Origin of the sequence: Streptomyces sp. NPDC002994 (genome assembly GCF_040611155.1) — a bacterium.
GTDB lineage: Bacteria > Actinomycetota > Actinomycetes > Streptomycetales > Streptomycetaceae > Streptomyces.
The window spans coordinates 1-55,772 of sequence record NZ_JBEXNQ010000004.1; the positions used below are offsets into that span (position 1 = coordinate 1).

Genomic DNA, 55,772 nt, shown 5'->3' on the forward strand with positions numbered 1-55,772 from the left:
AGCGTTAGGGAAACGCCCGGTTACATTCCGAACCCGGAAGCTAAGCCTTTCAGCGCCGATGGTACTGCAGGGGGGACCCTGTGGGAGAGTAGGACGCCGCCGAACAATCATTGTGGACTAGCCCCGCACCATTCATGGTGCGGGGCTTTTCTGCGTTCCGGGAGAGTAAGGGCTCTACTCGCACCTGGACTGGTCGCACCCGACTACGCCACGGTCCGCCGCAGCCCCCCGGGACTGAGGGGCCCGTCAGGAGGCGGGGACCGGCGCGATGGAGCGTCCCGCCCACGCGGGAGGCTCCTCGGTCAGCGCCGTCAGCCGCTCGCGGATCACGTCCGGGAACGGCGCCGCGCGGCCCGCCTTCTGGTCGACGTGGACGGCGAGCAGTTCGGTCGTCGCCACGGGAGCGGCGTCCGGGGCAGGAGCCGCGTCCGCCTCGCCGACGACGTACAGCTCGTGTGCGAAGCGCGCCTTCTTCGCGTCCGCGCCCAGGATCCGGGTACGGACGGCGAGGTGGGCGCCTTCCGCGACATCGCGCAAGTAGCGGATGTGCGCCTCGACCGTGTAGAGGGAACAGCCCGTGCTCTCCCGGTACGAGGAGTGCAGACCGGTCTCGATCATCATGGCATCCGTCGCGTACCCGAAGACCAGGACGTAGAAGGCCTCGCTCATGTGGCCGTTGTAGTCGATCCACTCGGGCCGTACGGTCCGGTGCATGAGGGGGAGGGTCTCGTTCACTTCACTTCTCCAGTCGTCCGGTCGCCCGGAGTACGTCGATGACACCCTGGTCCCGCTGTACGACCAGGTCCGCGATGGTCCGGCCGTCGGCCGCCTCGTCGCATCCGGCGACCACCGCGTCGTACAACTCCTTGTCCAGCTCCGGCGCTTCGAGCCGCGTCCACGGCGACTTCAGCGACGGGCCGAAGTGATCCAGCATGTGCGCCATGCCGCCGTCGCCGCCCGCGAGCGCGAAGGTGAGCATGGGGCCCATGAACGCCCAGCGCAGGCCGGGGCCTTCGGTGATCGAGTCGTCGATCTCGCGCACCGTGGCCTCGCCGTTGGCGACCATGTGCAGGGCCTCGCGCCACAGTGCCTCCTGGAGGCGGTTGGCTATGAAGCCGGGGACTTCGCGCTTCATGGTGATGACGGACTTGCCCGCCACTTCGTAGAAGCGCGAGGCCCATGCGACGGCATGCGGGGCGGTCCGCTCGCCGCCGACGACCTCGACGAGCGGGATGAGGTACGGCGGGTTGAAGGGGTGTCCGACGACCAGGCGCCCGGGGTCGGCGGCGTCCGTCTGCATGTCGGTCATCGGATAGCCGGAGGTGGACGAGGCGATGACGACTCCGGCGGGCGTGGCCGCGTCCAGCCGTGCCAGCAGGTCGCGCTTGAGCTCCAGCTTCTCGGGCGCGCTCTCCTGTACGAACTGAGCCTCGGCCACCGCCTCTTCCGGCGTCGCGGTGACCGTCAGCCGGTCGGCCGACGCACCGTCGGCCAGGCCCAGCTGCTCCAGCGCCGGCCAGGCGGCGTTCACCAGGCGGCGGAGCTTCGGTTCGGCGTCGGGGGCCGGGTCCCAGGCCGTGACGTCGTAGCCGCGGGCCAGGAAGTGGGCGACCCAGCCGCCGCCGATGACTCCGGCGCCGACGCAGGCGACGCGGCGTACGTCCTCGGGGGCGCAGGGGGCGGGGGGTGTGCGGGGTGTGCGGGGTGTGGTGGCTGTCATGTGCCGGGTTCCTCTCGTACTGCTTACGCGCGGGGCTTGAGGCCGAGCTTCTGGCGGGCATCGTCCGGGGTCGCGACGCGCGCTCCCAGTGACTCGGTGATCGTCACGGCACGCTCCACCAACTGGGCGTTGGTGGCCTTGTTGCCCTTGCCGAGGTAGAGGTTGTCCTCCAGGCCGACGCGTACGTGGCCGCCGAGCAGGATCGACTGGGCGACCCACGGCATCTGCATCCGGCCGAGCGAGAAACTCGCCCACTGGGCGTTCTCCGGCAACATGTTGACCATCGACTGGAGGACGCCGGGGTCTGCGGGGGCGCCCCACGGGATACCCATGCACAGCTGGAAGACGGTCGGGTCGTCCAGCAGCCCCTCGGTGAGCAGCTGCTTGGCGAACCACAGCTGCCCGGTGTCGAAGATCTCCAGCTCGGGGCGGACGCCGAGCTCCTGGATGCGCCTGGCGCCCGTACGCAGCATGTCGGGGGTGGAGACGTACAGGTTGCTGCCGTCGCCGAAGTTGAGCGAGCCGCAGTCGAGCGTGCAGATGTCGGGCAGCAGGTCCTCGACGTGCGGCAGCCGGTCGAGGCCGCTCACCAGGTCGGTGCCGGGGAGGTGCCGCAGCGGCTCGTCGGGGTCGATGACCAGGTCGCCGCCCATGCCGGCGGTGAGGTTGATGACGACGTCGGTGCCGGTCTCCTTGATCCGCTCGACGACCTCGCGGTAGAGCCGGGGGTCGCGGGACGGGGCGCCGGTCTCCGGGTCGCGGACGTGGATGTGCACCACGGCGGCGCCGGCCTCGGCGGCCTCGACGGCCGAGCGGGCTATCTGCTCGGGGGAGACCGGCACGTGCGGACTCTTGCGGACGGTGTCACCGGCGCCGGTGAGGGCGCAGGTGATGATGACTTCCTCGTTCATGGGCATGCGGGAGCCTCTCCTGGAGGAGTGGGTCAACTGGTGGGGCGATGTACGGAGTTCAGGTCTTGGCGGGCGGCGGTACGGACAAGGTGGCGTCCACGTACGCGAGCAACGCCGCCCGCATGTCGTCGGGACTCGTGCCGGTACCCGGCCGCGTGACCGGCGCCGCGGCGAGCACCTGGGTGGCCAGGCCGTCGATCAGCGCGGTCAGCCGCAGCGCGGCGGCGTCCGGATCCGTGTCGGGTCGGAAGACGCCCTGGTCGACGCCGCGCCGCAGGACATCGGCGACCGTCGCGCGCCACTGCCCGTAATACGCGACATGGAGCCGGCCCACGGCCGTGGAGCGGGCCGCCTCCGCCCAGAGGTCGAGCCAGACGCTCCACTGCCACCGCTGCTGCTCGGTGTACGGAGTCTGGAGTTCGATCAGCTGCCGGAGCTCGTCCGCGGCGTCACCGGTGTCGCCCGCCTCGGCGATCCTGGCCGCGCGGCGGGCGGTGTCCTCGTCCATGCACCAGCGCACGGCGGCTTCCAGCAGGTCGTCGCGGCCGGGGAAGTGGTAGTGGATGGCGGCGGTGCTGGTGGCGCAGGCCTCGGCGATGTCGGCGACCCGTACGGCATGGAAACCGCGCTCCGCGATCAGCCGCACGGTCTCGCGCACGATCTGCAGTGGCCTGCCGCCCTCGGGCGCCGCCGCGGTCGCGGGGCGGTCTCGGCGTACGGCGGAGGGCTTCACGGAGGCCTCGGTACGGGATCCGAGCAGCCAGCCCGCGTCCACCTCGGCGGTGTCGGCGATACGAGCCAATTCGGCCACGGTGAACCGCCGGACACCGCTGAGCGAACGCGACAGTTTTGACGGATCCATGACGATCCGTCGGGCGAACTCGCGCTGGCTCACGCCGGCGGAGCCGATCACCTGACGCACCCGCTCGGCGACCTCACCGCCGGAGTCGCCCACTCGGCTTCCGGGTTCTGGCTGCATGGTCGGCCACCGTACCCGTGCGTTGAGAGGAACGCAACGTACGACTCCAGCGAGCCCTGATGCCGCAAGAGTTTTGGGGCTTGTGATGAGCTGCTGACTGATGCGTCAGTCACCGGCATAAGCCGTGAGAACCCCCGGCACAGCGGTGAAAGTGGACTTCTGCAACTTTGGGCAACTAGCGGTCAACTTGGTGCAGGCAACGGCCAGTTGCATTGTTATTGATGGTCGGACATGGGCATATACGCCCCAGCGTACGCGGGGCACTCATGAGGAGCCGAACATGACCGTAATCTCGCCACGTCGACTGGGCCGGCAACTGCCGAGCGTGCCCTTCTACTGTCCGGTGCCGTCCATCGTCCACCCTTCGGCCGAAGCGCTCAATGACATGACGGTGCGCTGGATGCTCCAGCAAAGCCTCGACGCGGACGATCATCAGCGCAGCCGGCTGGCCCTCTGCGACTTCGGCGGTCTTACGGCGGCGACGATGTCTTACGGACAGCTCGAACGGCTCGCCCTGATGGCCAAGTTCCACGCCGTGCTCTTCTCTCTGGACGACGGCGTGTGCGACGAGGCCTATGCCACCGCCGACTCGCTCGCCCAGGAGGCGGGCCGGATCGTCCGGGCCATAGAGGCCCCGACCGCCCCCCAGCCGGACGACTCGCCGCACGCGGCGGCGCTGCGCTTACTGCGGATCGAGCTGGAGCGGTACGCGTCCCGGCAGCAGATCCGCCGCTGGACCGACGCGATGCGCGTCTACACCTCGGGGCTGGTGTGGGAGGCGTCCTGGCGCCGCAGCCCGCAACTGCCCTCGCTCGACGATTATGTGACGCTGTGGATGAGAGCCATAGGGATGGCCCCCTCCACCGCGATGATCGAGATCGTCGCCGGTTACTCCGTACCCGACAACGACCTGGAGGACCCGCGCGTACGGGCCCTCACCGAGATCACCTGGACCTTGGTCAGCTGGGACAACGACCTCTACTCCCGCAACAAGGAGCTGCTGCGGGCCGACGACGACCTCAACCTGATCGACGTCCTGTGCCAGGAACTCGGCTGCGAGCCGCACCACGCACTCCAGGAAGCTGTGGCGATGCGGGACCGCGTCATGGTGCTCTTCCTCCGGCTGCGCGACCAGGTGCTGCGGGACGCCGGCGGCGGACTCCGCCGGTACGTACAGGGGCTCGGCCAGTTCATCCGGGGGCACCTCGACTGGGCATCGGCCTGCCCTCGTTACCGTGTGCCCTCGGAGCCGGAGGGTAAACCGGACGAGGGATGGTGGAAGCAGCGTCCGGCCGATGACAGCTTCGAGCCGCTTCCCCTCCCGACGATTTCCTGGTGGTGGGACCAGCTGGCGGTCAGTAGCCGCGCCACCAGCGGGTGACCGCCTGCCACATCCGCTTCGGCGCCACCGGCCTGCGCTGAGCCGGAATCATGACCGGCGTCTGCACCGTCGCGGACGGCGGTGCGGGCACGGATCCCGGTGCGCGGCCCGCCGCCCGAGCGGGCTGCGGAGCACGTGCCCCGGTCGGCGAGTCCACCTGCCATCCCGGCTGCGGGACCGTGCGCGGCGCCGTCGGCTCGAGACCGGTGGCGTCATGCTCCGGCGGACGCGCGGCGAACTTCACCGGGAGCGCGACCAGATGCCGGGACATGAGCGCACTGCTGTACTCCAACTCGTCCTCCTCGACGGCGAGTTGAACGTCGGGAAGGCGCATCAGCAGCGCGTCGATGCCGGTGTCCGCGATGGCGCGCCCGATGTCCTGCCCCGGGCACTCGTGCGGCCCGCCGCTGAAGGCGAGGTGGGCGCGGTTGCCCTGCATCGAGGCGTCCGGGTCGGGCCGTACCACCGGGTCGACGTTGGCGGCGGCGATGCCGACGATCAGGGCGTCGCCCCTCTTGATCTGCTGGCCGCCGAACTCGGTGTCACCGACAGCCCAGCGGCCGAAGATCGTGGTGAACGGCGGCTCGTCCCACAGGGTCTGCTCGACCGCCTCGGGCAGCGTCATGTGGCCACCGCTGAGCTGGGCGCGGAAGCGCGGATCGGTGAGCACCATGCGCAGGACGTTGGAGATCAGATTCGCGGTCGTCTCGTACGCCGCGATCAGCACCAGCCGCAGATGCTGGCTGACCTCGTCGTCGGTGAGCCCGGCCGGGTGCTCGACGAGCCAGGTGGTGAAGTCCGCCTCGGGCGCGGCCCGGCGCCTGGCCACATGCCTGCTCAGTACGCCCATCACATAGGCGTTGCTCGCGTTCGCCGTCGCCGTGCCCTTGATCATGTCGCGGGCGGACTGCACCATCCGCTCGTTGTACTCCTCGGCCATGCCCAGGATCTGGCACATCACCATCATCGGCAGGTGCTCGGCGAACCGGCTCACCAGATCGGCCTTGCCGTCCTGGCAGAAGTCGTTGACGAGCCGGTTGCTGTACCGGTTGATGTGGCGGCGTACGCCCCGGTGGTCGATGCGCCCGATGCTGTCGGTGACCGCGCCGCGCAGCCGCTCGTGTTCCGCGCCGTCCGCGAAGACGCAGAGGGGCTGCCACGTGAAGATGGGGGCCAGCGGATGGTCGGGGGGAACGGTGCCGTCGGCGGTCAGGCGCCAGCGGCGCGAGTCGCGGGAGAACTGCGACGGGGTGCGGGTCATGTGCAGGTTCTCGGTGTGGCCGAGGACCAGCCAGGCCGGTACGTCGCCGCTCAGCAGCACCGGGGCCACCGGGCCGTGCTCGGCGCGAAGCTTCTCGTACACGGCCATCGGGTCGCTCTCGTGCTCCGGCCCGTACAGCCGGCGCAGCCCGCCCGGGCCCGTACCGGTGAGGGCGTGGGCCGGGCATCCCGGGGGCGGCGGAGCGCCGTCGTCCGCTCCGGGCAGCTGATGAAAGGGGGTTGTCACGGTCACTCCATTACAGGGACGCAGGGACCAGTTACTGGGACGGGGACAAGGAGTGCAGATAGCGCATCAGCGTCAGCAGAACATCGCGGCAGGGCCCGCGCCCCCGCGCGTCGCAGTCCACTATCGGCACTTCGGGCGGCAGGTCGAGAGCGGTGCGCAGGGCGTCGACGGGGTGCCGGGGCGCGTCGGGGAACGTGTTGATGGCGACCACGAACGGCACACCGCGCTCCTCCAGGCGGCCGATCACGTCGAAGCTGACCTCGAGGCGGCGGGTGTCGATCAGCACCACCGCGCCCAGGGCGCCCTCGAAGAGACCGTTCCACAGGAACCAGAAGCGTTCCTGGCCCGGTGTGCCGAAGAGGTAGAGGATCAGTTCCTCGCTGATGCTGATCCGGCCGAAGTCCATCGCGACGGTGGTGGCGGTCTTGCCCTCCAGGTTGTCGTCGACTCCGACCCCTGCCTGGGTCATCGTCTCCTCGGTGGTCAGCGGACGGATCTCGCTCACCGAGCCGACCATCGTGGTCTTGCCGACCCCGAACCCGCCCACGATCACGATCTTCACCGCCGATGTGGCCGTGGCGGGGAGGAGGTCCTCGCTGCGCGGGCCGGTGACCGTGTCAGAGCTTCTGAAGTCCATGCATCACCGCTTCCAGGAGGGACCGGTCCGGCAGCGTGGTGCGGACGAGGGGCGCCCGCGATTCGACCAGTTCGGTGGCGAGGAGATCGGTGACCAACGCGGTCACCACGCTGCAGGGAAGACTGAGATACGCCGAGATCTCGGCCACCGACAACGGCGCCCGGCACAGCCGCAGAATGGCGGCCTGCTCGGGCTGGACCGTCGGTGTCGGTTCCGTACGGGAAATGACCATGGTGACCAGATCGAGTGAGGCCCGCGCAGCTCCGTCCGGGCCTCCGGTGAGTACGTACAACCGTTCCGCGTCTCCCGTCCCGCGCTGTCGTCGTTCTCGTTGGGGCGGACTCATACGGCGCGCCCTTCATGGCGCGGAGGACTCGTCAGGTGGGCGCCGATCCGGACGACCATGTCCCGCATGCGGGATCCCACCAGTCCGGCGTCCACCGTCTCGTCGGTGAGCACCGCCAGATACGCCCCGGTCCCGGCCGCCATCATGTAGAAGAAGCCGCCGTCGACTTCGATCACGACGAGCTTCATCGTGCCGTCGCTGTACACGATTTCGGCGGCGACGGCCGCGGCGAGGCTCTGGAGTCCCGCGCAGGCCGCGGCGATGCGGTCGGCGGCGTCCGGGTCGCCGCCGTGCCGGGCGATGCGCAGGCCGTCCGCGGACAGGACCACGATCTGCTGGACCCCCGGCACCCCGTCCTGCAGCTCCTTGAGCATCCAGTCGAAATTCGCCCGTTGCTGGATCACTTGAGATCTCCCTTGTCCAACGCTTCGTCAGGTTCGTCATCGGCCGACGGGTCGGGAGTCGTCCCCTTGTACCCGTTGGTGAATGCTTCGAGCCAGATTCCCGGCTCCTTGGCCTTGCCGTTGGCGTGGCCGTTGCTCGGCGGGGTGGGCTGTTCGTCGGCCGGCACGACATGGGAGAAGAGCGGCGCCCGGCCCCGACTGCGGCGCTGCGGAAGCCCGTTCGCCGTCCATTCGGTCACCTCCGGGACGTCGTCCTCCATGGAGAACGACGCGGGCGCCGTCCGCTGCGGCCCTTGGGTCTTCCTGGGCTTCTTCCGCCGGGGAACCCGCTCCTCTTCCGCGCTCGACAGACCGGACGGACCCTGCTTGGGGACCGAGGTGATGCCGATGCCGTGGGCGAGACCGGGGGCGCGGCCGGTGGTGATCACGCCACGCGGGACGATGAGCACCGCGCGGACACCGCCGTACGCGGACTGCCGCAGCGAGACCTTGAGGTCGTACATCTTCGAGAGACGGCCGACCACGGCCATGCCGAGCCGGGGTGTCTCACCGAGGTCGTTGAGGTCCATGCCCGCCTGGGCCCGGGCCAGCATGTTCTCGGCCCGACTGCGGGCCTCCTCGCTGAGGCTGACGCCGCCGTCCTCGATCTCGATGGCGATGCCGCTCTGCACCTCCACCGCGGTGACGTGCACCTTGGTCTGCGGGGGCGAGTAGCGCGTGGCGTTGTCGAGGAGCTCCGCGCAGGCGTGGATGAGCGGTTCGACCGCCGTACCGATGATGGCGACCTGGGCGATCGAGTGCAGCTCGACCCGCGGGTACTCCAGGATCCGGGACATCGCGCCGCGCAGCACGCTGTACAGCGGTACGGGCTCCGGCCATTGACGTCCGGGACGGCCGCCGCCGAGTACGGCGATGGAGTCGGCGAGCCGGCCGATCAGCGAGGTGCCGTGGTCGATGCGCAGCAGGTCGTCGAAGACGTCGGGGTTGCGCCCGTGGTCCTCTTCCATGTTCCGCAGTTCGGTGGACTGCTGGTGAACGATGGCCTGCACGCGGCGTGCGATGTTGACGAAGGCGCGCTGCGCGGAGTCGCGCATCGCTTCCTCGTTGTCGATGATGTCCAGGACCGTGCGGACCAGGGCGCGTTGCGGATCGGGCAGACCGCGGTACGTCGGATCCGCGTCCACCACGTCGCGCATCACTTCGTTGGGCGAATGGCCCGCCCGGAGGCGGCGGATGGCGGCCGGCAGCAGCTCGTTGCTGGTCCGCAGGGTCTGCCGGTCGTGTCCGGCGACGCGCTGTTCGAGGAAGGCCAGGCGTTGCCCGTACTCCGCGCGCAGCGCCCGCATGGCCCGGCCGCGACGGACGACTTCGGCGGCGACCGCGGTCACCACCACCGTCGCCACGAGGCCGAACCAGACGACTGGTATCCGGGCGGCGGCCGGTACGACGACGAAGGCGGCGGCAGTGGCCGCGGCCATCAGGAGCACGGGTGCCAAGAGCGCGCGGAAGAAGGGGGATTCTCGGTCAGTCGGAGGTGATTCAACGCGAACCATGTAAACCCTCTGGCGGTCGATTCGGGGATGTATTCGAACTATCGGGCACCTGTGAACAAGTGCCTGATTTCATATCAACTCGGCGCGCTTCGAGCGAGCTTAGCCAGATGAGATCAGTGCGGCGGCATATTCGCGTAACCCTCTGCACGGGCCTTCCCGGCGGGTTTAGACTCGCCAATTTTGCACAGTCGGCTCATGGCTGTGCGCAAGGAGTAACCGAATGGGTGACGAATGGGTCCTGTGTACGCGAGAAGGCCGCTCCCGCGGTGGCGGGAGCGGCCTTCGGTGTGCGTACGAGTGAGTGAGCTGTGCGGGTTCGTCAGGCGATGGACGCCGAAATGACCGCCGCCACCGCGATGTTGCATGACGCGGTCACCCAAACCGCCGGATGCGGCTCCTCCTGGACCAGCGTTTCGCCCAGCTTCCCCGGCGTCACCAGGTCGACGACCAAGAACGCCACCGCCATCATCACGAGGCCCAGCACCCCGAACGCAGCCGTCGAAGCCAGGCCCTTGCCGAAGTCGGTGTACGTCGTCCAGATCGAGGTGAACACGATCCCGCCGATGCCCAGCAGCGCCGAGCTCAGCAGAAGCGCCGCATTGCGGTTGCGCTCCTGCCAGATCTGCCGGCCGAGCTTGCCCGGCGTCAGCGCGTCCACCAGGAATATGCCGAGCGTCAGCAGCACTACACCCAGGGCCCCGTAGGCGGCGGAGCGGCCAAGTCCGTTGACGATGTCTTCCATTGAGGTCTCAGTCTCCGCTGGTGAAGTCGATCGTGGTCAAGGAGAGGCAAAACCTATCGCACGGGTCTGCTGGGGCACTCGGACGGGTTGTGGGGCGACGCAGCGGCACCCCGTGCGACCGATTACGATCCGAACTCATGAGCGCCTCTGACCAGGAACAGACAGTGACCGACAGTCCCTCGCAGCAGCAGCAGCAGCCCGCCCGGATCGGCGGACTCACGCCACGTCAGGCAAGGCGGGTGCGGATCGCCGCGGCGTCGGTCCTGATGGTGGCCGTGGCAGCGGTGCTCGCGGTGCGGCTGGCGAGCCGGTCGTCGGTTCTGGTCGTCGGGGTGTACGGGCTGGCGCTGATCCTCTGCGGGGGCGTGATCGAGCTCAGCCGGCGCGGGCGCACGCGCCTGGGCACCTGGCTGCTGGTGGCGGGCCTCGCGGCGGCCGTGGCGGCGGACGCGTTCCTGATCCCCTGAGGGAAAACGCGACGCGGCGCCCCGCGCGACCTCATGGTCGCCCGGGGCGCCGAATGCGGCGCATCCCGCAGGACCGACCTCTTAGTCGAGGTAGTCGCGCAGCACCTGCGAGCGCGACGGGTGGCGCAGCTTCGACATCGTCTTCGACTCGATCTGACGGATGCGCTCACGCGTCACGCCGTAGACCTTGCCGATCTCGTCCAGCGTCTTCGGCTGACCGTCGGCCAGACCGAAGCGCATCGAGACCACACCGGCCTCGCGCTCGGACAGGGTGTCGAGCACCGAGTGCAGCTGCTCCTGGAGGAACGTGAAGGAGACCGCGTCGGCCGGGACGACCGCCTCGGAGTCCTCGATGAGGTCACCGAACTCGCTGTCGCCCTCCTCACCCAGCGGGGTGTGCAGCGAGATGGGCTCGCGGCCGTACTTCTGGACCTCGATGACCTTCTCGGGCGTCATGTCGAGTTCCTTGGCCAGCTCCTCCGGGGTGGGCTCACGGCCCAGGTCCTGGAGCATCTGGCGCTGGACGCGGGCCAGCTTGTTGATGACCTCGACCATGTGCACCGGGATACGGATGGTGCGGGCCTGGTCGGCCATCGCGCGGGTGATCGCCTGCCGGATCCACCAGGTGGCGTACGTCGAGAACTTGAAGCCCTTGGTGTAGTCGAACTTCTCGACCGCGCGGATCAGACCGACATTGCCCTCCTGGATCAGGTCCAGGAAGAGCATGCCGCGGCCGGTGTAGCGCTTGGCCAGCGAGACCACCAGGCGGAGGTTGGCCTCCAGGAGGTGGTTCTTGGCGCGGCGGCCGTCCTCGACGAGGATCTCCAGCTCACGGCGGAAGACCGGGTCCTGCTCGTCCTCGTCCTCCAGCTTGTGCTCGGAGAAGAGACCCGCCTCGATGCGCTTGGCGAGCTCCACCTCCTGCTCGGCGTTGAGCAGCGGCACCTTGCCGATCAGCTTCAGGTAGTCCTTGACCGGGTCGGCGGTGGCGCCGGCGACCATGACCTGCTGCGCGGGCGCGTCGTCCTCGTCCTCGTCGGACAGGACGTAACCGTCACCCTGCTGCGGCTGCTTCGTCGGCTTCTCGTCCGCGTCGTCGGCGGAGCCCGACTCGTCGGCCCAGGCGTCGCCCTGCGGCTCCTCGGGAGAGGCCGCGGCCTTCTTGGCAGCCGTCTTCTTCGCGGTCGTCTTCTTCGCCGCGCGCTTGGCCGGGGCCGGGGCGTCGGTCTCAGCGTCGGAGCCCATTACCGATATTGACGCGGAAGCCGCCTGCGACGTCGCCGAAGCGGTCTTCTTGACGGTCTTCTTGACGGCGGCCTTCTTGGTCGCCGGACGCTTCTCCTCGTCCCTCGCGACGGTCTTGCGCGCGCGCTTGACGGGCGCCTTGGCCGGAGCCTTCGGCGCCGTGACCATGAGCGTCACGCCTTCTTCGTCGAGGACCTGGTTGAGGCTGCGCAGCACCCGCTTGAGCTGGTCCGCGGGAATGCTGTCCGCCTCGAAGGCGTGGCGTACGTCGTCGCCGTTGATGTGACCCTGCTCCTTGCCGCGCTCAATGAGCGCGACCAGGGAAGGGGATTCCGCAATCTCCTGTGGGAACGGGCGGGACGGACTGACCGACACGAGGAGCCTCTCGTAGCAAAAAATGATGACTGGGCGAGGTCGCATGACGTACGGGGCAGCGCGACGACACCTGTGGGTTCATCGCACGCTCGCGCCATTTCGTTACGCCTTGAATAGAGTGACCTGAGCCACTTTTCCGAAACGGCCCGGTCGGGGCCCCTCGGGTAGCGTGACGGCATGATCACCGGCACTGGCCATGTACTGATACTCGGCGGTACGACGGAAGCCAGACAGCTAGCGCGGACACTGGCTCCGGTCCCCCTCCTGCGCGTGACGACCTCGCTCGCAGGACGGGTTACACAACCAAGGATGCCTGATGGTGAGATTCGCGTCGGAGGCTTCGGCGGTCCGGGGCCGATGGCGGCCTGGCTGAGCCGGCACGAGGTCGCCGCTGTGATCGACGCCACGCACCCTTTCGCCGCCGTGATCAGCGCGAACGCGGCCACAGCGGCGGCCGCGGCGGGCATCCCGCTGGTCGCCCTGCGCCGCCCCGGCTGGCAGCCGGGCCCCGGCGACCGCTGGCACCAGGCCGACGGCCTGGACCACGCGGCGGCTCTGCTTCCGGGGCTCGGGCGCCGGGTCTTCCTCACCACCGGCAGGCTCGGCCTCGCCGCCTTCGCGGGTCTGGACGGGCTGCACTTCCTCGTACGTTCCGTAGAGGCCCCGGAGCCGCCGCTGCCGCTCCACACGGAGCTCCTGCTGGACCGGGGCCCGTACACCGTCGAGGGCGAGAGGGAGCTGCTGCGTACGTACGCCGCCGACGTCCTCGTCACGAAGGACAGCGGCGGCCCGGCCACCGCCGCGAAGCTCACCGCGGCCCGCGAACTCGGCCTGCCGGTCGTCGTGGTACGCCGCCCACCCGCGCCGCCCGGGGTGCGTACGGCCTGGGACGTGGCCGGGGCGGTCGCGGAGCTGGAGCGACTGGGGTGCCTCAGTCCTGGGGCGATTCCTGGCGCGGGTCCCGGCGCGATTCCCGGCGCAGCAGATACGTGTCCATGATCCAGCCCTTGCGGGCGCGGGCCTCGGCGCGCAGCCGCAGGATCCGGTCCGAGACCTCGGAGAGCCTGCCGGAGACGAGGATTTCGTCCGCCGTGCCGATGTAGGCGCCCCAGTAGATGTACGGGTCCTCCTCGGCGTACCGCTGGAAGACCTGGTGCGCGTCGAGCATCACGACCACGTCGTCCGTGCCCTCGGGCCAGCCCTCCGCGAGCCGCCGGCCCGTCGTGATCTGGACGGGCTTCGCGACCCGGTTGAGCCCGGTGCGGTGGCGGGCGACCAGTGCGGACACGCTGCTGACACCGGGCACGACCTCGTAATCGAAGGCCACCGTCCCGCGCTCCAGGATTTCCTCCAGGATGCCGAGCGTGCTGTCGTACAGCGCCGGATCGCCCCACACCAGGAACGCGCCGGTCCGGTCCTCGCCCAGCTCGTCGGTGATCATCCGCTCGAAGATGTCGGCCCGGCGGCTGCGCCAGTCGCCGACGGCGGGGGAGTAGTCGGCGCCACCGGCCCTGCGGTCACGCTCCGGGTCGCGCCCCTCGACCAGCCGGTACTCCCGCTCGCCTCCGATGTGCCGGTCGAGGATCTCGTGCCGCAGCCGGATCAGGTCCGACTTCTCCTCGCCCTTGTCGAGGAGGAAGAAGACGTCCACCCTGTTGAGCGCTTTGACGGCCTGGATCGTCAGATGGTCCGGGTCGCCCGCGCCGATGCCTATGACATAGATCTTTCTCACGGGCGTGAGTCTGCCGCATCGGATCCGTCCGACAGCCGCCCGCGCAGGCGCGGGGCGTTCCCGGCGGCCGATACGGGCTCCGCCTCCCGCTCGACACGCTCGGCCAGCTCCCGCGCCCACGCGGTGAGTCCGGTGATGTCGAGACCGTACGGGCGCACATCGCCGTACGCGGCGATTCCGGCGGCCCCGCGCCGCAACAGCGTCGTACCGCCGCTCCTGTTGCCCCGGGCCGCGTGCGTGAGACCGACGGCGAGCTGGGCGAGGCCGCGCCAGAGGGCGCGTTCCGCTTCGGGGCCCGACTTCCAGGCGTCCTCGAAGACCTCGTGCGCGTGGAACGGCATACCGGCGTCGAGCAGCCGCTGCGCCTCGCGCACCGTCTCGTCCCCGGTGCGCTCCACGCCCTCGGGCTGCCGGGCCACACCCTCGGCTCCGTACGGCAGCGGCCGGCCGAGCCCGTCGCGCGGCCGCGCGTTGCGCGCCCGCCCCTCGGGGTCGCGGTCCCTCCTGTCCTGCTCCATTTCGTCCACCCGCCCATTGTGGCCCGTTCCGGTACGCGCCCACCCGCCCCGCCCGGAGCAGGCGTTGGACACCGGCGGCAGTCGGGACCACTCACAGAGTGAGGTATGGTTCTGTTGCGCGCCCAGCCAGGGGAAACCCCAGGTCAGGCGGGCACCGGGACGTGGCGCAGCTTGGTAGCGCACTTGACTGGGGGTCAAGGGGTCGCAGGTTCAAATCCTGTCGTCCCGACCAGCGTTTACGCGGGTCGAAGGCCGTGTCGGAGCATTCCGATACGGCCTTTTCGGTTTTTCCGGTGCCAAGTGGCAGACATCCGGACGGATCAGAACCCGAAGGCTTCCTCGTCCAGTACGAGCGGCTGCTCGGCCCAGATGGTTTTCCCGGTCGACGTGTAGCGCGTGCCCCACTGCTGAGTCATCTGCGCGACGAGGAACAGACCCCGGCCTCCTTCGTCGTCGCTGCCGGCGTGGCGCAGATGCGGTGAGGTGTGACCCGTGTCGGAGACCTCGCAGATCAGGGACTGGTCGCGGATGAGCCGTAGCTGGATGGGGCCGGCGGCGGCGTGGCGCATGGCGTTGGTGACGAGTTCGCTCACCACCAGTTCGGTGGTGAACGAGAGCTCCTCCAGTCCCCACTCGCCGATCTTCTTGGTAGCGACGGCGCGGGCGAAGCCGACAGTCTCCGGATCGGGGGTCAGGTCCCATACAGCCACCTGGTGGCGGTCCAGCATGTGCGTACGGAGAAGAAGCAGCGCTACGTCGTCGTCCACGGAACCCGGCAGCAGCGTCGTGATCGTCCGGTCGCACAGCTCGTCCAGCGGCTGCCGGTGCTCGGTGAGGACGGAGCACAGCGCGTCGAGCTGGTCGTCGAGGTCCCGCTCGCGGCTCTGGACCAGGCCGTCGGTGAACAGGGCGAGGATGCTGCCTTCCGGCAGTTTCAGCTCCGTCGTCTCGAAGGGCAGGCCCCCGAGACCGAGCGGCGGACCCGCGGGCAGGTCGGGGAAGGTGACGGAGCCGGTCGCCGGGTCGACGACGGCGGGGGGCGGGTGGCCGGCCCTGGCCATGCGGCACAGGCCCGACACCGGGTCGTACACGGCGTACAGGCAAGTCACGCCCAGCGCTTCGTCGTAGGGCATCTCCTGGCCGTCGACGCGGATGGCCCCCTCGTTGGCCGCCTGCGTGACCAGGTCGTCCAGGCGGGCGAGGAGTTCGTCGGGCGCGAGGTCCAGCCGGGCGAACGCCCGTACGCTCGTGCGCAGGCGCCCCATGGTGGCCGCGGCGCGCAGACCGTGACCGACCACGTCTCCCACCACCAGGCCCACCCGCGTGCCCGACAGGGCGATGACGTCGAACCAGTCGCCGCCGACACCGGCCTTGTTGTCCGCGGGCAGATAGCGGTGGGCCAGCTCGACGGCGGTCAGCTGCGGGAGACTCTGGGGCAGCAGGCTGTGCTGAAGCATGAGGGCCGCGGTGCGCTCGCGGGTGTAGCGGCGGGCGTTGTCGATGCTCACGGCGGTACGTGCGACGAGCTCGTCCGCCACGGCCAGCTCGCCCGCGTCGAACGGGTCGCGGCGGCCGTCCCACTCGAACGTGACCACGCCCAGCGTGGCACCTTCGGCGCGCAGCGGCACCACCAGCCGCGCGCGCGGCATCGGCTGCCCGTCGGCGGCCTCCGTGTGGCCCAGGCGTTCCTGCACCGAGCGGCCGGAGGACAGGCTGCGTGCCTGGGGCGAGTCCGGGGCGTAGTCGATCCGCTGCCGTCCGGCGGGTGGTTGCCGAGTGCTCGCGTCGTATCCGGGTCCCCACACGCGGATCATGTCGCCCGCGGGCTCGGTTCCCCTGGCGGGCTCTCCGCCTTCCAGTACGGCCTCCAACAGGTCGACCGTGACCTCGTCGGCGAACTGCGGGACGGTGACCGCCGAGAGCTCCCGCGCCGTGCGGGCCATGTTCAGGGTCGTGCCCACCTGCCCGCCGGCCCGCACCAGGAGATCCAGCCGCTGCTGCGCGAGGTAGCGGTCGGTGACGTCCATCGTCTCCTCGCACACCCCCAGCGAGGCTCCGGAGGCGTCCCGCAGCCAGTAGTAGGAACACGACCAGACGTGGTCGCGCTCCGGGTCCACGGGCGGGCGGCCGCGGTAATGAAGCTCGATGACAGGCTCGCCCGTGGCCATGACCTGCCGCATCGTCTCCTCAAGAGTCGGCGGATACCGGTCGGACAGGATCTCGCCGTGGGCCACCATCTCGTCCGGGCCCAGCCCGGCGTACTCCAAGGTCCCCATCTCCCGGTAGAGCGCGACATTCGCCCACACCACGCGCAGATCCGTGTCGTAGATCACCAGGCCCACGGGTGACTGGGTGGCCAGACCCCGCAGCATCGCCTGCAGCGCCTCCCACTGTTCCGTCTCCTCGGCGTCGGCCACCGCGAGGAGCCGGGCGGGACCGGTGCCGGAGGGGGACAGCGTGAGCATGGCCGTGGCCACGCGGACGATGCGGCCGTCGCGGTGACGCATACGCAGCACCGGGCGGCGGGCGTGGGGCGCGCCCGGCGGCTCCGTACCCAGCTGGTCGGCGGCCGTGCGACTCGCGTCCGTACCGTCGACCAAGAACGTACTCATGGGACGCCCGATCACCTCCTGCGCCGGGTATCCCAGCAGCCGCTGCGCCGCCGGACTCCAGCCGACGACCACGTCGTCGGCGTCCAGCACGGCCGTGGCCGCTCTGGAGACGTCAAGGGGGCCGCGGAAGTCGGCGTCCCCAGCTGTGTTTACCGCGCTCATGGCACCTGCCTTGTCGGTTCCGCCCAGCGGGCGGCGAGCAGAAGCGCAATGTCGTCGGGCCGGTCGGCGGCCTGTCTGGCCTCCCGGATCAGGCGGTCCGCCGTCTCGGCGAGAGAGGAAGAACCGGTGTCGGCGAATGTGGCGCGCAGCCGCTCGATGCCCCGGTCGATGTCGATGCCCGGCTGCTCGACCAGGCCGTCGGTGAACAGCGCCAGGACAGCGCCCGGCGAAAGCCACAGCTCGGTGACGGGGTACGACGCCTCGTCGTCGACGCCGAGTACGACACCGCCGTCCAGGTTCAGAACCTCCGTTCTGCCGTCGGGGTGGCGCAGCAGCGGCTGCGGGTGCCCGGCCCGTACCGCCTGCGCGGAGCCGGACGCCGGATCGAGAACGATGTAGCAGCAGCTGGCGAACTGGCCCGGATCGATGTCGATGAGCAGGCGGTTGGTGTCGCGCATGACCTCCTGCGGGTCCTGTCCGGCGAGGGCGAAGGCGCGTACGGCGCTGCGCAGCTGGCCCATCGTGGCGGCCGCCGCGACGCCGTGTCCCTGTACGTCGCCCACCACCAGGGCCATTCCCCGCCCTGTGTCGACGACGTCGTACCAGTCGCCGCCGACATCCATGCCCTGGGTGCCGGGCAGGTACCTGGCCACGGTGTCGACGTTCTCGACCACGGGCAGCCGGTGCGGCAGCAGCGCGTTCTGCAGGCCGCGGGCGAGGGCGGCTTCGGTGTCGTAACGCTGCGCTCTCTGGAGGGCCTGCGCGATGAGTCCGGCGAGCGCGGTAAGGACGGTGCGCTCTTCGGGGCTGAAGCCGCGCGGCTGGTCGAAGCCGAGGATGCAGGAGCCGACCGGGCGTCCCGAGGCGATCAGGGGCAGGAAGGCCCTGGCGCCGACATGCGCGTCCATCGGGATGCCGGGGTAGGCGGCGGCCAGATGCTCCATGGACTCGAAGAACAAGGGGCGTCCAGTGGTGAGCGTCTCGACGCCGGGCAGTCTGGCGTCGAGCGCCACGCCGTCGAAGCGGTCGAGGAAGCCCTGCGGGAAACCGGTCTCCCAGGCCAGGTAGAGATGCCTCTCGTTCAGCAGGTAGATCGCCAGCTGGCGGCCGCCGAAGGCGGGCAGCAGTTCGTCCGTGACCACGGCGGACACCTGGCGCGCCGTGACGGCCTCCGTCAGCGCGATGGCCAGGGCGACCGGACGGTACAGCGCCGACGCGCGGTCGGCCGGGGAGCCCAGTCCCGCGCCCGGCTTGGTGACGGACGCCGGTGCGTACGCCGGATCGTCCGCACGGGCGAGCGCGGCCGTCAGGCCGTCGTGGCCGGGATAGAGGGAGACCGACAGCCATTCCTCCGGGCCTTGCGGGCGGCGGGCCGTGAAATGGACGGCGTCGTGGGAGAGCAGTGCGGCCCGGAAATGCTCCTCGTACGCCGGGTGCCAGAACCACGGCAGGGCTTCCCACAGGACCTTGCCGACCAGGTGGGAACGTGCCTGCCCGAGCAGCGTCTCCGCGCTGTGGTTCATATAGGTGATCCGCCCGAGCCGGTCGAGCGAAAGAATGGCGCTCGGCAGCCGGTCGGTCGCCTCCGCGACGATCGGCCCGGTGCCGAAGTCCACCACGAAACCGGTCAGGTGACCCCCCGGGCCGTCATCGGGCGGGCGCGCGCGGGCCGAGATTTCGAGCAGGTGCGTGCGTCCGTCCGGGCCTCGCAGCCGCATCCTGCGCGCCGCGGGACCGCCCGACTTCACCGCCTGGCGGGCCACGGTCCACAGTCCGTACGCGTCCTCCGGCGCCAGCCGCGCCGCCAGTGCGTCGATGGTGCCGGGAAAGGCCGCGGGGGAGGTGCCGAGGATGGCGCACATTTCGTCGTCGGCGTTCACGGCGCCGTCGGCGAGGTCCCAGTCGAAGCGGCCGATGCGTACGGGCGGCGTGGTGACCGAGGGCAGCTGGACGCACACCGGCTCGCCGTCCCACTCGACGACGGCGCCGCTCGCGCTCATCTCGGCGAGGGCGGCGGCGAGCCGGTCCGCGGCGTGGTGCAGCCGACGCCGGTCGGTGTGATCGACGGGGACCCCCGGCGTGGCCGCGCGCAGGACCACCAGCACACCGAACTTCTCGCCGCCCTCGGCCACGGGCACGTACAGCGAACCGAACGGGAACGGCAGACCGGCCATGAGCTGCGGAAACCGGCGCATGCCCTCCTCGGCGTCGGCGAGGTGGACGGCCTGGCCCGAGCGGTGGGCCTCCGCGACCGGGAACGGGCGGTTCACGTGCATGCGCCACCAGGGGCGGAACAGTGGTCCCGGCAGCCCGGCGAGTACGGCCATCCGCAGCAGCCCCGGCGTCCGGGAGCGCAGGTAGACGCCACCGGCGTACCCGCCGGCAGACTCGATCGCGTTTACCGCGGCTTGGGCGAGCACCAGGGCCAGTTCGTCCGGAACCCGGCCGTTGCTGTTCGGTTTTCCCGTCTTTCCCGCCGTTCCTTCACTTTTTCGCGGCGGTGCGGGCCCGGCCGCGCCGTACCAGGTCACATAGCCAAGGATGCTCCCCGGTCGCGGTGCCGCGCATCTTCGCGGACCGCGAGCGGCCCGATCAGCCGGCCGCGGAGGTCTCCGCGCCCGCCTGCGCCGGCCGGTGGCCGGGCCAGGCGGTCAGGGCGGTCGCCAGCTGGGCGCGCGAGCGGACGTCCAGTTTCTGGTAGATGCGGGTCAGCCGGGCCTCGACCGTCTTCACGCTCAGGTACAGCTTCGCCGCCGCCTCCTGGTTGCTGGCGCCCTGGCCGACCAACAGGGCGAGGCGCAGTTCCGCGTCCGTGAGAGACGCCAGGGTGTCACCGCCGGCCGGGGCGGGTTCGGCCGTACGGGACGAGGTCTCCGTGGTCAGACCGAGCCAGGGGACGGCGCCCGCCCGTTCGAAGACCGCTGCAGCGGCGTGCAGGGCGCTCTGGGCGGCGGAGCGCCTGCGGCGGCGGCGCTCCACGCGGGCGAGCGCGATCAGCGCCCGGCCGCGCTCCAGTGGCAGTCCTGCCACGGCGAAACTGTCCGCCGTGCGGGCCAGCAGATCCGCGGCCTCGGCCTGCTTCCCGCTCGCCGCCAGGTACAGCGCGTACGCCCGGTCGCAGCCGAGGAGCACCGTCGTACGGCCGAGGCGTTCGGCGACCGGCCGCACATCGTCGAGCAGGGCCGCCGCCTCCTGCGGCGCGTCGTTCGCCAGCAGCGCCTCGGCCAGCTCTTCGTGCCAGCGCAGCATGGACGGGTCGACCGTCGACTGGGCGCGTTCGTCGGCCTGAACCCGGCGCAGGCTCTCCAGGGCGGACGCCACGTCGCCGTTGATCAGCTGGACGCGCCCCAGCGCGTACAGGCTGCGGGAGAGGAAGACGTGGTCGCCCTCCTCCTCGGAGGCCCGGACACTGCGCCGGGCGTAGCTCGCGGCGCGCCCGAAGCTGCCGCCCGCGGTCTCCGCGAGGGCCAGGGCGTACCAGGCGGGCCCGGGTGAGAGACCCGCCTCCAGCGTCAGGGCGAGCGAACGGCCGGCGTGCGCGAGCGCGGCGGCGCACTGCCCCTGCCGGGCCTCGATCTCCGCGAGCGTACTGAGCAGCTCGATGGAGTCCTCCACCGGGCCGCGGCGCTCGACCAGTGGCAGCAGGGCGCCCAGCTGATCGCGGGCGTCGGTGAGCCGGCCGTCGAACATCGCGTGGCGGATCGTGAGTATCTGGGCGGCGTTACGGATGCCGAGCGGGCGCTCGAACACCTCCAGGGCGCGCGCCTCGGCCAGTACCCGCTCCGCCTCCGGCGAGCCAAGGACCCGGTCCATGCGTGCCTGTACGGTCAGCGCCCTGGCCGCGGTCCTGCGGTCGCCGACCGAGCCGGCGAGCGCGGCGGACTCGACGGCGGCGGCCCGCGAGCGTACGGGATCGCCGTCGGCCAGGACGTACTTCACCGCGAGCCGGAGCTGGACGGCCGCGCGCAGCGCCGTGTCGCCCTCGGAGTCCTCCATGGCGTGGACGTAGAGCTCGTCGAGGTTGCACAGCCCCTGGCCCGCGGTGTCCAGCACCGCGAGCCGCGCGCGGACGCGGTCGGCGGGGGCGGCGTCCCGGGCCAGCAGGTCGGTGGCCGCGCGCATCGCCAGGTCGGCGCGGGCGGCGCGGGCCGCCTCCTCGGCGGCGTCGACGAGCCGGGCGATGCGTTTGGGGCCTTGCTGGACAGGGGTGGACTCGGCGGCGAGGAGGGCGAGTTCGGCGGCCAGGGCGCTGTTGCCGCGGCGCCGCGCGATCTCGGCGGACGCGGCGACCTCGGCGGCCAGCTTCCCGTCGGGGATGTCGGTGGCCAGGGCGCGGTGGCGTACCGCCTCGACGGGATCGTCCACGACCCTTGCGAGCGCGGCGTGACCGGCGCTGCGCTCGGTCCAGCAGGCGTCGTGCACGAGCGTCGACGGCAGCAGGCCGGCCGTGAAGCCGACCGTCCCGTCCTCGTCGAGGGAGACCAGGTTCGCCCGCTCGGCGGCGGCGAGATCGGCCTCGGCGGTGGGGCGGCCGGCGCGGCGTATCAGCGAGGCCGTCGGGCGCAGCGCGAGCGCCGCCAGCAGGAGCGTGGAGCGTACGTCGGGCGAGGCGGCGCCCAGGAGCTGGCGGGCGAGGTCGCGGGCCCGCCCGGACAGCGACAGCGCCTCGGCGTGGTGCACCGGGGTCCGAGCGTCGGCGAGGGAACGGCCGACGGCGAGCGCGAGACGCGGATTGCCGCCGCTGGCCTTGTGGATGCGGCCAGCCATCCGGGACGGCAGCCGGTGATGGATGAGGAGTTCGGCGATCTCGTCGGCCTGGAGCGGCGGTACGAACAGGACGTCGGCCTCGGAGGGCACCCACAGCGGCTCCGGGCCCGCCGGGTCCGGTCGCGGCGCGGCACTCGGTGTACCTCTCGGCGTACCACCGTGAGCAGGTGCGTCGGAGCCGTACGCCGCCGGGGTCTCGACGGCGACCACCCGCAGCGCGGACGGCGCCAGGTGCAGGGCGAAACGCAGCAGGTCGGCGCTGGTGTCGTCGATGCGCTGAACGCCGTCGACGGCCAGCAGGACGGGGCCCCGCGCGGCGAGAACACGCAGGATCTGGGCGAGGCCGAGCCGCAGCGCGATGGGGTCCCAGCCGCCGTCGGGGATGAGCGCCTCGCGGCACAGCATGGCGACGGCGGTGCGCTGCGGGCCGGGCAGCCCGTCGAGGATGTCGTACGTTCCCGGGCTGCCGGGGCCGCCCGTTCCATCCGGTCCGCCGTGGGGCGTCCCGGGTGCGGGCCAGGACATGGACGCCGCCACGGAGGCGACGAGGGCGGCGGCGGCCGCGCCGGGTATGTCGCGGTCGGCGGGGAGTGTGGCGAGCCAGATGACGGTTTCGCCGCGTGACTCGGCGCGGGCGGCGGCGGCCAGGGCGAGTTCGGTCTTGCCGACACCGGCGGGGCCGGTGAGCAGGGCGCGGCCGCGGGTGTGCAGGACCCGTTCGAGCCGCGCGAGGAGCTCCGTGCGCCCGACCGGCGCGGCGCGGTACACGGCCGACGTCACGAACCCACCACCACCTTCGGTGCGCGCGAGCCCTCTGCCCGTGCGAGCAGAGAATACGAAGTCGGCACCCCGCGTCCAGGTCGGATGTCCGGCATTCGGACGGACGTGCGCGGGGGCGCGCCCGCGGCGAAAGCCGTGGACGCGCCCTTGACCAGCGGTTATGCAGTTCTGCGGGCGTCTCAGAAGGTGAGACTCCAGCTGTCGATGTAGCCGGTGTCACCCGAGGCCACGTCACGGACCTGGAGCTTCCAGGTGCCGTTGGCGACCTCACTCGAAGCGTCGACCGTGTACGTCGCGAGGACGTTGTCGGCGCTGTCCGAGGACGACGAGGGCTTCAGGTTGCGCACGGTGCCGTCCGGGGCGATCAGGTCGATGACCAGGTCGCCGCGCCAGGTGTGCTTGATGTCCACGTCGACCTTGAGGGCGGCGGGGGCGTTGCCGGTGCGGCCGGTCACGGCGATCGAGGACGCGACGGTGGTGTTGTCGCTGATCGTCACGTTCGCGGCATTGGTGAAGGTGGCACCGGGGGTGGTGGTGCCGGTGACGGCGTTCACGGTCTTCGTCGTGTCGGCGATGCCGGAGCCGCAGCCGCCGGTGCAGGTGCCGGGCAGCGGACGGGCGTTGGCCTTGATCGCGGACTCGATGTCGGCCGGGGTGAGGGTGCTCTTGGCGGACTTGAGAAGCGCGGCGAGGCCGGCGATGTGTGGGGCGGCCATCGAAGTGCCCTGGTAGGGCTTGTAGTTCTCGGTGGACTGGGTGGTGGTACCGGAGTTCAGCGTGGAGAGGATGCCGTTCTCGGGGGTGGTGACGGTACCGGGCGTGTCCGTGGCGCGACGGGTCTCGCCGCCGGGCGCGGAGACGTCGATGATGGTGCCGTAGTTCGAGTAGAACGAACGGTTGCCCTCACGGCTGGTCGACGCCACGTTGATGACGCCGGAGCAGTTGGCGGGCGTGAAGCCGGAGGCGTTGGCGTTGCTGTTGCCCGCCGCGACGACCACGGTGGTGCCGCGCGAGACGGCTCCGTTGATGGCGGTCTGGTAGACGCTCGGGCAGGTGGAGCTCGCGCCGCCGAGGCTCAGGTTGATGACCTTGGCCGGGGTCGCGTTCGCCGCGACGCCCGGGACGGTGCCGCCGGACGCCCAGGTGATGGCGTCGGCGATGTCCGCCGAGGAGCCGCCGCACTTGCCGAGCACGCGCACGGGCTGGATCTTCGAGCTGTAGGCGATGCCCGCGATGCCCTTGGTGTTGTGCGTCGTGGCGCCGATCGTGCCCGCGACGTGCGTGCCGTGCCAGGAGGAGTTGCTGGCCCGGGAACCGGTGCCGCACTCGCCGTCGGTGGCGTTCCAGTCGCCCTCGTCCTTGGCGTCGCTGTCACGGCCGTTGCCGTCGCGGGCGTCCGCGGAGGAGGAGATGAAGTCGTACCCGGCGACGACGTTGCCGGCCAGGTCCGAGTGGGCGGCGTAACCTGTGTCGATGACGGCGACGGTGACGCCGCTGCCGGTCGTCTTGTCCCAGGCGCCGGGGACGTTCATGCCCCCCGTGGCCTCGAACAGGTCCCACTGCTTGCTGTAGTCGGTGTCGTTCGGGGTGACCGCCATCGCGTACGCGCGGATGTCGGCCTCCACGGACGCGACCGACGAGTCGGCGCGGAAGGCTTCCATGACCTCGGTGAGGTCCTTCTTGGAGGCCTCGCCGCCCAGGTCGACGAGGGCCGCACCGCCGGCGAGGCGGCGCTCGAACGACAGGCTCTCGCCGGTCTCCTCGCCCTTGGCGGCCGCGTCCTTCTTGGCGGCGGTGTTGGAACCGGCCTCGGCGGCCTTGGACTTGTAGGTGACGATGACCTTCTCGACCGGCGCGGCCGGCAGCTTGGTCATGGCCTGCGAAGCCGGAGCCGGAGCCGGCTTCGAGGAGGGGCCCGCGGCGGCGGCGGACGCCACGGAGGAGGTGGCAACGACGCCGGCGATCGTGGCGGTCGCGGCCACGACGGATATGAGTCTCCGCCTGGAACCGTTCAAGGTGTTCCCTTTCATGACGTACGTGCGGAGCGCGGGCGGGCGGCGCGAGAACCGCGAGTGGCGTGGGGGCCACGGGTTCGCGATTCCTGGGCTGGGGTGAGCCCGTGCGCCGCCGCCGGCGCTACGGCCTCTGACCAAGGCCGTCCCCGGCGCACCCCACCCTTTACATGCACCTGACAGCCAATGGCCAGGAGACGGGATTCGCCGGTGCGGCAGACAGTAGGGAACGGCGAGATGAACCCGATACGGGGAAAACCCTTGTCACCCCCGCAAGGGGTCCGGAGGGAGGGGCTCCGCAGGAGCGGGAGACCGGTTCAGGGCCGGTACCGGCCCGGCTCCGGGCCAAGGCTGTAGCGTCGACCCCCGCAATGGAGACCATCACCCTGTGGCAATTCGCAGCGCTGGCCGCCGCATCCGCCCTGGTCGGCTTCTCGAAGACCGCCGTCAGCGGCGCCAATACGGTCAGCCTCGCCGTCTTCGCCGCCGTACTGCCGGCGCGCGAATCGACCGGTGTACTGCTGCCGATCCTGATCGCCGGGGACCTGATCGCGGTCCTCGTCTACCGGCGGCACGCCCACTGGCCGACCCTGCTCCGGCTCTTCCCGGCCGTCGCGGTGGGCGTGGTGGCGGGCGCGGTGTTCATGCTGTGGGCCGACGACGGCGATGTACGTACATCGATCGGCGCAATCCTGCTGCTGATGGCGGGGGTCACGCTGTGGCCCCGGCGCACGCCCTCGGAAGCGGCAGCGGAGCCCGTGGTGGACACGGCAGCGCGCGGCGGCCGGATCAAGGCGCGTTCGTACGGCGTGCTCGGCGGCTTCACCACGATGGTCGCCAACGCGGGCGGACCGGTCATGTCGCTCTATCTGCTCTCCGCGGGCTTCCGGAAGCTCGGCTTCCTCGGCACGTCGGCGTGGTTCTTCCTGATCGTGAACACCTCGAAGGTGCCGTTCAGCGTCGGCCTCGGCCTGATCGACGCCCGGTCCCTGCTGCTGGACGCGGCCCTGGTGCTCTTCGTCGTCCCGGGCGCCTACCTCGGCCGCACATGCCTGGACCGGATCAACCAGCGCCTCTTCGAGCAGCTGGTGATCGGGGCGACGGTACTCGGCGGGCTTCAGCTGCTGCTTCGCTGAAACGCGAAACGTGAGAGTCGAAATGGTGCGGGAGGTGTGGTTCGTAACGAAAGTGGAGGCGTAAACGCGACCCTTTCACGCTGGGAGAGACCCATGGCTCACCTCAACCGACGCGACCTCGGCCTGCTCGTACTGCGCGTGGGCACCGGAACCGTGCTGGCGGCGCACGGCACGCAGAAGCTGCTCGGCTGGTTCGGCGGCGGAGGCGTGGAGGGGACCGCGACGGCCATGGAGCACATGGGCTTCAGCCCCGGCCGGCAGAGCGCCGTCGCGGCCGGGCTCGGCGAGGCCGGCGGTGGGGTGTTCCTGGCCCTCGGGCTCGCCACGCCCGCAGCCGGCGCGGCGGCGGCCGGAGCGATGGCCGGGGCCGTCGCCGTACACGCGCCCGCCGGATTCTTCGCCCAGTCGGGCGGCTATGAATACCCCGCGTTCCTCGGCTTCACCGCGGCCGCCATCGGCCTCACCGGAGCCGGCCGCTATTCGCTGGACCACGCCACGGGGCACCGGTTCGACCAGCGGTGGACCGTGGCACTGGCCTTCGCGGTCAGCGCGCTCGCGGCGGCCGGGGTCCTCACCAAGCGCAGCAAGGCACAGGCGGAAGGCCCTCAGGACGAGGTGTAGGCGCTCTCACGGCCGGCCTACTTGGGCGGCAGGCCGGCCGCGAAGGCGTGCCCTTCGCGGATCCACGCGTCGAGCTCGGCGTCCTCGGCGAGCGCGTTCGCCGCGACGACGACCCAGCCGCGCATCGGGCGGCCGCTGAAGTCGAAGACGCGCGCGCCGGGGCGGGCCAGCGCGGCGTCGGTGTCGTCGGGCCCGACACGCACCATGAGTTCGTCCCCGATGACGCCTACGGCCATGTTGCCCTGACGCAGGAACGCCAGGCCGCCGAACATGCGCTTCTCGGTGATCAGCGGATCCGTGCCGAGTCGTTCGCGGATCCGCTCGGCCAGTCCTTCGTCGAATGCCATGACACACCTCCGGAAGTGAAGGGACTCACGGGGTCCGCTCCAGCAGCTTGCGTTCGAGGTCACGCAGGTCCTTGCCGATGGAGGAGCGGACCTTTCGCGCCATGATCGGCGCGGCCAGGCGGTAAAACCCGCCCGCGTCGCCGCGGACGCGGATGCCCACGAGCGTGCCGTGTGGATGCGGCGCGAACGTGTACGTGACGTGCATCGGCATCGGTCCGGCCACCGACACCATGTCCAGCAGCTCGGCCGGCTCGTGCTCGGCGACACGGAGCACGTAGTCGATGCGTTTGCCGAGGAAGTACGCGGTACGGGTCACCTCGGCGCCCACACCGAACCCGCCGCCGTCCGCTTCCCGGGTCAGTGTCGCTACGCCGATGCCCTGGGTCCACTCGGGATCGTTGCGCCAGTCCATGGCATAGCCCGCCACTCGGCCGGGCGGGAGCGGGATCACCCGCTCCGCTGTTTCGTCGATCGTCATGGGGTGTGCCGCCTTGCCGTTGGTGCCGACCGTGCCGACCGTGCCGTCCGTGCTGATGCCGTCCGTGAACCGTGTCAGACGGTGAAGTGGGGCACCGGCTTTCCGGTCTCGACGTACTCCTTGAGGCGCATGAACATGCCCGCCCAGCCCATCGTTACCTCACGGAACATGTCGTCGATCTCGGTGAAACCGGTGTGGTCGAACCGCACCAGTGTGCCGCCCTCGGGGTGCGCCTCCAGCGCGTAGAGCAGCTCAGTGCCCACCCACTGCGGCGGCCCGGCGATCACGGTCTGCGCCAGACGCTTGCCCGGCTCCGCCTGGTCGATACGGAAGTCCCAGGTCATCGGAGCGTCCGGGAAGGAGAGCCGGTGCAGGGCGCCGACACCCTCCCCGATCTCGGCGCCGGTGGTGAACCAGCCGGCCACGCCGTCGGCGGTGGAGATGGCGCGGTAGACGGCCTCAGGGGTGGAGTCGATACGGGTTTGCAGGGCGATGTCAGCTCCAATCTTCACTTTAGCCAACACTAAAATGACATCCCCGCCCATGGCAAATTGAAGCGGCGGCTAAAATGTTCTGCATGGATGCGGTACGGGCGGTCGCCGAACCCAGACGGCGCGAGATCCTGCGCCTGGTCTGGGACACAGAGCTGTCCGCGGGAGAGATCGCCGAGCGATTCGACGTCACCTTCGGCGCCGTCTCCCAGCACCTCAAGGTGCTCAGGGACAACGGGCTGGTTACGCTGCGCCAGGACGGCAACAAGCGCTTCTACCAAGCGGATCGCGAGGGTATGGGCCCGCTGGCCGACTACTTGCAGTCGATGTGGGTCAACAGGCTCGACGCCCTCGCCGAACTGGCGGAGGCGGCCGAGCGCGCAGAGGAGTCGGAAGGGCCGGCCTCATGAGCACGGACGTAGTCACGGTCGAACGGCGCATCGCCGCCCGCCCCGAGACGGTGTTCTCCTTCTTCACCGACTGCGAGAAGTGGCTGTCCTGGATGGGCACGGACGGCGAGTTCACTTTCGAGCCCGACGGTGCCTACCGCACCACGGTCATCGGCGAGAACGTCGCCGCCGGACGCTTCGTCGAGATCGACCCGCCCAAGCGCCTTGTCTTCACGTGGGGTTGGGTCGAGGGGGCCGGGCCCGTGCCGCCCGGCTCCACCACCGTGGAGATCACCCCGGAGCCGGTCCCGGAAGGCACCCTGCTCCGTCTGGTGCACAGCGGCCTGCCCGCCCCCGAGGCCCGCGCAGCGCACGCGGAAGGCTGGACGCACTACGTGGAGCGCCTCGCGGTACGGGCAGAAGGCGGCGACCCCGGCCCCGACGACTGGGCGTGACCGCTCGGCGCGCGCCACGCCCGGCCTCGTCGCCGCCCGCCGGCCCGGAGCGCTTTACGGTGGCCTGATGCGACCTGTTCCCAGGTGGGCCCTGCTGTCGTCGGGGTGTGCCCCTGTCCTGCTGGTCGGAGGCTGGGTGATCGCCGGACTGCTGCAGGGCCCTGCCTACGATCCCGCCACTCAGACGATCAGCGTCCTGGGGGCCTACGGAGCTGCGGGATTCTGGGTGATGACCGGAGCACTCCTCGCCCTGGGCGTCTGCCACTTGCTCACCGCCTGGGGGCTGCGCCCGGCCGCGCTCGCCGGACGTGTGGCGCTGGGCGGCGGCGGAGTGGCGGCGTTCGTGGTGACTCTGCTCCCGGCGCCGAGCAGCGGCGGGTCCCTGCGCCACGGGTCAGTCGCCGTGGTGGGCTTCACTCTCCTGGCGGTGTGGCCGGTGCTGGCTGCCGATCGCGGCGGAGCCGCACCCTGGGGACTACGGCCCGCCCCCTCCCTCGTGGCGACCGCTCTGATGGGCGTCGGGGCGGTCTGGTTCCTGATCGAAACACACCGTCACGGAGTCCCTGGTGTCGCTGAACGCCTTGTGACATGCATTCAGTCCCTATGGCCCTTGGTCGTCGTTGCTTCTTGCCTTTGGTATCCCCACAGCGATGAACCTTCGAAGTGATCGTGGCTCGTCAGGCGACCTTTTTGGCCAGGAACCGGCGCAGCTTCGTCAGCGGCCACGTGTTGATGACGTCTTCCGTCGTCAGCCAGCCGCGCTGCGCCGTCGCCACCCCGTAGCGCATGTACGGCAGATGTGTGATGGCGTGTGCGTCGGAGTTCACGGCGAACTTCACGCCGTACCGCTTCGCGCGCAGGATGTCCTCGTCGCACAGGTCGAGGCGCTCGGGATGCGCATTGACCTCCAGAGCGGTGCCCGCCCGCGCGCAGGCCTTGAAGACCGCGTCGAAGTCGGCATCGATGCCCGGGCGTTTGCCGATCCGGCGGGTCGTGGGATGGCCGATGACGGCGACATGCGGGTTCTCGCAGGCGCGGATGAGACGGCGGGTGAGTTCCGACCTGCTCTGGTTGAAGTGGGAGTGGACCGAGGCCACACAGATGTCGAAATCCGCGAGGAACTCGTCGGGCCAGTCCAGGGTGCCGTCCGGGCCGATGTTGAGTTCCGTGCCGTGCAGCAGCCGCATCTTGTGGTGCGCGCCGTCGAGTGCGCGGACCCGCTCGCGCTGGGCGAGGATCTTCTCGTCGGTCATGCGCTGCATGTACAGGTTGGGGGCGTGGTCGGTGACGGCGTAGTACGCGTAACCGCGTGCGGCAGCGGCGGCGACCATGTCCTCCAGCGGGGCCAGCCCGTCGGTGAAGTCGGTGTGGGTGTGCAGATCGCCGCGGATGTCCTTCTCCGTCAGGAGGTCCGGGAGTTCGCCGCGCAACCCGGCCGCGATCTCGCCGCGGTCCTCGCGCAGCGTCGGCGGTATCCAGGGCAGTCCGAGCCTGGCGTAGATCTCCTCCTCCGTCTCGGAGGTGATGCTCTCGCCGCTCTCGGCGTCGAAGAGCCCGTACTCGGACAGCTTGAGGCCTTGACGCACCGCGATTGCGCGCGTGCGAATGTTGTGCGCCTTGGAGCCCGTGAAGTACTGCAGCCCCGCGCCCCAGGACGCCGGGGGAAGGACCCGCAGATCCACCTGAAGCCCCGTGGTGGTGCGCACGGAGGTCTTCTTCTCCCCGTGTGCGATGACCTCGGCCGTCTGCGGAAGGGCGGCGAGGGCGTCCATGAACGGGGCCGACCGGCGCGCCGCCACCAGGATGTCGACGTCCCCGATGGTCTCCTTCATACGGCGCAGGGACCCCGCGTACGAACACCGGACGCAGCCGCGGATGTCCGACAGCTCGGCAACGAGCTGCTCGGCGACGTCCATGGCGGCGCTGACGAGGATCCGGCCCTCACCGGCCTTCTGCAGCACCGAGATGCCGTGCAGGATGTTGAGCTCGGTCCGCTCTCCGAAGCCCTTCAGATCGCGCAGCCGTTCCTTGTGAATGGCGTCGAGCAGCTGGTCGACGGAGGCGACTGTGAGCTCCTCGTACAGGACCATGGCTTTGCGGGGCCCGAGCCCCGGAATCATGATCAGCTCGCGCACTCCGGCCGGCACGGACGCCCGTGCCTCCTCGACGACGGACATACGGCCGGTCCGCAGGTACTCCATGATCTTGTCGGCGACAGACTTGCCGACGTTCGGGATCTCGCGCAGCCCCTTGGTGTCCAGTTCCGCGACATCCTCCGGGTAGCCCCCGACGGCGCGGGCGGCCTTTTCGTAGGCGCGCGCCTTGAATGCCTCCCCGCCCCGGATCGCGATGAGGTCGGCGTACTCCTGGAGCAGCGCCTCCACCTGGTCGTTGGCTCGCACCATGTTTCCAGGGTGCCCCCGCTCGCGCCCGACCGAACAGGCGAGTCGTTGTAGGCTGCGGGGAACGCCCTTGACCCGCCTGAAGCGGGCAGGGAGCCGACAGATGGGGAGTTTCTCCGTGCTTCGTACCATGTTCAAGTCCAAGATTCACCGTGCCACCGTGACGGAGGCCGACCTTCATTACGTCGGTTCCGTCACCGTCGACGCCGCGCTGATGGAGGCGGCCGACCTGCTCCCCGGGGAGCTTGTCCACATCGTCGACATCACCAACGGTGCGCGCCTGGAGACGTACGTCATCGAGGGCGAGCGCGGTTCGGGTGTCATCGGTATCAACGGTGCCGCCGCTCACCTGGTCCACCCCGGTGACCTCGTCATCCTCATCAGCTACGCCCAGGTCGACGACGCCGAGGCGCGCGCCCTGGAGCCGCGGATCGTGCATGTCGACGCCGGAAACCGGATCGCCGCGCTCGGCGCCGACCCGTCGGAGCCCGTACCGGGCAGCGACACCCGCAGGAGCCCCTACGCCCGTGCGGGCGAAGGGGTAGATGCAGGCCTGGGAGCCGGCGCTCAGTAGGCGGGGCCCGCTCAGGCCTAGCATCGCGGCATGCTCACACTGCTGCACACTTCCCCTGTCCACGTGCCGGTCTTCGACGCGTTGCGCGACCGGGAGCACCCCGGCCTCGAAATGCGCCATGTGGTCCACGAGGAACTGCTGGCCCTGGCCCGCTCCGGCGGGCCCGGCGCGGCGGACGCCGCGACCGCCGCGGTGCTCGCCGAGGTCGTCGGTGAGGGCGGAGCCACCGCCGTGCTGTGTACGTGCTCCAGCATCGGAGCTGCGGCGGAGGCCTACGCCGCTCGGCTCGGCGTGCCCGTGCTGCGCGTGGACCGGCCCATGGCGGCCGCCGCTGTCGCCGCAGCGCCGGAACGCGACACTGTCCGTATCGCGGTGGTCGCCACGGTGGACAGCACCTTCGGGCCGACGTGCGACCTGATACGGGAAGAAGCGGAGCGGGCGGGGCGGCCGGCCGACATCCGCACCGTTTTGGCCGAAGGCGCCTGGAAGCACTTCGAGGACGGCGACCAGGACGGCTACCTCGACGTTGTCGCGCGGGTCGTCGACACCATCATCGGCGTGGATGTGGTGGTGCTGGCCCAGAGCTCCATGGCCGACGCGGCCGCGCGCGTCGTCCGTAGTCACATCGCCGTGCCCGTGCTCTCCAGCCCGGCGCCCGGACTGCGGGCGGCAGCGGCGGCCGTACCCCTCATTCCGGTTAGTCCCGGCCCCTGATGTGTGGCCCCGGCGGGCGCGGGCAGCCGCACGGGGAGAAAGTGGGTCCGTCATACAACGACGACAGGCAGGAGGCCAGTGATGACACATCCCTACGCCGATCCGGTTACGCCGCCCCCCGCCCCGGGTCCCGGTCCCGGCCCGCTGCCCGACCCGGGCCCCCTGCCCGGCCCCGGCCCCGCGCCCGGTCCTGGCCCCGGTCCTGAGCCAGGGCCCGCCCCAGGTCCGACCCCGGCCCCGCCTCCGACTCCTGGTCCAGGACCGGTTCCGCCCGGTCCGGCGCCCGATCCGATCCCGAAGCCGCCGGGGCCCGATCCCGTACCCGAGCCGGAGCCGCAGCCCGGACCGACCGGCGTCTGACCGGCTGGCGCCTGATCAGCCGGTGCGCACCTCCGACCGGTCACCGCCCCACAGGGTGTGGAACGAACCCTCGCGGTCGGTGCGCCGGTAGGTGTGCGCGCCGAAGAAGTCGCGCTGCCCCTGCGTGAGGGCCGCGGGCAACCGCTCCGCGCGCAGCGCGTCGTAGTACGCGAGCGCCGCCGAGAAGCCCGGCGTCGGCACGCCCCGCAACGCCGCGGCCACCACCACCGCGCGCCAGTCGTCCTGCGCCGCGCCGATCTCCTCGGCGAACCCCTTGTCGGAGAGCAGGCTCACCAGCCCGGGTTCGGCGTCGTACGCGGCCCTGATCCGGTCGAGGAACGCCGCCCGGATGATGCAGCCCGAGCGCCAGATCGAGGCGACGGCCCCGAGGTCGATGCCCCAGTCGTACGTCTCGCCGCCCGCCCGGATCTGGTGGAAGCCCTGCGTGTACGACACGATCTTGGACGCGTAGAGCGCCTGCTCGACCTGGTCGGCGAAGGCGGCCGCCTCGGCCTCGCCCAGCGGCGCCGCCGTCGGCCCCGGCAGCCCGCGCGAGGCCTGTCGCAGATCCGTATGCCCGGACACGGAGCGGGCGAAGACCGCCTCCGCGATGCCCGAAACCGGCACGCCCAGATCGAGCGCGATCTGAACCGTCCACCGCCCCGTGCCCTTCTGCTCGGCCTCGTCCGCGACGACGTCCACGAAGGGCTGGTCGGTGGTGTCATCGATGTGCGCCAGCACCTCGGCGGTGATCTCGATCAGGTACGAGTCGAGGCGGCCGGTGTTCCACGAGCGGAAGGTCCTGGAGATCTGCTCGGGGCTGTATCCCGCGACGGACCGCAGCAGGTGGTATGCCTCGGCGATCAGCTGCATGTCGGCGTACTCGATGCCGTTGTGGACCATCTTCACGAAGTGGCCCGCGCCGTCAGGACCGATGTGGGTGACGCACGGCGTGCCGTCCTTCGCCTTCGCGGCGATCCTCTCCAGCAGCGGGCCCAGTGACTCGTACGACTCCGCCGACCCGCCCGGCATGATGCTCGGGCCGTGCAGCGCGCCCTCCTCGCCGCCCGAGATGCCCGTACCGACGAAGTGGATGCCGAGCTCCCGCATCTCCTTCTCCCGGCGCCTGGTGTCCGCGAAGTGCGCGTTGCCGCCGTCGATGATGACGTCACCCCGCTCCAGCAGCGGCGCGAACTCCTGGATCACCGCGTCCGTCGGGTCGCCCGCCTTCACCATGACGACCAGGCGGCGCGGTCGCTCCAGTGCGGCCACGAAGTCCTTGGCCTTTTCGGCGGGAACAAACGTGCCCTCGTCTCCGAATTCCTCGACGAGGGCGTGCGTCTTGGCCGCCGTGCGATTGTGCACCGCGACTGTGAATCCATTGCGCGCGAAGTTGCGGGCGAGGTTGCTGCCCATTACCGCGAGCCCCGTTACACCGATCTGGGCCTTACCACTCATGCGTGAGCTCCTGGGGTGTCCGTGTCTGCGTCCGTAGGGATACGTACCAACGGACCCGGCTGTTCATCGATCTTCAAGCCGCGCGGCCCCATCCGCATTCCGGCCGCGGCCCGGCCGGTCGAAATTCGATTGAGGGCATGTCAATATGCCAGCGGCAGTGGAGAGTTAACCGTTTGTGCCCTTGTCATGACCCGTGAGGGGCCGTACTTTTGCCGATTGCGACGTGTCCGACGCGTTAGTGGGGGGAACCGAGCCATGGCCGCATCCGGTCGACACCGCCGATACCAGCCGAGCCGTATCAACCGTGCATCGCTGACGGTCACGGCCGGCGGAGCCGGGATAGCCCTGCCGCTGGTCGCGTCAGGACCGGCCGGCGCCGCGTCGGTGGATGTCTGGGAGAAGGTCGCGGCCTGTGAGTCGACCAACGACTGGAAGATCAATACGGGCAACGGCTATTACGGCGGGCTGCAGTTCAAGCAGTCCACCTGGCAGGCGTACGGCGGCACGGCGTACGCCCCGCGCGCCGACCTTGCCACAAAGGATCAGCAGATCGCTGTGGCCGAGAAGGTGCTCAAGGGACAGGGGCCGACGGCCTGGCCGCTGTGTTCCGTACGGGCAGGCCTGACCCGCGGCGGCGACGCGCCGGACGTCAGCACCGGGCCCAAGGCCGCCCCCAAGACGGCGACGCAGCCCAAGAAGGCCTCGACCGGCACCGCCGGGCCCGGCACCAAGGACCCCGGCCCGGCGAAGGCCCAGGAGAAGGGGAAGCCGAAGCCGAAGGGGGCTGCGAAGACGTACACCGTGGCCGGTGGTGACACCCTCTCCGCCATCGCGGACGCCGAGGACGTGAGCGGCGGTTGGCGGAGCCTCTACACCGCGAACCGCGACGTCGTCGGCAGCGACCCCGACCTGATCATTCCGGGGCAGCGGCTGTCTCTGGACGGTGGCACGAAGAGACCCGAGGCGGGCACGAAGGCGAAGGAGAAGCCGAAGGAGAGGGGGAACGCGAAACGGGGAACCGGCACGAAGGCCGAAGCCGAGCGCGCCTCCGTCTCCAAGCCTGCCCAGCAGGAGAGCAAGGCCCCGGCGCTCACCGCCCCCGTCGAGACCGGCCCCAGTACGCCCTACCGCGCGGCCGGTTCCTCCTGGGCCAAGGGCTACCACACTGGCGTCGACTTCCCGGTGCCCACCGGCACCGCCGTGAAATCCGTCGCTCCCGGCCGGGTCGTCTCGGCCGGCTGGGGCGGGGCGTACGGCTACCAGGTCGTCGTACAGCACGCCGACGGCAGGTACAGCCAGTACGCGCACCTGTCGGCGCTCACCGTCCGCGAGGGCCAGAAAGTGGGCGGCGGCCAGCGCATCGGCCGCTCGGGCTCCACCGGCAACAGCACGGGCCCCCACCTCCACTTCGAGGTGCGTACCGGGCCCGGCTACGGTTCGGACGTCGATCCGCTGGCCTACCTCAGGGCGGGTGGCGTCACCATCTGAGTCCGCGCCTGCGGCCCGGCCGCAAGAAGGGCCACTGCCGGCGCTGCCGGTGACGTCGCCACCGGCGACGGTACGGCGGGCAGCCGCCGCTGCCGCTCCGCGTGCGCCCCGAGCCGCTCCGTCGTCAGCAGGATCAGCCCGCCCGCCGCGACGACCCCGCAGCCCAGCGCCAGGGCGGTACCCGTCGCGCCGTACCTGAAGTGCTCGCCGAAGAGCGTGATGCCCACGGCGGCCGCGACCACCGGGTTGACCACGGTGACCGTGGCCAGCGGGGCGGCCAGGCCGGCGCCCCGGTACGACGCCTGGGAGAGCATCATGCCCGTCGCTGCCAGCCCCGCGATCGTCAGCAGGCTCGGAAGCTGTCCGGTCAGTCCGGTCAGTCCGGTCGTTGCCGTCAGGCCGCCGAGGCCGCCGGACGACGACCAGTCGACAGCCACCGTCTTGGTGAACACCGAAGCGATTCCGAACGCGGCGCCCGCCGCCGTCGCGAGCAGGATGCTGCGTACGACGGCACGGTGCACCCGTTGCGCCACGAGGAACACCACCGCCACCCCGCCGCACGTCACCAGCGCCACCGCCAGCCGCTCGCCGCCGCCCAGCGACTGCACGTCTGCCGTGCCGGTCAGCGACAGCAGGCCCGCGAGACCGGCCGACGCCATGATCGCGCCGCGCCAGGCAGCGGCGCCCGCCCTGCGGCGTACCAACACAGCCGCCATCGGCAACGCGAACACGATGGTCAGCGCGCCCAGCGGCTGGACCAGACTCAGCGGCCCGTACGAGAGAGCCCCGACATGCAGCAGCGCGCCGAGCCCGTTGAGCACCACGGCCGCCCACCACGCGCCGTGGCGCAGCGGGGCGTAGGGGCGGGTCGGGGTCGTGGACGCGACGCGCTCCTGGACGATGGCCCCGGCCGCATAGGCGACAGCGGAGACCAGCGCCAGCAGCACGGACGTCGCGAGAGCACTCATGTACTCCACGATGTCTCTTCAAAGCCTTCGCGTCGTCGTCCTTGAGCAGGCATTCGGACGTACTGCCGACGTTGTACGCAGTAGCCCCGCAGTCCTCCTCCCGGCGGTCCACCCCCCCTCCCACGGGTGGACACAGGGGCCCCGCCCCTCGGCGCAGCGGCGTGTGAGACTTGCCCGGGTGAAAGGGGCGAACCATGGACCTGGCAGAAGTGGCACCGGTGGGCGGGTTCTTCGCGCTGCGCACCCGGACACCCGACGCGGGTGCCGGTGCCGGTGCTCACGTTCCGCTCGCGCGGATCTACGCGGGTGACGTGGGCCCGCTGACGTTCCGCGTCGACAAGGTCGCCGCGCGGCTCGGCGCCCCTGAACGCAGAGTCGCCGCTTCCATCGCACATCTGGGACTCGCCGCCCGGCTGTGGTCGATCGCCCTGGGGGCGGCCGCGCTGTACGGCGAATTCCCCGACCTCCCGCCGGACGATCTGCGGTGGAACGCCGACCTGACGTCGCCGCACGACCTGTGGCTGGCGGCGCCGCCGCGCGCGCTGCCCGCCACCGCCGACCGCATCCGCGAGGTGGTTCAGTACGGTCATCTCCTGCCCCTCGCGGACGCGTTCCGCCAGGACGGACGGATCTCACGCCCGCTGCTCTGGGGCAACGCGGGTTCGGCGCTGGCCGGCGCCGCCCGCGAGCTCCACGCCTGGGCACGCAAGAACGGGCGCCCCGAAGTGGGGGAGCGGGCCTTGAATCTGGCCGCCGAGCTCTTCCGCCACCCGGACCTGCGTCCCACCGGCACCCTGAACGGCGCGGCCTTCCGCCGCCGCAGCTGTTGTCTCTACTACCGCTGCCCGTCCGGTGGCCTGTGCGGCGACTGCGTATTCGACCACTCTCCGCAGCGGTCTTCCGCACAGCCCGTATCTGAGTGACCATCAAAGGAGGGTGACGACGGGAGGACCGCGGTGAAGGTGGGACTGCTCACCCGTGAGTATCCGCCGGACGTGTACGGCGGCGCCGGGGTCCATGTCGAGTTCCTGGCCCGGGAGTTACGGCCCCTCGTCGACATCGAAGTGCACTGCTGGGGCGCCCGTGACCCGCTCGAAGGGGGTGTCACGGGCCACCGCTTCGACGACGTACTCGCAGGCGCCAATGAAGCCTTGCGCGCCTTCTCCGTCGACCTGTCGATGGCCGCCGCACTCGAAGGGTGCGACCTGGTCCACTCCCACACCTGGTACACCAGCCTCGCGGGTCACGTCGGGAAGCTGCTGCACGGCATCCCGCACGTCATGACCGCGCACTCGCTGGAGCCTCTGCGCCCCTGGAAGGCCGAGCAACTGGGCGGCGGATACGCCCTGTCCAGCTGGGCCGAGCGCGCGGCGATCGAGTCGGCCGACGCCGTCATCGCCGTCTCGCACGGCATGCGCGCCGACATCCTGAGCAGTTACCCGGCCCTCGACCCCGACCGGGCGCGTGTCGTACACAACGGCATCAACACCTCGCTCTACCGGCCCGACCCGGACACGGAAGTGCTCGATCGCATCGGAATCGACGAGGAGCGCCCGTACGCCCTCTTCGTCGGCCGGATCACCCGGCAGAAGGGCGTCCCCCACCTGCTCCGCGCGGCCCGCCGCCTCGACCCGGCCACGCAGCTCGTCCTGTGCGCCGGCGCTCCCGACACCCCGGAGATCGAGCGGGAGTTCCGCGAGCTCGTGAGTGAGCTGCGCCGTACCCGTGACGGGGTGCACTGGGTCGAGCGAATGCTGCCGCGCCCGGACGTCGTCCAACTGCTCACCCACGCCTCGGTGTTCGTCTGCCCGTCGGTGTACGAGCCGCTCGGCATCGTCAACCTGGAGGCGATGGCGTGCGGCACGCCCGTCGTCGCCTCGGCGGTCGGCGGCATCCCCGAGGTCGTCGAGCACGGCGGCACCGGGCTGCTCGTACCGTACGAAGAGCAGGATCCCGAGGCCTTCGAGGAGGGCCTGGCCGACGCGGTCAACCGGCTGACCGACGACCGGCGCACCGCGATGCGGATGGGCGCGGCAGGACGGGAGCGTGCCGTGCGGGAGTTCGGCTGGGACGCCGTGGCCCGTCGCACGGTTCAGGTGTACGAGGAGATTCTGAAGTCCAAGTAGCGACGAGCAGGGGGCGCAGATGCGCGGTGGACCTTCGGTGCTCGGGATCGTACTGGCAGGCGGGGAGGGCAAGCGGCTGATGCCACTGACCGCCGACCGGGCCAAACCGGCGGTGACGTTCGGCGGCACGTACCGGCTCGTCGACTTCGTCCTGTCGAACCTGGTGAACGGCGACATCCTGCGCAACTGCGTACTGACGCAGTACAAGTCGCACTCGCTGGACCGCCATGTGACCACCACCTGGCGGATGTCCAGCCTGCTCGGCAATTACGTCACCCCGGTCCCGGCCCAGCAGCGGCTCGGGCCGCGCTGGTACCTGGGGAGCGCCGACGCGATCCTCCAGTCCCTCAACCTCGTGCACGACGAGCAGCCCGACTACATCGCGGTCTTCGGGGCCGACCACGTCTACCGCATGGATCCCCGGCAGATGCTGCGACGCCACATCGAGAGCGGCGCGGGCGTCACGGTCGCCGGCATCCGCGTCCCGCGGACCGAGGCGTCGTCGTTCGGCGTCATTACGCCCGCGTCGGACGGGACGAGGATCGAGAGGTTCCTGGAGAAGCCCGCGGACCCGCCGGGCCTGCCGGGGGACCCTCGGCGTGTCTTCGCCTCCATGGGCAACTACATGTTCACCGCCAAGGTGCTCGTCGACGCCCTGCACCGGGACGCCGAGGACGAGCGCTCGGTGCACGACATGGGTGGCTCGATCCTGCTCATGCTCACCGAGAGCGGGGTGGCGCAGGTCTACGACTTCGACGACAACCACGTGCCGGGGGAGACGGCGCTTGAGCACGGCTACTGGCGCGATGTCGGCACGCTCGACACGTACTACGACGCCCACATGGACCTCATCTCCGCCCAGCCGCAGTTCAGCCTGCACAACCGGCGCTGGCCGGTCTACACCCACCCCGGGCAGCTGCCCCCGGCCCGATTCGTGTCCGGCGGCATCGCGGGGGAGTCGATCGTCAGCGCGGGGTGCGTGATCGGGGGCCAGGTCACCCGGTCTGTGCTCTCGCCGGGTGTGGTGGTGGAGGAGGGGGCGGTGGTGCAGGGGTCTGTGCTGCACGACAACGTGCGAGTGGGCCGGGGAGCGGTGGTCCGGGGCTCGATCCTGGACAAGAACGTCGACGTACCGCCGGGGGCGACGATCGGGGTGAACCCGGAGCGTGACGAGCAGCTCTACACGGTCTCGAAGAACGGCGTCATAGCCCTGGGCAAGGGCCAGCCGGTCTCGTAGCGGGGGCCTTCCCCGACCCGCCCCTTCCCGCTGTGACACTTTGCGGCTCCGCCGCGTGAGGGGCTCCGCCCCAGACCCCGCTCCTCAAACGCCGGAGGGGCTGGATGGTGCCGCTAGCGGGCAAATCCAGCAGTTCGGGAAGGGGCGGGGTGGGGAAAAGAGCCCCGCGCGGCGGCCGGAGCCAGGTCACTCCTTCAGCGTGGCAAACTTGTGCAGGCGGCCGGCACACGGTACGTCGGCCAGCAACACGAGCAACAGAGGATCGGCAGCGGCAATGACGGTGACAGAGGACAGTCCGGCGGCGTACGAAAACATCCCGGACGACCAGGACGCCACCCAGACGTTCGGCCCCGGCATCGACCCCGACCGCATGGCCGTCTGCCTGAGCGTGCTCGACGAGCTCGACAAGCTGGACGTCGACCACCCCGACGCCATTGCCGTACGCCGCGCCACCGCCGGCATCTACCGCACCGTGAAGCAGCGCCGCCGCCAGGAGCGCCGCGCCGCCAAGACCGCCCACGACAGGGCGGTCACCCACGCCACCGCCACCGGCTCCGCCGAGCGCATCGACGACGAGACCCAGGGCGTCCTGCCGTCCTCCTCGGCCACCGCCGAGATCGCGGGCATACTCCAGCGCCCCCGCTCCTGCTACATCTGCAAGACCCGTTACGTCGAGGTCGACGCCTTCTACCACCAGCTCTGCCGGCCCTGCGCCGCCGAGAACCGCTCCCGCCGCGACGCCCGCACCGATCTGACCGGCAAGCGCGCCCTCCTCACCGGCGGCCGCGCGAAGATCGGCATGTACATCGCGCTGCGGCTGCTGCGCGACGGCGCGCACACCACCATCACCACGCGCTTCCCGAACGACGCGATCCGCCGCTTCAAGGCGATGCCGGACAGCGACGAGTGGATCAACCGCCTCAAGATCGTCGGCATCGACCTGCGCGACCCGGCCCAGGTCGTCGCGCTCGCCGACTCGGTCGCGGCCGAGGGCCCGCTCGACATCCTGATCAACAACGCCGCGCAGACCGTACGCCGCTCCCCGCGCGCGTACAGCGAGCTGATCGGCGCCGAGTCCGCCCCGCTGCCGGCCGGTGAGCTCCCGGCCGCCGAGGTCATCGGCGCCTTCGGCTCCGGCGCCCAGCTCGCTCTGCCCACGGCCCGCCCCGAGGGCCTCACCGCCCAGCAGGTCACCGATCTGGCGCTGGTCACGGGCTCGACGTCGCTCGCCAGGATCGAGGCGGGTACGGCGATCGACGCGGGCGGGCTCGTACCGGACCTGGACGACACGAACAGCTGGATCCAGACAGTTTCCGAGGTCGACCCGGTCGAGCTGCTCGAAGTGCAGCTGTGCAACTCGACGGCGCCGTTCATTCTGATCAGCCGGCTGCGTCCGGCGATGTCCGCGGCCGCCGCCAAGCGCAAGTACGTCGTGAACGTCTCCGCGATGGAAGGCGTCTTCAGCCGCGGCTACAAGGGCGCGGGCCACCCGCACACCAACATGGCCAAGGCCGCGCTGAACATGCTCACCCGTACCAGCGCCCAGGAAATGCTGGAGTCCGACGGCATCCTGATGACCGCCGTCGACACCGGCTGGATCACCGACGAGCGCCCGCACCCGGACAAGATGCGGCTCGCCGAGGAGGGCTTCCACGCCCCGCTCGACCTGATCGACGGCGCCGCCCGCGTCTACGACCCGATCGTGCGCGGCGAGGACGGCGAAGACCTGTTCGGCGTCTTCCTCAAGGACTACGCCCCCGCCAACTGGTAGGAAGCGGAAGCTACTTCACCAGTCCGGTGCGTGACGCCCCCGTCGGGGCCCTACGCACCGGACTGGTGCGTTGCGGCCACCCTTTCCAGTACCGGCCGCCAGTCCTCCATCTCCCCGGCGTCGAGGCCGACGACCTTCCCCGCGTCGTCCGCCTGGCGCAGCGTCACCGCTGCCTCGGCATGCGGGTCCTGCGCGAACGCGGCCGCCTCGCCGGGCGTCATCGCCCCGCCCTGGAGCCCCAGCGTCAGCTCGCTCTGCCGCGACAGCGGGCGCCCCGGCTCCGCCGTCGCCAGATAGCGCTTCGCGGGCACGTGCAGCTGTACGAGCTGGAGCTCCTTGTCGCTGGGGTGTGAGCGACGCAACAAATGTGCGGTTTGCGGGGCGCGGGCCTGCGGTTGAACGGGGCAGGAAGGGCGGTGGGCCGAAAGGTGACGTAACCCATCGAGAACCATCGAGCGGAACCGCGCTCATATGGGTACTCTGGTGGGCACGGACAGCCTCACCAAGGCCACTCCAATGTGAGTAAAACGGCGCCACCGCGACCGAACTGCCCCAACTTTCCTGACCCGCCGGGCGACCGGTCGCTGCCTGCCAAGGCCGAGGCGATATGTCCGACGGGTTACGCGACACAGAGGAGTGCGCGGTGACGCCAGAGATGACGAAGCAGGACAAGCGGTCTCATGAAAGCGGTGAACGGGCCGGCCAAGCCCGCCGCCGAAGGCCCGACGAACTGGGCAGCCTCGAAGTGTGGTCCCGCTCCGCCCCCATCAGGCTGGCGGGGTACGAAGAGGACCTGGCGGAGCCGCACATCCTGCCAGGAATCGACTGAGCGAACTCTGAATGAGTCGGCTTCCCCCTGCCGGACCGACCCGGTCCGGCAGGGGGAAGCCGACATTCAGGGTGCGGCCGGGGGTTCCACCTCCAGGAAGCGGCGTCGGCGCGGCCCGCGGTACAGCAGGGCCGTCCAGCCGAGGCGGCCCAGCTCGGCGGCGCACCCGGTCAGGGCCTCCTGCTCGTCCTGGGCGGCGCCGCTCCCCGGCGGCCCCAGCCACTCCACGCGAGCCGTCCCAGGGCGTTCGCCCGCGCTGACGCGGTAGCCGGTCGCGGTGCGCGCGCCGGACTCGTTGATGGCGGAGGGGGCGATGCCGGCCGCCTCCAGGGCCAGGGCCACGGACCGTACGACCTGATGGAGCTCCCAAGGCGCGGGGACGGCCTCCGGGGCGTCGGTGCCTGTGTTCGTCAGGCGCCTGATCTGCATCAGCCCCTCGAACGCCACCCGCACCTCGGCGGCCCGCCGCTCCTCGGGCACGGCGAGCTCAGGCCCGTCACCGGTGGCCGCGTCGAACGCTCCCGCCGCCATGGTCCCCGCCCGCCTCCCCGCATTCCACTCCAGATGAACGGCCGATTCTGTCAGGGCGACGCTCTGCGGGCGAGAGCCATCGGCGGCCGGAAGTCGCGGACCAGCGTGCGGTGCCACCACGCATGGGTGTCCCGCAGTTCGCGCCAGGTGGTGAAGCGGTAGCGGTAGACCCGGGCCCGGACATGCGTGGGCGGGGCATCGGGGAAGGGATTGACGCGCAGCAGCCGCAGCGTCGCCGGGTCGCCCGTCAGCAGCCGCTCGACGAACGGGTCGAACCAGGAGTAGGCGTACGCGGGGGAGAGCGCCGCGAACCACATCATCCAGTCGAGGCGCAGATGGTACGGCGCGAACTGGCGCGGCAGTCTGTGCGGATCGCCGGGCTTGCCCTTGAACTCGTACGCGCGCCACACCGTGCCCCGGTGCACCACGGGTTCGTCCGTACCCTCGACGACGATCTCCTGGCGGACCCGGCTGATGCTCCCGAAAGCGCCGTACGCGTTGACCAGATGGAGTGGATCGTACGAACGGTTCATCGCCTGGCGCCGCGAGAACAGATTGCGCGCGGGCCGGTAGCTGAGGGCGAGCAGCAGCGCGGTGACGGCGATGACCAGTACCTCGTACCAGAGCGGGGAAGCGGGAAGGGCGGGCGAGGTGACCCACGGCGAGAAGTCGATCACGGACACCGCAAGGGCGATCGTCAGCCAGTTCAGCCAGGCGAAGTTGCCGGAGAGCACCAGCCACAGCTGTGTCAGGATCATCAGGCCGGCCGCCGCGCCCGCGACCGGCGGCGGTGTGAAGAGCAGCACGGGGACCAGCAGTTGGGTCACGTGGTTGGCCGCGACCTCCACCCGGTGGAAGGGCTTCGGGAGGTGGTGGAAGAACCAGCTCAGCGGGCCCGGCATCGGCTGCGTCTCGTGATGGAAGTCCAGGCAGGTCAACTTCCGCCAGCAACGGTCGCCGCGGATTTTGATCAGCCCGGCGCCGAACTCGACCCGGAACAACACCCAGCGCAGCAGCCACAGCACCAGCACGGGTGGTGCGGTGCGTTCGTTGCCGAGAAAGACGGCGAGGAAACCGGCCTCCAGGAGCAGGGACTCCCAGCCGAAGCTGTACCAGGTCTGCCCGACATTGACGATGGACAGGTACAGCGCCCACAGGGCCGCCCACATCAGCATGGCGGTCCACAGCGGCAGTTGGTCGGCCGCGCCCGCGACCAGCGCCGCCGCGAGTGCGGCGCCCGCCCAGGCGCACGCGGCGAAGAAGCGGTCCGAGTAGTGGAGCCGGAAGAGCGTGGGAGCCTCGCGCCACGGCATCCGCCGCAGATACGCGGGCACCGGCAGGATGCCCCGGGAGCCGATGAGCGCACGGAACTGCAGCGCCGCCGTGAGGAAGGCGACCAGGTACACGGCGGCCAGCGCCCGCTGGAAGACCAGCCGGCTCAGCCAGTAGTCGGGCTCCGTGAACCACTCCATTACGCCCATTATCGGCGTATCGGCGTATCGGCGCCCGGAGGCTCAGGCGGCGATCCGCCGCAGGGTCCTGCCGAGCCGGCGGGCGTACCAGAGCTGGCAGGCGGGCACGACAGGTCCGGCGAGCCGGCTGTACCAGCGGGCCGGGCGGCTGAAGGCGGTGACGGTGAACCACACCGTCCCGTCGTCCGCGAGCTCCACGACGAACGACTCCTCGCCGCGCTCCGGGTGCCGGCCGGTCGTCCCGTACGCGAAGCCTGTCCTGTCGTTCTCGTACGCCGTCCAGACCACCTCGCAGGGGGCTGCCAACCGCAGTGGCCCGGCGCCGAGCGAGACTTCGACGGCCACGCCGGGCTCGGCCCGCGCCGCGTCCGTCCGCACCTGTGCGCCCGACGCCCGGTGCAGCCGCCAGGTGGTCACGGCCGTGCCCGCCGCTTCGAAGGCGGCGCGGCCGGTGCCGACGGGCACGCGGTGGCGAAGGTGGTGGTAACCGGCGGGCAGGTCGGTGTCCTGCCGGGTGGCGCCGACCTCGGGGTAGGTGAAGGTGCTCATGCGGTGGTCTCCTTGTGTTCGATTCGTTGCCAGGCCAGCAGCGCGCAGAGCGCGAAGCCGAGGGCGTTGCCGAGGCCGTGGGTGGCGGCCATCCAGGTCAGGCTGGGGTGCGGGATGCCGGTCGCTTCGCCGAGCGCCCAGCTGAGGGCGAGCAGCATGGTCGCGACCAGGACGGCGGCCGAGACGGCGAGCAGGGTGCGGGTCGTCCGGTCGTGCCCGTCGCCGCGTACGTCCTGCCAGGTCAGCAGCGCCACCGCCCACATGCCGGCGGTCAGTACGAGCGCTCCCGCGAGTTCGGCCCAGTCGTCGATGAAGTACCCGGCGAGAACCAGCATCGTGCCGAGCGGCACACTCAGTGCCGCGAACCGCCCGGCGGCGCGGCCCGGGGACACCCGGCTGACGAGCCCCGCGACCAGCGCGGCGGCGAAGCCCGCGAAGTGGAAGTGCGGCACGGTGAGCGCCAGTATTTCGAGGTCGAAGCCGAAGAGTTCGTGCCCCGAGCGCTCGGCGACCAGCGCGAGCCCGGCGACCGACGGTGTCGCGAGGGCGGTGAGCACCGCGATCTCGGCCGGGGCGAGGGAGCGCGTACGGGCCAGCCGCGCCGGGGCGTGCAGTGCGAGAGCGAGCGTTCCGGCGGCGTACACCGCTGCGAGCGCGGTCGCCACCCCGCCGCGCGGCAGCCACAGGGCGACGGCCCCGGGCGCCGCGAGCAGCGGCCACAGCCGACGGATCCGGCTGGGCCCGGGCGAATGGACGAGCCGCAGTCCCAGGGGAACGACGACGAGCATGCCGAGCATGACGATCAGGTTGACCAGCACGGACACCGCGGAACCCCCAGAGTTGAACCTGTTCAAATCAATCTCGCGATGACCATACGGTTTCTTTTGAACGCGTTCAAGTCTTCGTTCCCGGGAAGCTTCCGCTGGCTCCGGTCCACCGGGCGGGCGCAGACTTGAAGAGAGGTCCGTCGCGCGCCCCCTTCGGGCACAGACGGAAGGAGACGTTCATGCATCCCCTCGCTTTCGCCGGCGCCGCAGCCGGCCGGCTCGCGCACTACGCGGTCTCCGGAGTGGTCGGCGGTCTGATCATCCGAGGAGCGTCCAAGCGGCTTCCCGACGCGAAACCCGTCGCCCGCAAAGCCCTGGTGGGCGGCATCGCGAACAGCATCGTCGCCGGCCGCTGGGTGGCCTCGGCGGCCGAAGAGGCCCGTCTCAAGGCCGGGGACATGCTCGCGGAGGCCCGGACCAGCCTGGGCGAAGAAGTCCCGCCGCCCTCGGCGGTCAAGGTTGACAACCACGACCACGGACACGAGCACTGACATGTCGGCCGTGGTCGTGTGCTCCGTGGCCGCCGGCCGGGCGCGGCTGACCGTTCCCTGGGTACGAGCCCGCCCCGGCAGCGCGGGACTCGTCGACGAACGCCTGACCGGCATCAGCGGCTTCCGCGCGCTGCGGATCTTCCCGCGTACCGGCAGCGTCGTGATCTGGGTCGAGCCGGACCGCCTGGACGTCGAGCGTCTGGTGGCCGCGCTCGAAGAACCCCCACCCGCGTCCGCACCGGCCACGCCCACCCGGTCGGTACCTGACTCGTCCACCGGCGAGGTCGCACGGCTGGTCGTCGGAGGCGCGGTCCTCGCGCTCGTCGCGCTGCGCCGCCTGCTGCGCAGACCACGGATCACCCTCGGCTCCTCGGGCTTCCTCGGCGCGGTCACGCTCTTCACCGGCCTCCCCTTCTTCCGGGGCGCCCTGCGTTCGCTGCGCGGCCGGAGTTCTCCGGGGACGGACACCCTCGTCACCGCCGCCACGGTCATCTCACTGGTGCTGCGCGAGAACGTCGTGGCCCTCACCGTGCTGTGGCTCCTGAACATCGGCGAGTTCCTCCAGACCCTGACCCTGCGCCGCACCCGCCGTGCCATCGAGGAACTGCTCACCATCGGCGAGGAGCGTGTCTGGCTCGTACGGGAGGGAGTCGAGGTCGAGGTCGCACTGGAGGACGTCGAGCCGTTCGACGTGGTCTCCGTGTACGAACACCACCGGATCCCGGTCGACGGACACGTGGTCTCGGGCGAGGCCCTGGTGGACCAGGCGGCCGTCACCGGCGAGGCCCTGCCCGTGTACGCCCGTACCGGCTCCCACGTCTACGCAGGCACCATCGTCACCTCCGGTTCGCTCCACGTCCGCGCCACCTATGTCGGGCCGGACACCACGGTCGGCAGGATCATCAGCCGCGTCGAAGAGGCCCAGGCGGACCGGGCGCCGATCCAGACGGTCGCCACCCGCTTCACCCAGCGCTTCGTTCCCGTGTCCTTCGCGCTGGCGGCTCTCACGTACGTCTTCACGCGCGACGCGAGACGCGCGATGACCATGCTGCTGATCGCCTGCCCGTGCGCGGCCGGTCTGGCCACGCCGACGGCCATCAGCGCGGCCATCGGCAACGGAGCGCGCCGGGGAACGCTCATCAAGGGCGGAACGCACCTGGAGGGCGTCGGACGGGTCACAGCAGTCGTGTTCGACAAAACGGGCACGCTGACCTTCGGGCGGCCCCTGGTCACCAGCGTGGTCACCCTCAGCGACAGGTTCAGCGCCGACGAGGTACTGAGCCTGGCCGCGTCCGGGGAACTGCACGCCAGGCACCCGCTCGCCCAGGCCATCGTCGCCCGTACCGAGGAACAGCATTTGCACGTTCCCATCCACCAGGCCTGCGAGGTCGTTCTCGGGATGGGCATGCGGGCCGAGCTGGACGGTACGCGCCTGCTGGTCGGCAGCCCGGCTCTGCTGCGGCAGCACGGCGTCGAGCTGACCGATGAGGCGCAGGGCTGGACCGAACGGCTGCGGGGCGGCGGCGAGACGGTCATCTGCCTGGCCCACGACGACGATCTGATCGGCATGCTCGGCGTGTCCGACGCCGTACGGGCCGGCGCCGAAACCGTCATCGGACAGCTGCGGGACCTCGGTGTGTCGCGTCTGGTGCTGCTCACCGGGGACGCGCCGGAGACCGCGCAGGTCGTCGCCGACGCACTCGGCATCACCGAAGTGCACGCGCACGCGCTCCCGGAAGGCAAGCTCCAGCTGATCCGCGACCTCCAGGCCGAGGGCCACACGGTGGCGATGGTCGGCGACGGTACCAACGACGCCCCCGCCCTCGCCCTGGCCGATGTGGGGATCACCATGGGTGAGCACTCCTCGCACGTGGCGCTGGAGACAGCCGACATCGCTCTCGCCGGGAACGACCTGCGACAGGTCGCCGCCGTCGTCGAACTCAGCCGCCACACGCTGCGCGTCGTACGCCAGAACTACGGCCTGGCGATCGGCGTCAACCTGCTCGGTCTGCTCGCCGGCGCCGGAGGGACCATGAACCCCGTCCTCGCCGCACTGCTGCACAACACCAGCAGCATCGCCGTCGTCGGGAACTCGGCCCGGCTGGTCAACCACACCCCGCACCTGCCGCGCGAGACCGAGGAACGGCTGAGAGCCGCCCCCCTGGAGGCCCGCCGCGTGCGGTGAGGATCGCCTGGTACGCCGTGGGCAGACCCGCGTGCACCGCGCCCGGCAGGGTGGGCGTCTTTCCGGGGTGGACAGTGCCGTGGCTGCGACCACTGCCCACCCCGGGGCTCGTGGGCCCACGCCGCCAGGCGGCTCCTACCGGGTGCGCGGGCTCAGCGCCACACTATATGAAAATGGCTTCCATGTTCAACGGCGCGCCCAAGATCCCCGCACTGTCCCGCATGCGCGCGTCCCACGCTGCCCCTAGCGTGGCCCCATGGACGCGGGCGCAGGGGGCGGCGAGGCGGCGGAGGACTGCCGCTGCTGGGAGCGGAAAGGGGGTGTGGCGTGCTGCTTTTTCGAGGTGTACGGGCCCGAGCTCGGCCTCGGCGGCTTCGACTGGGATCTCGACAGCGGCCTCATGCGGATGGACGCGTCCGCCCTCGCCGTTTTCGACACGCCCCCTGACGAATACTCCGGCCGTCCGGAGGATCTCGGGGTCCGCGTGCCGCCCGCCGAGGGCGCCCGCCTCGACGCCCTGGTCTCCCAGGCGCTGAAGAACGGCAGTGCCACGTACGGCGCCTACTTCCGTATCCGCCGCCGCGACGGCACCCTGCGCTGGACCCACACCCAGGGCTGCGTACGCCGCGACGCCACCGGCAGGCCGCGCCGCATCATCGGCGTCGTCCGCGACGCCACCCAGGAGCTCGCCGACTCCACCGACCGGCTCGAACACGACGCGGAGCGCCGCCGCAGGACGAGCGTGGTCCAGGGCACCACGGCCGCCCTCGCCCACGCGCGCACCGTCAAGGACGTCATCGACGTACTCAACGACTCGCAGGGCCTGGAGAATCTCGGGGCCACCAGCCTCGTGATGGGGCTGGTCGAGGCGGGCCGCATCCATCTCGTCGCCGACGGCCCCGACGGCTCCTTCGTGCCCGGCACCCGCTACACCCGGATCGAAGAGCAGTACCCGATGAGCGAGGTGGTCCGTACCCTCGCGCCCCGCTTCATCGAGTCGCCGGAGGACTTCGCCACCTCCTATCCGGTCCTGTGGCCACACATCCGGGGGCTCGGCATCACCTCCGCCGCCTATCTGCCGCTCATCGCCCAGGCCCGCCCGGTCGGCGCGCTCGGCCTGCTCTACGGCGACCGGATCGGGTTCACCTCCGACGAACGCAACGTCCTGATCGCGCTCGGCAGCAGCATCGCCCAGTCCCTCCAGCGAGCCATGCTCTTCGAGCAGGACAAGGACCTGGCCGCCGGCCTGCAGCAGGCCATGCTGCCGCGCCGCATCCCCTCCGTCCCCGGCGCGCAGATCGCCGTCCGCTACCGCTCGGCCCGCCTCGGCCGCGACATCGGCGGCGACTGGTACGACGTGATCCCGCTGCCCAACGGACGCGTCGGCGCGGTCATCGGCGACGTACAGGGCCATGACACGCACGCCGCCGCCGTCATGGGACAGCTGCGCATCGTGCTGCGCGCGTACGCCGCCGAGGGCCACACCCCCGCGACGGTGATGGCCCGCGCCTCCGTCTTCCTGCACGAGCTGGACACCGACCGCTTCGCCACCTGTACGTACGCCGAGACCGACCTGACCACCGGAGTGGTTCAGCTGGTCCGGGCAGGGCACATCGACCCGCTCGTGCGCCACGTCGACGGCACCTGCCGCAGGCTGCCCGCCGCCGGCGGCATGCCGCTCGGCCTCTCCGCGGAGTTCGGACAGCTCGAATATCCGGTCACGACGGTCGAACTCGACCCCGGCCAGACGCTGCTGCTGTGCACCGACGGGCTCGTGGAGCTCCCGGGCGCCGACCTCGACGACGGCATGCGGATGCTCTCCACCCTCGTCCGCACCGGGCCGCGCGACCTCCAGCAACTGGCCGACAAGCTCTGCGAAGTGGTCGACGAGCGGGGCGGCGAGGACGATGTGGCGCTCCTGCTCCTGCGCCGCGCGGGCGCGGACGTGCCGCAGACCGGCGGGCGCCTCCAGCAGCATGTCGCGCAGAACGATCCCGAGGCGCTCAGCTCGGCGCGGCACATGGTCCGTGCCGCGGTACGGGCGTGGGGCGCCCGGGAGCGTGCGGACGAGATCGAGCTGGCCGCCGACGAACTGATGACCAACGCGCTGATGCACACGGACGGCGCGGCCGTCATCACCGCCCGCGTGCTGGCCGGGGCGGAGCGCAGGCTGCGGATCGAGGTCGAGGACCGCTCCAGCGCGCTGCCGCGTCGGCGGGATGCGGGGGAGGCGGGCGTGTCGGGGCGGGGGCTGATGCTGGTGGACCGGCTGGCTGACGTGTGGGGCGTGGAGTCGCGGGGGAGCGGCAAGTGTGTGTGGTGCGAGTTTGTCGTTCCCGACCGGCTTTGAGCGCTCCTGACCGTACCGTTCGGTAACGGTCCGTGGTCCAGACGTACTTGACCGTAACCGACCGTTCGGGATTGACTGCGGCTCTCCACCGGCCTCCGACGACGTGAGGGCTCATTGAGCACCGAGCTTCTGGCACCTCTTGATCTGGCGTTCTGGCACCTCGAATCCACCGAACATCCCATGCATCTCGGCGCGCTCGCCTTCTTCGAGGGCGGAGGTGAGAGCAAGGGTGACGGGGAGTCCGTAGCGAAGCTGCTTGCCGAGCGGGCCGCCGCGATCCCCCGGCTGAGAATGCGCGTACGCGCCGTCCTGCTGCCCATCGGCGGCGCGGCCTGGTCCGCGGCCAAGGACTTCGACGTGCGCCGCCACGTCCGGCAGATCAGGCTCCCCGACGGCGACTTCGCGGCCCACGCCACCCACATCGCCGGGGAACTGATGGAACAGCCGCTCGAACGGGGCCTGCCGCCCTGGGAGATGTACGTCCTGACCGCCGCGGAGTCGGGCACGTTCGCCGTACTGGTCAAGCTGCACCACGCCCTCGCCGACGGCATGCGTGCCGTCGCCATCGGCGCCGGCATCTTCGACCAGATCGCGGGCGCCGGAGCGGCCGGCGCCAGGCGCGAGCGCAGCGTGCCGCCCCGGTCGTGGCTGCCGGGACCGCACCAGGTGGTGGGCTTCGCCCGCGACCGGCTCGAGGAGGTGGGCCGGGCGGTCGGCATCGGCGCGTCCGTGATGCGGGCCAGCAGGTTCGACCTGTGGGGGGCGAGTGCCTTCGCGGCGGGGTCCAGCGGCACGCGGCGGCTCGGCACCGCCGTGCTCGCCCTCGACGACGTACTCAAGATCCGCAGGGTGGCCGGCGGGACAGCGAACGATGTGCTGCTCGCCGTCGTCGCCGGCGGTCTGCGCCGGTGGATGCTGGAGCGCGGCGAACAGCTGCCCGGCGCCGACCCGCGCGCCCTGGTGCCGGTGTCCCGGCGCCGCCCCGGGAGCGGCGCGGCCTCCGCCTCCGGCAACAAACTCTCGGCGTACCTCGTGGGCCTGCCCGTCTCCGAGTCCGACGCCTGGGCGCGGCTGGCCTCGGTGCGCCGGGCCATGGACCGCAACAAGGCCGAGGGGCCGGGGCGCGGCGCCGGAGCGGTCGCCGTACTCGCCGACCACCTCCCGCCGCTCGCCCACCGGTTCGGCGCCCCGATCGCGGGCAACGCGGCCCGCATGCTCTTCGACGTACTCGTCACGAGCGTGCCGCTGCCCCGCTCCACTCTCTCACTGGGCGGCAGCCCGCTGAGCGCGATCTACCCGATGGCCCCGCTGGCCCGCGGCCAGTCCCTGGCCGTCGCCCTGACGACGTACGGCGGCCAGGTGCACGTCGGTCTCGTCGCGGACGCCAAGGCGGTCCCCGACCTGGACCGGCTGGCCGGGAGCATGACCGAAGAGCTGTCAGCCCTGCTGCGGGCCGCCACGGGCTGAGGCAGGCTGGGAACATGCCTGAGCTGCCGGAAGTCGAAGCGCTGAGGGAATTCCTCGACGAGCACCTGGTCCGCCGGGAGATCGCACGGGTCGTCCCGGTCGCGGTCAGTGTCCTCAAGACGTACGACCCGCCGCCCTCGGCGCTGGAGGGTGCCGCGGTCACCGCCGTCGGCCGGCACGGCAAGTTTTTGGACATCGCAGTCCTCGACATCAGTGCGGGCGGCGGCCTGCACCTGGTCACCCACCTCGCCCGGGCCGGCTGGCTCCGCTGGAAGGACGACCTGCCGGCCGAACCGCCGCGCCCGGGCAAGGGGCCGCTCGCGCTGCGCGTCGCCCTGGCGGACGGCGCGGGCTTCGACCTCACGGAGGCCGGCACGAAGAAGAGCCTCGCCGTGTACGTCGTACGCGACCCGGCAGACGTGCCGGGCATCGCCCGCCTGGGCCCCGATCCGCTGGCCGACGACTTCGGGCGCGACCGGTTCGCGGAGCTGCTGCACGGGGAACGGCGCCAGCTCAAGGGCGCGTTGCGCGACCAGAGCCTGATCGCCGGGATCGGCAACGCGTACAGCGACGAGATTCTGCACGCGGCGAAGATGTCCCCCTTCAAGCCCGTCGCGAACCTGTCCGAGGACGAGATCACCGTCCTGTACGAGGCGCTGCGCGCCACCCTTGCCGAGGCCGTCGAGCGCACACGCGGGGTCGCGGCGGGGCGGCTGAAGGCGGAGAAGAAGAGCGGGCTACGGGTCCACGGCCGGACGGGGGAGCCCTGCCCGGTCTGCGGCGACACCATCCGAGAAGTGTCGTTCAGCGACTCGTCGTTGCAGTACTGCCCCACCTGCCAGACGGGCGGCAAGCCGCTGGCGGACCGCAGGCTGTCGCGGCTGCTCAAGTAGCACCGGTGGGCGCGGGCGCCATGGCGTGTGAGTGCGCACAGTTCGCACGGGGACGGTTGTCCGGTACGGGCACCAGCCGTCGGGCGCAGCACCGTGCGCCCCGCACGGGCATCGTGCGTTCGGTACGCTCGCCGTGCGTCCGTGGCTGGGCCATGTGCGTCGGGCCGAGCATCGCCGGCCGCCTCGCGCGGCCGCCACACGCCCGGCGCGGCGTCGTGTGTCCGGGCCTGCACGACGGCCTGCGTTCCGCGCGGGCGTAATCCTTCCGCCGCGCGCATACAGCCCGTCCGGCGATTGAGGACAAGCGAGGCCGGAGGCCGCGCAACCGTGCCTCGTGCCTCGTGCCTCGTGCCCCGCGCCCCGCGCCCCGCGCGTTACGCCTCGATCGTGACCAGGCGCCTTCCGTCCAGCGTGCGGACCTCGAAGCGGTCGATCTCGGCGCCGCGCAGTGCCGCGCCTCCCTCCGTGCGCAGCGGTTCCTCGTGGCCCTCGACGCCCGGCATGCCGTAACCGCCCTCCGGTACCGCCCAGGTCGTGACCGTCTGCTCCTCACCGTCCTTGCCGACGGCGATCAACTCGCAGGTCAGCGGCCCTTTGACCCGGGCGAGTTCGACCCCCACCCCCGACCCCCAGCCGCGCTCCCTCAGCGCGACCGACGCCCAGACGCCGGAGGCCGGGTCGGTGGCGGCGTACCGCTGCACCGTGCCGTCGCCATCGCCCCCGGCGGCCCCCGGCTGAAGAGCCAGCGCCGCCGCCGGACCGGCGATGATCAGCGCAGCCGCCGCGGCGACCAGCCGCATCCGGCGCCTGCCGCGCTGCCGGCGCCCGGCCTCCACCCTCTCGAGCAGCCGGTCCAGCAGCCCGGGCGTGGGCCGCTCGGCCAGCAGTACGTCGGCGCCCGCGCCGGGATGGGCGTACGCGGCCAGCGTCGACTCGAGCGCGGCGAACTCGCTGAGCCGCACGGCGCACGTCGCGCAGTCGGCCAGATGTTCCTCGAAGCGGAACGAATCGGCTGGATCGAGGACGCCGAGCGCGTACGCTCCGACGTCCCGATGCCGCTGGTTCGTGCTCATGGGGCAATTCCTAGGGTCTCGCGTGGTTCGTGGGGTAACCGACCGGTCATCCTCAGGTACGCAATCCATGGGGTTTCTGCTCACGCGAAGAGGCAGAATGTGCGGGTGACAGGTGGGCACGTGGAGCTGCTGCTGGGCGCGTACGTCCTCGACGCCCTGCCGGCCGCCGAGGACGCGGAGGTCGCCTCCCACCTCGGACAGTGCGACCTGTGCCGCACCGCCTACCTCGAAGTGGCCGACGCCGCCGCGCTGCTCGCACTGTTCTCGGCCGACGACCTGGCGGCGGGTCCCGACGGCGTCTGAAGGCAGTCGCGAACCGGACCCGTATGTCCAGGTCACCCGACCTGCTCCTACACTCCGGACCATGCTGCGTGCACTGGCTGTCGACGACGAACGACCGGCGCTGGAGGAACTCCTCTACCTGCTGCGCGCCGACCCCCGGGTCAGCAGCGCCGAAGGGGCCACCGACGCCACCGAGACGCTCCGCCGGATCAACCGCGCACTCGACGCGGGACCGGACGGCGACGACGCCATCGACGTCGTCTTCCTCGACATCCACATGGCCGGACTCACCGGCCTCGACGTAGCCAGACTCCTCGCCGGTTTCGCCCGCCCGCCGCTCATCGTCTTCGTCACCGCCCACGAGGGCTTCGCCGTCCAGGCCTTCGACCTGAAGGCCGTCGACTACGTTCTCAAGCCGGTACGCCGTGAACGCCTCGCCGAAGCCGTACGCCGCGTCTGCGACCAGGTCGACGCACACCCGGCCCCCGCAACGGCGTCACCCACGACCGTGCACCCGCAGACCGCCGCCGACCAGATCCCCGTCGAACTGGGCGGCGTCACCCGCTTCATCCCGATCGACGACATCGCGTACGTCGAGGCGCAGGGCGACTACGCCCGCCTCCACACGCCCGCCGGCAGCCACCTCGTCCGCATCCCGCTCTCCACCCTGGAAGAGCGCTGGGCTGCCCGCGGCTTCGTCCGGATCCACCGGCGCCACCTCGTCGCCCTCGGCCGCATCGACGAACTGCGGCTGGACGCGGGGGCGACGACCGTACGCGTCGGCGATGCCGAGCTCGCGGTGAGCCGCCGGCACGCGCGCGAGCTCCGCGACCTGCTGATGCGCCGGGCACGCGGCTGACGCCCCAACGCCGACCGCTGACCTGGCGCGGGCCGCCGTTCAGCGCCGTACAGCTGCCGCCTGCCGCACCTGATCCGCCGACGGCCGTACGGCCCCCGC

Annotated in this window: 52 protein-coding genes, 1 tRNA gene and 1 rRNA gene; 25 read left to right on the forward strand and 29 right to left on the reverse strand. The window is 71.0% G+C overall.

The window, feature by feature from the left end; genetic code table 11:
- Positions 1-105 (forward strand): 5S ribosomal RNA (gene rrf / locus ABZX79_RS05545); the annotation flags it as partial.
- A gap of 141 nt (positions 106-246) precedes the next feature.
- On the opposite strand, the gene ABZX79_RS05550 is transcribed toward rrf, so the two are convergent.
- The 4 genes from ABZX79_RS05550 to ABZX79_RS05565 are packed head-to-tail and all read right to left on the reverse strand — an operon-like array spanning position 247 to position 3,610.
- On the reverse strand, positions 247-714 hold the full coding sequence (locus ABZX79_RS05550; RefSeq protein ID WP_355252906.1) for a thioesterase family protein: 468 nt from the start codon (positions 712-714) through the stop codon (positions 247-249).
- 22 nt (positions 715-736) lie between these two features.
- Complete coding sequence (locus ABZX79_RS05555) at positions 737-1,720, reverse strand: 3-hydroxyacyl-CoA dehydrogenase NAD-binding domain-containing protein (protein ID WP_355252047.1); 984 nt, start codon at positions 1,718-1,720, stop codon at positions 737-739.
- Positions 1,721-1,743: 23 nt separating this feature from the next.
- Positions 1,744-2,637: a 3-keto-5-aminohexanoate cleavage protein gene (locus ABZX79_RS05560; RefSeq protein WP_355252050.1), complete on the reverse strand. Its 894-nt coding sequence runs from the start codon at positions 2,635-2,637 to the stop codon at positions 1,744-1,746.
- Between the two features lie 52 nt (positions 2,638-2,689).
- Positions 2,690-3,610 (reverse strand): TetR/AcrR family transcriptional regulator, encoded by a 921-nt coding sequence (locus ABZX79_RS05565; RefSeq protein WP_355252053.1) that lies wholly within the window; start codon positions 3,608-3,610, stop codon positions 2,690-2,692.
- A gap of 280 nt (positions 3,611-3,890) precedes the next feature.
- Here ABZX79_RS05565 and ABZX79_RS05570 point away from each other — a divergent pair, with 280 nt between their 5' ends.
- Complete coding sequence (locus tag ABZX79_RS05570; protein ID WP_355252056.1) at positions 3,891-4,991, forward strand: terpene synthase family protein; 1,101 nt, start codon at positions 3,891-3,893, stop codon at positions 4,989-4,991.
- On the opposite strand, the gene ABZX79_RS05575 is transcribed toward ABZX79_RS05570, so the two are convergent.
- The 6 genes from ABZX79_RS05575 to ABZX79_RS05600 form a co-directional block, all read right to left on the reverse strand.
- Positions 4,966-6,498 carry a cytochrome P450 gene (locus ABZX79_RS05575; protein ID WP_355252059.1) on the reverse strand — a complete coding sequence of 511 codons (1,533 nt, stop codon included), beginning with the start codon at positions 6,496-6,498 and terminating at the stop codon, positions 4,966-4,968. The two genes, ABZX79_RS05570 and ABZX79_RS05575, sit on opposite strands and share 26 nt — an antisense overlap.
- Before the next feature lie 31 nt (positions 6,499-6,529).
- On the reverse strand, positions 6,530-7,135 hold the full coding sequence (locus tag ABZX79_RS05580) for an ATP/GTP-binding protein (RefSeq protein ID WP_355252061.1): 606 nt from the start codon (positions 7,133-7,135) through the stop codon (positions 6,530-6,532).
- Complete coding sequence (locus tag ABZX79_RS05585) at positions 7,116-7,481, reverse strand: DUF742 domain-containing protein (RefSeq protein ID WP_355252063.1); 366 nt, start codon at positions 7,479-7,481, stop codon at positions 7,116-7,118. The genes ABZX79_RS05580 and ABZX79_RS05585 overlap by 20 nt, the downstream gene beginning before the upstream one ends.
- Entirely contained in the window at positions 7,478-7,885 is a 408-nt protein-coding gene (locus ABZX79_RS05590) for a roadblock/LC7 domain-containing protein (RefSeq protein WP_355252066.1), read from the reverse strand. Before ABZX79_RS05590 ends, ABZX79_RS05585 begins: the two co-directional genes overlap by 4 nt.
- The gene (locus tag ABZX79_RS05595; protein WP_355252069.1) at positions 7,882-9,438 is read right to left on the reverse strand and encodes an ATP-binding protein; all 1,557 of its coding nucleotides are present in this window, start codon (positions 9,436-9,438) and stop codon (positions 7,882-7,884) included. Before ABZX79_RS05595 ends, ABZX79_RS05590 begins: the two co-directional genes overlap by 4 nt.
- A 319-nt stretch (positions 9,439-9,757) precedes the next feature.
- Positions 9,758-10,180 (reverse strand): DUF350 domain-containing protein, encoded by a 423-nt coding sequence (locus ABZX79_RS05600; protein ID WP_355252072.1) that lies wholly within the window; start codon positions 10,178-10,180, stop codon positions 9,758-9,760.
- A gap of 137 nt (positions 10,181-10,317) precedes the next feature.
- Here ABZX79_RS05600 and ABZX79_RS05605 point away from each other — a divergent pair, with 137 nt between their 5' ends.
- On the forward strand, positions 10,318-10,647 hold the full coding sequence (locus tag ABZX79_RS05605; RefSeq protein WP_355252075.1) for a hypothetical protein: 330 nt from the start codon (positions 10,318-10,320) through the stop codon (positions 10,645-10,647).
- An 81-nt stretch (positions 10,648-10,728) separates the two neighbouring features.
- Here ABZX79_RS05605 and ABZX79_RS05610 read toward each other — a convergent pair whose 3' ends face one another.
- Positions 10,729-12,267: an RNA polymerase sigma factor gene (locus ABZX79_RS05610; protein WP_355252078.1), complete on the reverse strand. Its 1,539-nt coding sequence runs from the start codon at positions 12,265-12,267 to the stop codon at positions 10,729-10,731.
- A gap of 177 nt (positions 12,268-12,444) precedes the next feature.
- Here ABZX79_RS05610 and ABZX79_RS05615 point away from each other — a divergent pair, with 177 nt between their 5' ends.
- A complete protein-coding gene (locus ABZX79_RS05615) occupies positions 12,445-13,266 on the forward strand; it encodes a cobalt-precorrin-6A reductase (RefSeq protein ID WP_355252081.1) in 822 nt (273 codons plus the stop codon).
- Here ABZX79_RS05615 and cobF read toward each other — a convergent pair.
- Positions 13,199-13,999: a precorrin-6A synthase (deacetylating) gene (gene cobF, locus ABZX79_RS05620; RefSeq protein ID WP_355252084.1), complete on the reverse strand. Its 801-nt coding sequence runs from the start codon at positions 13,997-13,999 to the stop codon at positions 13,199-13,201. The genes ABZX79_RS05615 and cobF overlap by 68 nt on opposite strands.
- A complete protein-coding gene (locus ABZX79_RS05625; protein ID WP_355252908.1) occupies positions 13,996-14,517 on the reverse strand; it encodes a DUF309 domain-containing protein in 522 nt (173 codons plus the stop codon). Before ABZX79_RS05625 ends, cobF begins: the two co-directional genes overlap by 4 nt.
- 155 nt (positions 14,518-14,672) lie before the next feature.
- Here ABZX79_RS05625 and ABZX79_RS05630 point away from each other — a divergent pair.
- Positions 14,673-14,749, forward strand: a tRNA-Pro gene (locus ABZX79_RS05630).
- An 88-nt stretch (positions 14,750-14,837) separates the two neighbouring features.
- Here the strand turns inward: ABZX79_RS05630 and ABZX79_RS05635 are convergent.
- From ABZX79_RS05635 to ABZX79_RS05650, 4 genes are all read right to left on the reverse strand, one after another.
- Complete coding sequence (locus tag ABZX79_RS05635) at positions 14,838-17,291, reverse strand: SpoIIE family protein phosphatase (RefSeq protein WP_355252087.1); 2,454 nt, start codon at positions 17,289-17,291, stop codon at positions 14,838-14,840.
- A complete protein-coding gene (locus ABZX79_RS05640) occupies positions 17,288-19,711 on the reverse strand; it encodes a SpoIIE family protein phosphatase (protein ID WP_355252911.1) in 2,424 nt (807 codons plus the stop codon). The genes ABZX79_RS05635 and ABZX79_RS05640 overlap by 4 nt, the downstream gene beginning before the upstream one ends.
- Positions 19,712-19,883: 172 nt before the next feature.
- Positions 19,884-22,838 (reverse strand): AAA family ATPase, encoded by a 2,955-nt coding sequence (locus ABZX79_RS05645; protein WP_355252090.1) that lies wholly within the window; start codon positions 22,836-22,838, stop codon positions 19,884-19,886.
- Positions 22,839-23,017: 179 nt separating this feature from the next.
- On the reverse strand, positions 23,018-24,820 hold the full coding sequence (locus ABZX79_RS05650) for a S8 family serine peptidase (protein ID WP_355252093.1): 1,803 nt from the start codon (positions 24,818-24,820) through the stop codon (positions 23,018-23,020).
- A 401-nt stretch (positions 24,821-25,221) separates the two neighbouring features.
- On the opposite strand from ABZX79_RS05650, the gene ABZX79_RS05655 reads away from it, so the two are divergent.
- Both ABZX79_RS05655 and ABZX79_RS05660 read left to right on the forward strand, forming a co-directional pair.
- Positions 25,222-25,986 carry a sulfite exporter TauE/SafE family protein gene (locus ABZX79_RS05655; protein WP_355252096.1) on the forward strand — a complete coding sequence of 255 codons (765 nt, stop codon included), beginning with the start codon at positions 25,222-25,224 and terminating at the stop codon, positions 25,984-25,986.
- 93 nt (positions 25,987-26,079) lie between these two features.
- On the forward strand, positions 26,080-26,607 hold the full coding sequence (locus ABZX79_RS05660) for a DoxX family protein (RefSeq protein ID WP_355252099.1): 528 nt from the start codon (positions 26,080-26,082) through the stop codon (positions 26,605-26,607).
- Positions 26,608-26,624: 17 nt separating this feature from the next.
- Here ABZX79_RS05660 and ABZX79_RS05665 read toward each other — a convergent pair whose 3' ends face one another.
- The 3 genes from ABZX79_RS05665 to ABZX79_RS05675 all read right to left on the reverse strand — a co-directional run bounded on the left by ABZX79_RS05665 (position 26,625) and on the right by ABZX79_RS05675 (position 27,944).
- Positions 26,625-26,954 carry a TfoX/Sxy family protein gene (locus ABZX79_RS05665; RefSeq protein WP_355252102.1) on the reverse strand — a complete coding sequence of 110 codons (330 nt, stop codon included), beginning with the start codon at positions 26,952-26,954 and terminating at the stop codon, positions 26,625-26,627.
- Positions 26,955-26,979: 25 nt separating this feature from the next.
- Positions 26,980-27,432: an SRPBCC family protein gene (locus ABZX79_RS05670; protein WP_355252105.1), complete on the reverse strand. Its 453-nt coding sequence runs from the start codon at positions 27,430-27,432 to the stop codon at positions 26,980-26,982.
- A gap of 74 nt (positions 27,433-27,506) precedes the next feature.
- Complete coding sequence (locus ABZX79_RS05675) at positions 27,507-27,944, reverse strand: SRPBCC domain-containing protein (protein ID WP_355252108.1); 438 nt, start codon at positions 27,942-27,944, stop codon at positions 27,507-27,509.
- A gap of 65 nt (positions 27,945-28,009) precedes the next feature.
- Between ABZX79_RS05675 and ABZX79_RS05680 the strand changes: the two genes are divergently transcribed.
- From ABZX79_RS05680 to ABZX79_RS05690, 3 genes are all read left to right on the forward strand, one after another.
- The gene (locus ABZX79_RS05680; RefSeq protein WP_355252111.1) at positions 28,010-28,333 is read left to right on the forward strand and encodes a metalloregulator ArsR/SmtB family transcription factor; all 324 of its coding nucleotides are present in this window, start codon (positions 28,010-28,012) and stop codon (positions 28,331-28,333) included.
- Positions 28,330-28,767, forward strand: a complete 438-nt coding sequence (locus tag ABZX79_RS05685; RefSeq protein WP_355252114.1) for an SRPBCC domain-containing protein — start codon at positions 28,330-28,332, stop codon at positions 28,765-28,767. Before ABZX79_RS05680 ends, ABZX79_RS05685 begins: the two co-directional genes overlap by 4 nt.
- Positions 28,768-28,834: 67 nt before the next feature.
- The gene (locus ABZX79_RS05690) at positions 28,835-29,434 is read left to right on the forward strand and encodes a DUF998 domain-containing protein (RefSeq protein ID WP_355252117.1); all 600 of its coding nucleotides are present in this window, start codon (positions 28,835-28,837) and stop codon (positions 29,432-29,434) included.
- A gap of 10 nt (positions 29,435-29,444) precedes the next feature.
- Here the strand turns inward: ABZX79_RS05690 and polX are convergent, their stop codons facing one another.
- Positions 29,445-31,172: a DNA polymerase/3'-5' exonuclease PolX gene (gene polX / locus ABZX79_RS05695; RefSeq protein WP_355252120.1), complete on the reverse strand. Its 1,728-nt coding sequence runs from the start codon at positions 31,170-31,172 to the stop codon at positions 29,445-29,447.
- A 115-nt stretch (positions 31,173-31,287) separates the two neighbouring features.
- Between polX and panD the strand changes: the two genes are divergently transcribed.
- Positions 31,288-31,743 carry an aspartate 1-decarboxylase gene (panD, locus tag ABZX79_RS05700; protein ID WP_355252123.1) on the forward strand — a complete coding sequence of 152 codons (456 nt, stop codon included), beginning with the start codon at positions 31,288-31,290 and terminating at the stop codon, positions 31,741-31,743.
- A 30-nt stretch (positions 31,744-31,773) separates the two neighbouring features.
- Positions 31,774-32,457 carry an aspartate/glutamate racemase family protein gene (locus tag ABZX79_RS05705; protein WP_355252127.1) on the forward strand — a complete coding sequence of 228 codons (684 nt, stop codon included), beginning with the start codon at positions 31,774-31,776 and terminating at the stop codon, positions 32,455-32,457.
- Positions 32,458-32,832: 375 nt separating this feature from the next.
- Here the strand turns inward: ABZX79_RS05705 and gndA are convergent, their stop codons facing one another.
- Positions 32,833-34,275, reverse strand: coding sequence for an NADP-dependent phosphogluconate dehydrogenase (gndA, locus tag ABZX79_RS05710; protein ID WP_355252130.1), 1,443 nt, complete (start codon positions 34,273-34,275; stop codon positions 32,833-32,835).
- 255 nt (positions 34,276-34,530) lie between these two features.
- Here gndA and ABZX79_RS05715 point away from each other — a divergent pair, with 255 nt between their 5' ends.
- Positions 34,531-35,763, forward strand: coding sequence for a transglycosylase family protein (locus ABZX79_RS05715; RefSeq protein ID WP_355252133.1), 1,233 nt, complete (start codon positions 34,531-34,533; stop codon positions 35,761-35,763).
- Here the strand turns inward: ABZX79_RS05715 and ABZX79_RS05720 are convergent.
- The gene (locus tag ABZX79_RS05720) at positions 35,733-36,731 is read right to left on the reverse strand and encodes a DMT family transporter (protein ID WP_355252136.1); all 999 of its coding nucleotides are present in this window, start codon (positions 36,729-36,731) and stop codon (positions 35,733-35,735) included. The genes ABZX79_RS05715 and ABZX79_RS05720 overlap by 31 nt on opposite strands.
- A 194-nt stretch (positions 36,732-36,925) precedes the next feature.
- Between ABZX79_RS05720 and ABZX79_RS05725 the strand changes: the two genes are divergently transcribed.
- The 4 genes from ABZX79_RS05725 (at position 36,926) to ABZX79_RS05740 (ending at position 41,865) form a co-directional block, all read left to right on the forward strand.
- Positions 36,926-37,654 (forward strand): (2Fe-2S)-binding protein, encoded by a 729-nt coding sequence (locus ABZX79_RS05725; protein WP_355252139.1) that lies wholly within the window; start codon positions 36,926-36,928, stop codon positions 37,652-37,654.
- Between the two features lie 33 nt (positions 37,655-37,687).
- Positions 37,688-38,857: a glycogen synthase gene (glgA, locus tag ABZX79_RS05730; RefSeq protein WP_355252142.1), complete on the forward strand. Its 1,170-nt coding sequence runs from the start codon at positions 37,688-37,690 to the stop codon at positions 38,855-38,857.
- A gap of 19 nt (positions 38,858-38,876) precedes the next feature.
- On the forward strand, positions 38,877-40,094 hold the full coding sequence (glgC, locus tag ABZX79_RS05735; RefSeq protein ID WP_355252145.1) for a glucose-1-phosphate adenylyltransferase: 1,218 nt from the start codon (positions 38,877-38,879) through the stop codon (positions 40,092-40,094).
- Between the two features lie 274 nt (positions 40,095-40,368).
- Entirely contained in the window at positions 40,369-41,865 is a 1,497-nt protein-coding gene (locus tag ABZX79_RS05740; RefSeq protein WP_355252148.1) for an SDR family NAD(P)-dependent oxidoreductase, read from the forward strand.
- Positions 41,866-41,915: 50 nt separating this feature from the next.
- Here the strand turns inward: ABZX79_RS05740 and ABZX79_RS05745 are convergent, their stop codons facing one another.
- On the reverse strand, positions 41,916-42,230 hold the full coding sequence (locus ABZX79_RS05745; RefSeq protein WP_355252151.1) for a hypothetical protein: 315 nt from the start codon (positions 42,228-42,230) through the stop codon (positions 41,916-41,918).
- Positions 42,231-42,508: 278 nt separating this feature from the next.
- Between ABZX79_RS05745 and ABZX79_RS05750 the strand changes: the two genes are divergently transcribed.
- The gene (locus ABZX79_RS05750; protein ID WP_355252154.1) at positions 42,509-42,694 is read left to right on the forward strand and encodes a hypothetical protein; all 186 of its coding nucleotides are present in this window, start codon (positions 42,509-42,511) and stop codon (positions 42,692-42,694) included.
- 66 nt (positions 42,695-42,760) lie between these two features.
- On the opposite strand, the gene ABZX79_RS05755 is transcribed toward ABZX79_RS05750, so the two are convergent.
- The 4 genes from ABZX79_RS05755 to ABZX79_RS05770 are packed head-to-tail and all read right to left on the reverse strand — an operon-like array spanning position 42,761 to position 46,070.
- Positions 42,761-43,225 (reverse strand): hypothetical protein, encoded by a 465-nt coding sequence (locus ABZX79_RS05755; protein ID WP_355252156.1) that lies wholly within the window; start codon positions 43,223-43,225, stop codon positions 42,761-42,763.
- 50 nt (positions 43,226-43,275) lie between these two features.
- Entirely contained in the window at positions 43,276-44,697 is a 1,422-nt protein-coding gene (locus tag ABZX79_RS05760) for a lipase maturation factor family protein (protein ID WP_355252158.1), read from the reverse strand.
- A gap of 42 nt (positions 44,698-44,739) precedes the next feature.
- On the reverse strand, positions 44,740-45,246 hold the full coding sequence (locus ABZX79_RS05765; RefSeq protein WP_355252161.1) for a DUF1990 domain-containing protein: 507 nt from the start codon (positions 45,244-45,246) through the stop codon (positions 44,740-44,742).
- Positions 45,243-46,070, reverse strand: a complete 828-nt coding sequence (locus ABZX79_RS05770) for a YndJ family protein (protein WP_355252164.1) — start codon at positions 46,068-46,070, stop codon at positions 45,243-45,245. Before ABZX79_RS05770 ends, ABZX79_RS05765 begins: the two co-directional genes overlap by 4 nt.
- A 182-nt stretch (positions 46,071-46,252) precedes the next feature.
- Here ABZX79_RS05770 and ABZX79_RS05775 point away from each other — a divergent pair, with 182 nt between their 5' ends.
- The 5 genes from ABZX79_RS05775 to ABZX79_RS05795 all read left to right on the forward strand — a co-directional run bounded on the left by ABZX79_RS05775 (position 46,253) and on the right by ABZX79_RS05795 (position 53,459).
- Entirely contained in the window at positions 46,253-46,564 is a 312-nt protein-coding gene (locus tag ABZX79_RS05775) for a DUF1490 family protein (protein WP_355252167.1), read from the forward strand.
- A gap of 1 nt (position 46,565) precedes the next feature.
- On the forward strand, positions 46,566-48,749 hold the full coding sequence (locus tag ABZX79_RS05780) for a cation-translocating P-type ATPase (protein WP_355252170.1): 2,184 nt from the start codon (positions 46,566-46,568) through the stop codon (positions 48,747-48,749).
- Positions 48,750-49,005: 256 nt separating this feature from the next.
- Positions 49,006-51,099, forward strand: a complete 2,094-nt coding sequence (locus ABZX79_RS05785; RefSeq protein WP_355252173.1) for a SpoIIE family protein phosphatase — start codon at positions 49,006-49,008, stop codon at positions 51,097-51,099.
- A gap of 114 nt (positions 51,100-51,213) precedes the next feature.
- A complete protein-coding gene (locus ABZX79_RS05790; protein WP_355252175.1) occupies positions 51,214-52,566 on the forward strand; it encodes a wax ester/triacylglycerol synthase family O-acyltransferase in 1,353 nt (450 codons plus the stop codon).
- A 14-nt stretch (positions 52,567-52,580) separates the two neighbouring features.
- Entirely contained in the window at positions 52,581-53,459 is an 879-nt protein-coding gene (locus tag ABZX79_RS05795; protein ID WP_355252178.1) for a DNA-formamidopyrimidine glycosylase family protein, read from the forward strand.
- A 374-nt stretch (positions 53,460-53,833) separates the two neighbouring features.
- Here the strand turns inward: ABZX79_RS05795 and ABZX79_RS05800 are convergent, their stop codons facing one another.
- Positions 53,834-54,532, reverse strand: coding sequence for a zf-HC2 domain-containing protein (locus tag ABZX79_RS05800; RefSeq protein WP_355252181.1), 699 nt, complete (start codon positions 54,530-54,532; stop codon positions 53,834-53,836).
- 105 nt (positions 54,533-54,637) lie between these two features.
- Between ABZX79_RS05800 and ABZX79_RS05805 the strand changes: the two genes are divergently transcribed.
- Positions 54,638-54,835 carry a zf-HC2 domain-containing protein gene (locus tag ABZX79_RS05805; protein ID WP_355252184.1) on the forward strand — a complete coding sequence of 66 codons (198 nt, stop codon included), beginning with the start codon at positions 54,638-54,640 and terminating at the stop codon, positions 54,833-54,835.
- Between the two features lie 61 nt (positions 54,836-54,896).
- Complete coding sequence (locus ABZX79_RS05810; protein WP_355252187.1) at positions 54,897-55,673, forward strand: LytTR family DNA-binding domain-containing protein; 777 nt, start codon at positions 54,897-54,899, stop codon at positions 55,671-55,673.
- The last annotated feature ends 99 nt before the right edge of the window (positions 55,674-55,772 follow it).

Excerpts from the sequence above, each read along its gene's own strand:
- ABZX79_RS05550 (WP_355252906.1), bottom strand. The coding sequence starts at position 714 with ATGCACCGGACCGTACGGCCCGAGTGGATCGACTACAACGGCCACATG.
- ABZX79_RS05555 (WP_355252047.1), bottom strand. The coding sequence starts at position 1,720 with ATGACAGCCACCACACCCCGCACACCCCGCACACCCCCCGCCCCCTGC.
- ABZX79_RS05560 (WP_355252050.1), bottom strand. The coding sequence starts at position 2,637 with ATGCCCATGAACGAGGAAGTCATCATCACCTGCGCCCTCACCGGCGCC.
- ABZX79_RS05565 (WP_355252053.1), bottom strand. The coding sequence starts at position 3,610 with ATGCAGCCAGAACCCGGAAGCCGAGTGGGCGACTCCGGCGGTGAGGTC.
- ABZX79_RS05570 (WP_355252056.1), top strand. The coding sequence starts at position 3,891 with ATGACCGTAATCTCGCCACGTCGACTGGGCCGGCAACTGCCGAGCGTG.
- ABZX79_RS05580 (WP_355252061.1), bottom strand. The coding sequence starts at position 7,135 with ATGGACTTCAGAAGCTCTGACACGGTCACCGGCCCGCGCAGCGAGGAC.
- ABZX79_RS05585 (WP_355252063.1), bottom strand. The coding sequence starts at position 7,481 with ATGAGTCCGCCCCAACGAGAACGACGACAGCGCGGGACGGGAGACGCG.
- ABZX79_RS05595 (WP_355252069.1), bottom strand. The coding sequence starts at position 9,438 with ATGGTTCGCGTTGAATCACCTCCGACTGACCGAGAATCCCCCTTCTTC.
- ABZX79_RS05600 (WP_355252072.1), bottom strand. The coding sequence starts at position 10,180 with ATGGAAGACATCGTCAACGGACTTGGCCGCTCCGCCGCCTACGGGGCC.
- ABZX79_RS05605 (WP_355252075.1), top strand. The coding sequence starts at position 10,318 with ATGAGCGCCTCTGACCAGGAACAGACAGTGACCGACAGTCCCTCGCAG.
- ABZX79_RS05615 (WP_355252081.1), top strand. The coding sequence starts at position 12,445 with ATGATCACCGGCACTGGCCATGTACTGATACTCGGCGGTACGACGGAA.
- ABZX79_RS05625 (WP_355252908.1), bottom strand. The coding sequence starts at position 14,517 with ATGGAGCAGGACAGGAGGGACCGCGACCCCGAGGGGCGGGCGCGCAAC.
- ABZX79_RS05635 (WP_355252087.1), bottom strand. The coding sequence starts at position 17,291 with ATGAGCGCGGTAAACACAGCTGGGGACGCCGACTTCCGCGGCCCCCTT.
- ABZX79_RS05655 (WP_355252096.1), top strand. The coding sequence starts at position 25,222 with ATGGAGACCATCACCCTGTGGCAATTCGCAGCGCTGGCCGCCGCATCC.
- ABZX79_RS05660 (WP_355252099.1), top strand. The coding sequence starts at position 26,080 with ATGGCTCACCTCAACCGACGCGACCTCGGCCTGCTCGTACTGCGCGTG.
- ABZX79_RS05665 (WP_355252102.1), bottom strand. The coding sequence starts at position 26,954 with ATGGCATTCGACGAAGGACTGGCCGAGCGGATCCGCGAACGACTCGGC.
- ABZX79_RS05670 (WP_355252105.1), bottom strand. The coding sequence starts at position 27,432 with ATGACGATCGACGAAACAGCGGAGCGGGTGATCCCGCTCCCGCCCGGC.
- ABZX79_RS05680 (WP_355252111.1), top strand. The coding sequence starts at position 28,010 with ATGGATGCGGTACGGGCGGTCGCCGAACCCAGACGGCGCGAGATCCTG.
- ABZX79_RS05685 (WP_355252114.1), top strand. The coding sequence starts at position 28,330 with ATGAGCACGGACGTAGTCACGGTCGAACGGCGCATCGCCGCCCGCCCC.
- ABZX79_RS05690 (WP_355252117.1), top strand. The coding sequence starts at position 28,835 with ATGCGACCTGTTCCCAGGTGGGCCCTGCTGTCGTCGGGGTGTGCCCCT.
- polX (WP_355252120.1), bottom strand. The coding sequence starts at position 31,172 with ATGGTGCGAGCCAACGACCAGGTGGAGGCGCTGCTCCAGGAGTACGCC.
- ABZX79_RS05705 (WP_355252127.1), top strand. The coding sequence starts at position 31,774 with ATGCTCACACTGCTGCACACTTCCCCTGTCCACGTGCCGGTCTTCGAC.
- gndA (WP_355252130.1), bottom strand. The coding sequence starts at position 34,275 with ATGAGTGGTAAGGCCCAGATCGGTGTAACGGGGCTCGCGGTAATGGGC.
- ABZX79_RS05715 (WP_355252133.1), top strand. The coding sequence starts at position 34,531 with ATGGCCGCATCCGGTCGACACCGCCGATACCAGCCGAGCCGTATCAAC.
- ABZX79_RS05720 (WP_355252136.1), bottom strand. The coding sequence starts at position 36,731 with ATGAGTGCTCTCGCGACGTCCGTGCTGCTGGCGCTGGTCTCCGCTGTC.
- ABZX79_RS05725 (WP_355252139.1), top strand. The coding sequence starts at position 36,926 with ATGGACCTGGCAGAAGTGGCACCGGTGGGCGGGTTCTTCGCGCTGCGC.
- glgC (WP_355252145.1), top strand. The coding sequence starts at position 38,877 with ATGCGCGGTGGACCTTCGGTGCTCGGGATCGTACTGGCAGGCGGGGAG.
- ABZX79_RS05740 (WP_355252148.1), top strand. The coding sequence starts at position 40,369 with ATGACGGTGACAGAGGACAGTCCGGCGGCGTACGAAAACATCCCGGAC.
- ABZX79_RS05755 (WP_355252156.1), bottom strand. The coding sequence starts at position 43,225 with ATGGCGGCGGGAGCGTTCGACGCGGCCACCGGTGACGGGCCTGAGCTC.
- ABZX79_RS05760 (WP_355252158.1), bottom strand. The coding sequence starts at position 44,697 with ATGGAGTGGTTCACGGAGCCCGACTACTGGCTGAGCCGGCTGGTCTTC.
- ABZX79_RS05765 (WP_355252161.1), bottom strand. The coding sequence starts at position 45,246 with ATGAGCACCTTCACCTACCCCGAGGTCGGCGCCACCCGGCAGGACACC.
- ABZX79_RS05775 (WP_355252167.1), top strand. The coding sequence starts at position 46,253 with ATGCATCCCCTCGCTTTCGCCGGCGCCGCAGCCGGCCGGCTCGCGCAC.
- ABZX79_RS05780 (WP_355252170.1), top strand. The coding sequence starts at position 46,566 with ATGTCGGCCGTGGTCGTGTGCTCCGTGGCCGCCGGCCGGGCGCGGCTG.
- ABZX79_RS05785 (WP_355252173.1), top strand. The coding sequence starts at position 49,006 with ATGGACGCGGGCGCAGGGGGCGGCGAGGCGGCGGAGGACTGCCGCTGC.
- ABZX79_RS05795 (WP_355252178.1), top strand. The coding sequence starts at position 52,581 with ATGCCTGAGCTGCCGGAAGTCGAAGCGCTGAGGGAATTCCTCGACGAG.
- ABZX79_RS05800 (WP_355252181.1), bottom strand. The coding sequence starts at position 54,532 with ATGAGCACGAACCAGCGGCATCGGGACGTCGGAGCGTACGCGCTCGGC.
- ABZX79_RS05810 (WP_355252187.1), top strand. The coding sequence starts at position 54,897 with ATGCTGCGTGCACTGGCTGTCGACGACGAACGACCGGCGCTGGAGGAA.